At 56.0% G+C, this 57,186-nt stretch carries 54 protein-coding genes and 1 riboswitch (2 of these 55 cut by a window edge); of the genes, 17 read left to right on the top strand and 37 right to left on the bottom strand.

Annotation, left to right across the window (positions count from 1 at the left end; genetic code table 11):
- From K0H80_RS03880 to K0H80_RS03870, 3 genes are all read left to right on the top strand, one after another.
- A protein-coding gene (locus K0H80_RS03880; RefSeq protein WP_220073170.1) for a PAS domain-containing protein crosses the window boundary here: on the top strand, positions 1-2,062 show its 3' portion. It extends 155 nt beyond the left edge of the window; the window shows 2,062 of its 2,217 coding nt (coding positions 156-2,217); the start codon falls outside the window, past its left edge; the stop codon is at positions 2,060-2,062.
- 1,012 nt (positions 2,063-3,074) lie between these two features.
- Entirely contained in the window at positions 3,075-3,482 is a 408-nt protein-coding gene (locus K0H80_RS03875) for a hypothetical protein (RefSeq protein WP_220073169.1), read from the top strand.
- 435 nt (positions 3,483-3,917) lie between these two features.
- Positions 3,918-4,277, top strand: coding sequence for a hypothetical protein (locus K0H80_RS03870; protein ID WP_220073168.1), 360 nt, complete (start codon positions 3,918-3,920; stop codon positions 4,275-4,277).
- 796 nt (positions 4,278-5,073) lie between these two features.
- Here the strand turns inward: K0H80_RS03870 and K0H80_RS03865 are convergent.
- The 3 genes from K0H80_RS03865 to K0H80_RS03855 all read right to left on the bottom strand — a co-directional run bounded on the left by K0H80_RS03865 (position 5,074) and on the right by K0H80_RS03855 (position 7,900).
- On the bottom strand, positions 5,074-6,495 hold the full coding sequence (locus K0H80_RS03865; protein WP_220073167.1) for a hypothetical protein: 1,422 nt from the start codon (positions 6,493-6,495) through the stop codon (positions 5,074-5,076).
- A gap of 69 nt (positions 6,496-6,564) precedes the next feature.
- Positions 6,565-7,086, bottom strand: coding sequence for a hypothetical protein (locus K0H80_RS03860; protein WP_220073166.1), 522 nt, complete (start codon positions 7,084-7,086; stop codon positions 6,565-6,567).
- Complete coding sequence (locus K0H80_RS03855; RefSeq protein ID WP_220073165.1) at positions 7,079-7,900, bottom strand: winged helix-turn-helix domain-containing protein; 822 nt, start codon at positions 7,898-7,900, stop codon at positions 7,079-7,081. The genes K0H80_RS03860 and K0H80_RS03855 overlap by 8 nt, the downstream gene beginning before the upstream one ends.
- A gap of 458 nt (positions 7,901-8,358) precedes the next feature.
- Between K0H80_RS03855 and K0H80_RS03850 the strand changes: the two genes are divergently transcribed.
- Together K0H80_RS03850 and K0H80_RS03845 are read left to right on the top strand one after the other, a co-directional pair.
- Complete coding sequence (locus K0H80_RS03850) at positions 8,359-9,180, top strand: cytochrome c3 family protein (protein WP_220073164.1); 822 nt, start codon at positions 8,359-8,361, stop codon at positions 9,178-9,180.
- Between the two features lie 11 nt (positions 9,181-9,191).
- A complete protein-coding gene (locus K0H80_RS03845) occupies positions 9,192-9,713 on the top strand; it encodes a hypothetical protein (protein WP_220073163.1) in 522 nt (173 codons plus the stop codon).
- Positions 9,714-9,893: 180 nt separating this feature from the next.
- Here K0H80_RS03845 and K0H80_RS03840 read toward each other — a convergent pair whose 3' ends face one another.
- The 6 genes from K0H80_RS03840 to tkt all read right to left on the bottom strand — a co-directional run bounded on the left by K0H80_RS03840 (position 9,894) and on the right by tkt (position 17,200).
- Positions 9,894-10,349 carry a winged helix-turn-helix domain-containing protein gene (locus K0H80_RS03840; protein ID WP_011864563.1) on the bottom strand — a complete coding sequence of 152 codons (456 nt, stop codon included), beginning with the start codon at positions 10,347-10,349 and terminating at the stop codon, positions 9,894-9,896.
- Positions 10,350-10,597: 248 nt separating this feature from the next.
- The gene (locus tag K0H80_RS03835; RefSeq protein ID WP_011864562.1) at positions 10,598-11,338 is read right to left on the bottom strand and encodes a DUF481 domain-containing protein; all 741 of its coding nucleotides are present in this window, start codon (positions 11,336-11,338) and stop codon (positions 10,598-10,600) included.
- 222 nt (positions 11,339-11,560) lie between these two features.
- Positions 11,561-12,625, bottom strand: coding sequence for a class II fructose-bisphosphate aldolase (fba, locus tag K0H80_RS03830; protein ID WP_220073162.1), 1,065 nt, complete (start codon positions 12,623-12,625; stop codon positions 11,561-11,563).
- Positions 12,626-12,778: 153 nt separating this feature from the next.
- The gene (locus K0H80_RS03825; protein WP_011864560.1) at positions 12,779-13,954 is read right to left on the bottom strand and encodes a phosphoglycerate kinase; all 1,176 of its coding nucleotides are present in this window, start codon (positions 13,952-13,954) and stop codon (positions 12,779-12,781) included.
- Between the two features lie 101 nt (positions 13,955-14,055).
- Positions 14,056-15,072 (bottom strand): erythrose-4-phosphate dehydrogenase, encoded by a 1,017-nt coding sequence (epd, locus tag K0H80_RS03820; RefSeq protein WP_220073161.1) that lies wholly within the window; start codon positions 15,070-15,072, stop codon positions 14,056-14,058.
- A 133-nt stretch (positions 15,073-15,205) separates the two neighbouring features.
- A complete protein-coding gene (tkt, locus tag K0H80_RS03815; protein ID WP_220073160.1) occupies positions 15,206-17,200 on the bottom strand; it encodes a transketolase in 1,995 nt (664 codons plus the stop codon).
- Between the two features lie 523 nt (positions 17,201-17,723).
- Here tkt and metK point away from each other — a divergent pair.
- A complete protein-coding gene (gene metK, locus K0H80_RS03810; RefSeq protein ID WP_220073159.1) occupies positions 17,724-18,875 on the top strand; it encodes a methionine adenosyltransferase in 1,152 nt (383 codons plus the stop codon).
- A 69-nt stretch (positions 18,876-18,944) separates the two neighbouring features.
- Here metK and K0H80_RS03805 read toward each other — a convergent pair whose 3' ends face one another.
- From K0H80_RS03805 to K0H80_RS03795, 3 genes are all read right to left on the bottom strand, one after another.
- Positions 18,945-19,382, bottom strand: a complete 438-nt coding sequence (locus tag K0H80_RS03805; protein ID WP_220073911.1) for a VanZ family protein — start codon at positions 19,380-19,382, stop codon at positions 18,945-18,947.
- A gap of 62 nt (positions 19,383-19,444) precedes the next feature.
- On the bottom strand, positions 19,445-19,846 hold the full coding sequence (locus K0H80_RS03800; protein WP_220073158.1) for a hypothetical protein: 402 nt from the start codon (positions 19,844-19,846) through the stop codon (positions 19,445-19,447).
- 14 nt (positions 19,847-19,860) lie between these two features.
- Entirely contained in the window at positions 19,861-20,436 is a 576-nt protein-coding gene (locus K0H80_RS03795; RefSeq protein WP_220073157.1) for a GNAT family N-acetyltransferase, read from the bottom strand.
- A gap of 121 nt (positions 20,437-20,557) precedes the next feature.
- Here K0H80_RS03795 and K0H80_RS03790 point away from each other — a divergent pair, with 121 nt between their 5' ends.
- On the top strand, positions 20,558-21,514 hold the full coding sequence (locus K0H80_RS03790) for a nucleotidyl cyclase domain-containing protein (protein ID WP_220073156.1): 957 nt from the start codon (positions 20,558-20,560) through the stop codon (positions 21,512-21,514).
- A gap of 233 nt (positions 21,515-21,747) precedes the next feature.
- The gene (locus K0H80_RS03785) at positions 21,748-22,692 is read left to right on the top strand and encodes a GGDEF domain-containing protein (RefSeq protein WP_220073155.1); all 945 of its coding nucleotides are present in this window, start codon (positions 21,748-21,750) and stop codon (positions 22,690-22,692) included.
- 25 nt (positions 22,693-22,717) lie between these two features.
- Here K0H80_RS03785 and K0H80_RS03780 read toward each other — a convergent pair whose 3' ends face one another.
- Entirely contained in the window at positions 22,718-22,957 is a 240-nt protein-coding gene (locus K0H80_RS03780) for a hypothetical protein (RefSeq protein ID WP_220073154.1), read from the bottom strand.
- Positions 22,958-23,153: 196 nt separating this feature from the next.
- On the opposite strand from K0H80_RS03780, the gene K0H80_RS03775 reads away from it, so the two are divergent.
- Positions 23,154-23,567 (top strand): META domain-containing protein, encoded by a 414-nt coding sequence (locus tag K0H80_RS03775; protein WP_220073153.1) that lies wholly within the window; start codon positions 23,154-23,156, stop codon positions 23,565-23,567.
- Positions 23,568-23,656: 89 nt separating this feature from the next.
- Here the strand turns inward: K0H80_RS03775 and K0H80_RS03770 are convergent, their stop codons facing one another.
- Complete coding sequence (locus K0H80_RS03770) at positions 23,657-24,955, bottom strand: dicarboxylate/amino acid:cation symporter (RefSeq protein ID WP_220073910.1); 1,299 nt, start codon at positions 24,953-24,955, stop codon at positions 23,657-23,659.
- 166 nt (positions 24,956-25,121) lie between these two features.
- The gene (locus tag K0H80_RS03765) at positions 25,122-25,427 is read right to left on the bottom strand and encodes a DUF4234 domain-containing protein (protein WP_011864548.1); all 306 of its coding nucleotides are present in this window, start codon (positions 25,425-25,427) and stop codon (positions 25,122-25,124) included.
- Positions 25,428-25,568: 141 nt separating this feature from the next.
- On the opposite strand from K0H80_RS03765, the gene K0H80_RS03760 reads away from it, so the two are divergent.
- The gene (locus K0H80_RS03760) at positions 25,569-26,012 is read left to right on the top strand and encodes a GNAT family N-acetyltransferase (protein ID WP_220073152.1); all 444 of its coding nucleotides are present in this window, start codon (positions 25,569-25,571) and stop codon (positions 26,010-26,012) included.
- 87 nt (positions 26,013-26,099) lie between these two features.
- On the opposite strand, the gene K0H80_RS03755 is transcribed toward K0H80_RS03760, so the two are convergent.
- Both K0H80_RS03755 and K0H80_RS03750 read right to left on the bottom strand, forming a co-directional pair.
- Positions 26,100-27,467, bottom strand: a complete 1,368-nt coding sequence (locus K0H80_RS03755; RefSeq protein ID WP_220073151.1) for an L-serine ammonia-lyase — start codon at positions 27,465-27,467, stop codon at positions 26,100-26,102.
- Between the two features lie 56 nt (positions 27,468-27,523).
- A complete protein-coding gene (locus K0H80_RS03750) occupies positions 27,524-28,795 on the bottom strand; it encodes a serine/threonine transporter (RefSeq protein WP_220073150.1) in 1,272 nt (423 codons plus the stop codon).
- Positions 28,796-29,250: 455 nt separating this feature from the next.
- Here K0H80_RS03750 and yjjX point away from each other — a divergent pair, with 455 nt between their 5' ends.
- From yjjX to K0H80_RS03720, 6 genes are all read left to right on the top strand, one after another.
- Positions 29,251-29,823, top strand: coding sequence for an inosine/xanthosine triphosphatase (gene yjjX, locus K0H80_RS03745; protein ID WP_220073149.1), 573 nt, complete (start codon positions 29,251-29,253; stop codon positions 29,821-29,823).
- 136 nt (positions 29,824-29,959) lie between these two features.
- The gene (locus K0H80_RS03740) at positions 29,960-30,928 is read left to right on the top strand and encodes a bifunctional helix-turn-helix transcriptional regulator/GNAT family N-acetyltransferase (RefSeq protein ID WP_258406166.1); all 969 of its coding nucleotides are present in this window, start codon (positions 29,960-29,962) and stop codon (positions 30,926-30,928) included.
- A 123-nt stretch (positions 30,929-31,051) separates the two neighbouring features.
- A complete protein-coding gene (locus K0H80_RS03735) occupies positions 31,052-32,092 on the top strand; it encodes an NADP(H)-dependent aldo-keto reductase (protein ID WP_220073148.1) in 1,041 nt (346 codons plus the stop codon).
- Positions 32,093-32,196: 104 nt separating this feature from the next.
- A complete protein-coding gene (locus K0H80_RS03730) occupies positions 32,197-33,408 on the top strand; it encodes a cysteine desulfurase (RefSeq protein WP_220073147.1) in 1,212 nt (403 codons plus the stop codon).
- Between the two features lie 20 nt (positions 33,409-33,428).
- Positions 33,429-33,881 (top strand): SufE family protein, encoded by a 453-nt coding sequence (locus K0H80_RS03725; RefSeq protein ID WP_220073146.1) that lies wholly within the window; start codon positions 33,429-33,431, stop codon positions 33,879-33,881.
- A 208-nt stretch (positions 33,882-34,089) separates the two neighbouring features.
- A complete protein-coding gene (locus K0H80_RS03720) occupies positions 34,090-34,845 on the top strand; it encodes a phosphatase PAP2 family protein (RefSeq protein WP_220073145.1) in 756 nt (251 codons plus the stop codon).
- A gap of 21 nt (positions 34,846-34,866) precedes the next feature.
- Here the strand turns inward: K0H80_RS03720 and K0H80_RS03715 are convergent, their stop codons facing one another.
- From K0H80_RS03715 to K0H80_RS03700, 4 genes are all read right to left on the bottom strand, one after another.
- Positions 34,867-36,135, bottom strand: coding sequence for a diguanylate cyclase domain-containing protein (locus tag K0H80_RS03715; protein WP_220073144.1), 1,269 nt, complete (start codon positions 36,133-36,135; stop codon positions 34,867-34,869).
- Between the two features lie 366 nt (positions 36,136-36,501).
- The gene (locus K0H80_RS03710; RefSeq protein ID WP_220073143.1) at positions 36,502-36,972 is read right to left on the bottom strand and encodes a YeeE/YedE family protein; all 471 of its coding nucleotides are present in this window, start codon (positions 36,970-36,972) and stop codon (positions 36,502-36,504) included.
- 8 nt (positions 36,973-36,980) lie between these two features.
- Positions 36,981-37,409: a YeeE/YedE family protein gene (locus K0H80_RS03705; RefSeq protein WP_220073142.1), complete on the bottom strand. Its 429-nt coding sequence runs from the start codon at positions 37,407-37,409 to the stop codon at positions 36,981-36,983.
- 89 nt (positions 37,410-37,498) lie between these two features.
- Positions 37,499-39,199 (bottom strand): FAD-dependent oxidoreductase, encoded by a 1,701-nt coding sequence (locus K0H80_RS03700; RefSeq protein WP_220073141.1) that lies wholly within the window; start codon positions 39,197-39,199, stop codon positions 37,499-37,501.
- A gap of 248 nt (positions 39,200-39,447) precedes the next feature.
- Between K0H80_RS03700 and pyrC the strand changes: the two genes are divergently transcribed.
- Entirely contained in the window at positions 39,448-40,476 is a 1,029-nt protein-coding gene (gene pyrC / locus K0H80_RS03695) for a dihydroorotase (protein WP_220073140.1), read from the top strand.
- Between the two features lie 86 nt (positions 40,477-40,562).
- Here pyrC and K0H80_RS03690 read toward each other — a convergent pair whose 3' ends face one another.
- From K0H80_RS03690 to K0H80_RS03615, 16 genes are all read right to left on the bottom strand, one after another.
- Positions 40,563-41,936: a sensor histidine kinase gene (locus K0H80_RS03690; protein WP_220073139.1), complete on the bottom strand. Its 1,374-nt coding sequence runs from the start codon at positions 41,934-41,936 to the stop codon at positions 40,563-40,565.
- Complete coding sequence (locus K0H80_RS03685; RefSeq protein WP_220073138.1) at positions 41,936-43,387, bottom strand: sigma-54-dependent transcriptional regulator; 1,452 nt, start codon at positions 43,385-43,387, stop codon at positions 41,936-41,938. Before K0H80_RS03685 ends, K0H80_RS03690 begins: the two co-directional genes overlap by 1 nt.
- A gap of 114 nt (positions 43,388-43,501) precedes the next feature.
- On the bottom strand, positions 43,502-44,698 hold the full coding sequence (locus tag K0H80_RS03680) for an ABC transporter permease (RefSeq protein WP_220073137.1): 1,197 nt from the start codon (positions 44,696-44,698) through the stop codon (positions 43,502-43,504).
- Positions 44,699-44,708: 10 nt separating this feature from the next.
- On the bottom strand, positions 44,709-46,019 hold the full coding sequence (locus K0H80_RS03675; protein WP_220073136.1) for an ABC transporter permease: 1,311 nt from the start codon (positions 46,017-46,019) through the stop codon (positions 44,709-44,711).
- 11 nt (positions 46,020-46,030) lie between these two features.
- Positions 46,031-46,753, bottom strand: a complete 723-nt coding sequence (locus K0H80_RS03670) for an ABC transporter ATP-binding protein (RefSeq protein WP_011864529.1) — start codon at positions 46,751-46,753, stop codon at positions 46,031-46,033.
- Between the two features lie 64 nt (positions 46,754-46,817).
- Positions 46,818-47,054 carry a hypothetical protein gene (locus K0H80_RS03665; protein ID WP_220044297.1) on the bottom strand — a complete coding sequence of 79 codons (237 nt, stop codon included), beginning with the start codon at positions 47,052-47,054 and terminating at the stop codon, positions 46,818-46,820.
- Between the two features lie 11 nt (positions 47,055-47,065).
- The gene (locus K0H80_RS03660; protein ID WP_220073135.1) at positions 47,066-48,328 is read right to left on the bottom strand and encodes an efflux RND transporter periplasmic adaptor subunit; all 1,263 of its coding nucleotides are present in this window, start codon (positions 48,326-48,328) and stop codon (positions 47,066-47,068) included.
- A 349-nt stretch (positions 48,329-48,677) separates the two neighbouring features.
- Positions 48,678-49,061, bottom strand: coding sequence for an MAPEG family protein (locus K0H80_RS03655; protein ID WP_220073908.1), 384 nt, complete (start codon positions 49,059-49,061; stop codon positions 48,678-48,680).
- Positions 49,062-49,121: 60 nt separating this feature from the next.
- On the bottom strand, positions 49,122-49,946 hold the full coding sequence (locus tag K0H80_RS03650) for a cobalamin-binding protein (protein ID WP_220073134.1): 825 nt from the start codon (positions 49,944-49,946) through the stop codon (positions 49,122-49,124).
- A 245-nt stretch (positions 49,947-50,191) separates the two neighbouring features.
- Complete coding sequence (cobO, locus tag K0H80_RS03645; RefSeq protein ID WP_220073133.1) at positions 50,192-50,833, bottom strand: cob(I)yrinic acid a,c-diamide adenosyltransferase; 642 nt, start codon at positions 50,831-50,833, stop codon at positions 50,192-50,194.
- A 14-nt stretch (positions 50,834-50,847) separates the two neighbouring features.
- Positions 50,848-52,470 (bottom strand): cobyric acid synthase, encoded by a 1,623-nt coding sequence (locus tag K0H80_RS03640; protein WP_220073132.1) that lies wholly within the window; start codon positions 52,468-52,470, stop codon positions 50,848-50,850.
- Positions 52,471-52,482: 12 nt separating this feature from the next.
- Positions 52,483-53,031 carry a bifunctional adenosylcobinamide kinase/adenosylcobinamide-phosphate guanylyltransferase gene (cobU, locus tag K0H80_RS03635; RefSeq protein WP_220073131.1) on the bottom strand — a complete coding sequence of 183 codons (549 nt, stop codon included), beginning with the start codon at positions 53,029-53,031 and terminating at the stop codon, positions 52,483-52,485.
- Positions 53,028-53,795, bottom strand: a complete 768-nt coding sequence (locus K0H80_RS03630) for an adenosylcobinamide-GDP ribazoletransferase (protein ID WP_220073130.1) — start codon at positions 53,793-53,795, stop codon at positions 53,028-53,030. The genes cobU and K0H80_RS03630 overlap by 4 nt, the downstream gene beginning before the upstream one ends.
- 41 nt (positions 53,796-53,836) lie before the next feature.
- Entirely contained in the window at positions 53,837-54,865 is a 1,029-nt protein-coding gene (cobT, locus tag K0H80_RS03625) for a nicotinate-nucleotide--dimethylbenzimidazole phosphoribosyltransferase (protein ID WP_220073129.1), read from the bottom strand.
- A gap of 128 nt (positions 54,866-54,993) precedes the next feature.
- A complete protein-coding gene (locus K0H80_RS03620) occupies positions 54,994-56,037 on the bottom strand; it encodes a FecCD family ABC transporter permease (RefSeq protein WP_220073128.1) in 1,044 nt (347 codons plus the stop codon).
- Complete coding sequence (locus tag K0H80_RS03615) at positions 56,024-56,971, bottom strand: ABC transporter ATP-binding protein (RefSeq protein ID WP_220073127.1); 948 nt, start codon at positions 56,969-56,971, stop codon at positions 56,024-56,026. The genes K0H80_RS03620 and K0H80_RS03615 overlap by 14 nt, the downstream gene beginning before the upstream one ends.
- Positions 56,972-57,075: 104 nt before the next feature.
- Positions 57,076-57,186: riboswitch (cobalamin riboswitch) on the bottom strand; it runs 68 nt beyond the window's last position.

The following is a 57,186-nucleotide window of genomic DNA, read 5'->3' as shown; positions in this document are numbered from 1 at the left end:
GGAGGATTGGGCCACCCAGAGATACAGCGAATTGCAATCTGTCGGCACCCTAATCGCCGACAAGGTCTCCTTCCAGCAGTTCCGCACCCAGATGTTTGCCAACGACGAGCTGCTCAAGCGCTATCTGACCATCCCCAGCGAGGTGCGTCAGCTTAAGCTACAACAGAGTTGGGAGGTGATGATACGCAACATCCCCGAGCTGCTGGATATCGCCCTGTTCGATCCCCAGGGCAAGTATAAGTTTTCCACCACCAACGACTTTAGCCGCGATCCGCTACCGCCATCCTTGCTGGGCGGCGCGCGCAACATGGGCGGCAACGAGGTCTACACCTCGCCGCTGGAGTTTACCCCCATCAAGGGCAAGCTGGAGCCTTACCTGTATCAGCTGGCCTGGCTGGAGAACCCCGATCAGAGCGTGCGCGGCTACCTGCTGACCTATCAGTCGATGAGCCGTATGCTGAAAAGCATCAAGCCCGCCTACTCCAGCGCCGAGTCGCCGCTCATGATGCTCGACACCCAGGGGCTACTGTACGCAGGCGCCGAGAGCAAGCCGACCATCAACCGCATCCCGGATACCATGGGCGGCAGCCTGCGCCAGACCTATCCGGCGCTGTGGCGCAAGATGGCCATGAGCAACTTCGGCCAGTTCCACGGCGACGACGCCACCTTCGTCTACCTCAAGATAGAGCTGACCACCCAGTATGAGACGCGCCGGGAATATTACCTGGTCTCCTATGTGCGCAACGACGCCATCGCCGAGCTGTTCTCCGAGTGGCGCAACATACTGATCGTCGGCGCCGTGGTGCTCACCCTGCTGGCACTGGCGCTGATCCTGCTGAGCCACTCCTACCGCATCGGCCAGCGCTCGCGGGAATACAGTATCGAGCTGGCGCACCGCCTGTTTCACCAGGATATCGGCTGCGTGATCATCAACGACAAGAACCGGGTGATGACAGCCAACGAGAAGGCCGCCGAGCTGCTGTGCCTGCCCCTGGACGAACTGCAAGATCGTAACCTGCAGCGGATCCTGCAGTTCGAGAATGAGCAGTACGCCGAGGTCGCCGCCCAGCTTGAGGCCAATAATAAGTGGCAAGGCGTCATCGATTTCGACTCGCCCGGCGGTAGCCATCTGGCGATCACTGTCACCAGCTCACCGCGCCGCAGCCGTCAGGAAAAATATTATCTGGTCACCTTCGAAGATGTGTCTCAGCTGAGAAAGGTCCAACATCAGGCCAAGCTCAACGAGCTACTGAACGACAACGCCATCCCCTGCGCCCTGGTGCAGGCTAACGGCATACTGGAGCTGGCCAACCAGGCCTTCATGCAGCTGGTCTCCATCCATGATATTCAGGGCAAGAACCTCACCGATCTGCTCAACAACGACCTCAGCTCCCAGTGGCCGAGGATCACCCAACAGATCTTGTTGCAGGGCAGCTGGAAGGGACAGATCCTCTGTGACCCCAACAGCAAGGAGAACACCTGCCTGCAGGCGACCCTCAAGGGCCACCTGGACGCCGCCGGTGAGATAGAACATATCGTCTGCACCCTGGAGCAGGCGCAGAAGCGCGCCCTGCTGCAAGACACCGGCGACTTCATCCCCCACCGCAGCGCCATCTTAGTGAACCTAAGGGATCTGGACGACTACTTTAAGTCACTCAGCCCCGTCAGCCGCGAGCACTCCAGCCTGCTGCTGATCGACATCACCGCCGAGAGCATGCTGAGCCACATGAGTGATATCGGCCAGCTGGAGAATCGTCAGCGGGAGGTGGAGATCCATATCCTCAGGACACTGCCGGTCAACTACCAGATGTCTCACTGGCAGCTGGGCAAGCTGATCGTGATACTGCCGGACACCAGCTCGGACGACGCCCACCACTTCGCGGTCAAGTCCCTGAACGGCCTCAACGAGATAGGCTTAGGTACAGGGATCTGCATGGGGATCGCCAGCTACCAGACAGGCCAGAACCTGGAGCAATACCTGAGTAACGCCGAGGTGGCGCTCAAGCGCGCCAAGCAGATAGGCGAGCAGAATATTTGCCAGGCGTTTACAAGGCAAAATTAGGTTTTTGCCGTTTACCTTTTGGTGGCTGGAGCCGCTGGCTGAGTGGTTACTTGGTTGGGGGCATTGAAGGTCGAACCTTCATGGCAACCTAACGCCTGTCCGGCGGGGATCGTGCAAACACTATTTTGGCACGCTGTGAATATGTCCCTATACGCTCCACGGCGGCTTCCCTGCCGCCGAGGGCCAAAATCGTGTTTACACTGGGTATCCAACGTCTCTTCGATTTAACGTCATTATTTGCTTCAATGGTTTCTGGCTTTACCCTTACTTGAATTGACTAGGGGATTGAAGGTCGTACCTTCATGGCAATCTAACGCCTGTCCGGCGGGCGAATTATCCCTTATTTTCGCTGTAGTAACGGCTAGCGGTTCTGTTATTTGGAGGATAATTGAAGGTTGTACCTTCATAGCAACCTAGCGCCTATCCGGCGGGGATCGTGCAAACACGATTTTGGCACGCCACGAGCACATCCCTGTGGGCTCTGCGAAATCATCTGACCTCCACGGATGGAGGGAATGCCAAAAAATGTTGGGAACATTTTTGGCCCAGATTTCGAAGGCCAAAATAGTGTTTACACTGGGTATTCAACGTCTCTTCGATTTCGCTTCATTTGATGTGAGTAGGGGGCTAGATGAGTGTTCGGCAGGTTGCCAAACTCTACTCGCTAGACTGCGCATCTATACAGGTATAATGGGATTTTGCAAAAAAGCGCCCCTTTCGCTTCCTACTATGTAATCTTGCGGTTCTCGCTTTGTTTTTTGAAAATTCGTAACTAATTGATTAAATTTAGTAAAAAACTGAGCATCACCCATTTAATAGGGAGTGGTGGAGGTCTCGTTAAATGAAGTCTCGCTTTGTTTTCGGGCTGCTTATTTTCTCCTTGTTATGTAATGCTGTTATTGATATAAATTTCAGATATTTAAAAAGTTTGCCGCGATGTACATTAGTAGGAAGTGATTTACATAGGCGGCATTCTCGCCAATAAGCGTTATATTTACATGGAGTTCAGCCGTTGAAGTTTAGTCTATTTATATTTCCTCTTATGATCACATTGAGTGCTCATGCAGATCAGCAAGCTCTTCGTTTAGCCAAATATATTGGCAACCTAAACATGTATGACGTTACTTTTGCGTTGGTAGACTCTAAATGCAGTACATCCTATTCATTGACGAAAAAGCAAGTTGAAGAAATTGATAAATTAACTTTAGAAAAAACACGGGTATCATATAAAAAATTCAATTTAATTGTTGGCGATCCCGAACTTACGCGAGAAATGGCTGAAGAATCAATTCAACCGCTCCTTGATAACAATTGTAATTCTAGATTACTCGAGTATTGGTATTCTAAAGTATCAAAAGACTTCGATAAAAATTTGTCAGAACTGAGAAATGAAGAACCAACTAGTGTACAAATAAAGTAAATATAACAAGGCAATTATGAATGGGACGTCTAAAGCTTGGCTGGCGTTCGTTCTTCACTAATTTTAGCCAAGCATTTATACGCCCCATATTGCGGCGTTAAGCACCAGAAGCAGAAGTGGTGTAGGAATTGAAAAAAATACTAATTTACGCCATTGTCACAATTGCATGTATAGCAGCATCAGTAATGTGGTGGCGCTTGTGGATGTATCAAGGCTTTATTGGGCCGGTTCCATTTTTACATTGGTTCAATTGGTCATATGGTGAAAGCTCATATGATTTAACACTATACGAAATGATCATTCATCTTTTTGCGTTCTATTTTTTAGCCTTATTGGTAAAGCGCTTAACAAGTCAATTAACTTCACGCCTGCGGTGTCGGACGCAGCAAAGCTGCGCCCCTGCTTGAAGCGTTATATCACTTTATGAATATGAGAATGACATTACTACTTGTAGCACTAATCATTAGTGGATGTGCAACTTTAAATGAGTGGACCTTTAAGGGCTCAGATAAGACTTCTACGCTCCAAAGTATTTCTGAATTCTCTGTTGGTGAAAATGGTGTTTCTCACATCCCAAACTACACCTTGCTTACTAAAGTCGACGCTTTCAAATGCGGAAACCCATATTTAAAGCTTTGTGTAAAATCCGAGTTTGACCGTTTCGATTACGAGTGTTTAGGCAACAACCTCAATGGGTTGACTAAAAAGCAAATAGAATTAAAAGCTCTCAGCATTCCCGAATTTAATTGTTCAGAGCAAACGTGGAATCACAAGCCACTGAAGCAGGACTCCTAACAATTGGCTCGGTTTTGCTCCACTACACATTTTAGCCAACTATTACTCGCTCCTTAGTGGAGCCTTATATATCTTATGAGCATGGATTTCATTGCGAACATTTTTGTCGGAATTTGGTTAGTTGGATTTATTACAGGGCTAGCTGCAGCCATTGGTCTTTCCACTTTGCACAAATGTGGAAAAGAAGTCCCCTTCCTGCTTAAGTACTCGGGAATCTCTGTCTTTTTTCCTAAATACTATCTAGCAAATGAAACGCGCAGAAGAGTTGTTGCTGGATTAATATCGATCTGCGTTTGCTGTATTCTCCTAGGTCTTGCCTGGATCTTGATTACTGTTCCAGAAGCGAGAGACGCAATTTGGAATGAAGTTAGTGGAAGGAATCTATAACAAACACCTTAAAAACTAACACAATACACTTGGCTTGTACTCATTTCCCCTAGTTTCAGCCCAGTACCTTTCACCTCTAAGACAGGCGTTATTCACACAAGGATTATTCCATATCTGATGACGACTAAAGCCGAAAATCTAACACTCCCTCATCCCCAAAATATGCGCTTAATCAAGCTAATGGATACCAAATGTGGCTAAATCGAAGAGATAAATAACTAGGTGTAGATACGCCGGTGAGCTTCCGAAACAGGGATGTTTCGGCAGAGCCTACAGGGAACGTACTTGCGGCGTCTCACAGGCGTATCTGCACGTATGGCCTGCCGCAGGCAATTCAAAAAAATGAAGGTCAAGGCTACGACTAGCTAAATTCAAATCAAAATCAGCCAGACTAGGCCCCAGCCCAAATCTAGGCGCTTGGACTTGCGCCTTCCTCATCATGTTCAAACCCGATGGCCTCGATGCCATCTGGCATCTCACTCTGACTGATATCCACTATGGTGGAGCGGTTCATGGTGATCTTGTAGCGGGCAAACTGGGGGGGCTTGCGGCCCTCTTGTAGGGAGAGTACCAGGTTGATCTGGTAGCGGCGCTCTACCGACTCGCTGCTGATCTTGCCGTCGGCCTCCTTGTAGATCTTGGCCTTGCCGCGCTCCAGGTAGCGGGCGAAGGGGGCCAGGCTAAAGTTCACCTGCTCCTGTATGGTGGAGTAACCAGCGAGAAAATCTTTACTGGCGATGCGCGAATTGATGCCGTAGTGGAGTATGTCGGCATCGAGCTTGTTCTGGCTGTGGCGGCGCTTCAATATCTCATCTATCTCCTCGGGGAGATCCTTAGACTTAACGAAATCGATCCACACGTGCTGCTTGGCAATCATCGCCTGGCTGGTAGTATCACGCAGGATGCGGCTCCAACGGGGACGGCCCTTCTGGATCACCCGCCACAGGGCGTTACGAATATCTTCCTTAAAGATCTCACGAAAGCCATAGATCACCGCCAGGGTGAACACCAAGGCCATGGTGAGGCCACTAAAGATCCCCTGGGCCTTGATGATGAGCGACGAGACCACCAGCATCACGAAGGCGGTGGCGATGCCCGTGGTCATCTTCTTCAGGCCCACGCCGAGACGCTTCTGCTCCTCTTTTAACACAACCCCTTGCTGGATCAGGCGGCGCAGCAGCAACATCTTGTTGGAGATGCGGTTCGGGTCGCTCTGGGTCTGGGAGGAGTTGTAGTTCTTGCTGTCGCGGTAGCTGTTCTCGCTGCGACACAGGTTGATCACCTCCTCCACCACCTCGCTGTAGTCGCTGCTGCGGGGGGCGTGGGACATGAGTTTCAGCAGGCGCTGCTCGCAGAACCAGGAGAGGTAGTTGTCGGCATTCTCGAAGTAGTGCTTCCACTTAGGATCGCTGGGCTCGTTACGGCGAAACTTCTTCAGCAGCTGGGTGACGATTTCGCTCAGATCTTTGAGGGAGGCGTAGAACTGCTCCACATCCTCCACCTGCGCCAGCTCCTTGCTGTCGGTCTCGATGGCCACGGCAAACTGGTAAGCAAACAGGTTGAGGTAGAGCCTGAACTCCTCGACGGTACGCTTCTTCTGACTGATGAAACGCCCCTGCACCAGGGGCAGGTGCAGTCCGGAGGAGTAATAGGAGCGCCGGCCGGCGATGGCCGCGTGATAATATTCTTCTTCGTCGAGGCTCTGGGGATTGATCCCCATCTCTTTGGGCAAAAAGAAATAGAGGTCGAGCCGTCTATGGTCGCCCACCTTCATCTGATGGGTAAACTTGATCGACAGTGACTCTTCCTGCTTGATATTAACCTTAGACACAAAACCTCAGAATAATAGAATTATTTCAGTAATTTAGAAATGCACATCCTGAGTATAGCCCAAGTGCGGCTATTGCACTATACGACAGCCACAGACGGTATTACTCGGCTGGAACAATACCACGGCATAGTCCCTGTGGGGATCTAATTCCAGCGGCTCGATAGAGAGGTTGTGCATCCCCTTGCTGTCTAAGTTAAAGGAGCTGATATAGGAGAGGTACTGCATGTGTCTCGGCATGGCCTCGGTCGACTCGGCGCCGCTCTCCTCCTTGGTCTCAACCGAGAAGTTATAGCGGCCGTTAGCCTCATCGAACTCGAGATACTTGCCCTGCATGCGTATGATCCCCGCCAAGGTGCCGTCGAGGTTGAAGTAGCGATAGTTGATCTGCGCCTGCTGCTTCTTGGCCATGATATCCACCAGGAGATAGTGGCGTCCCTCCGCCTGGGCGTCGTCGCGGCGGTCGAACAGCTCAGAGCTACAGCTAAGCATCAGGGTTTCGCTGGGATTGAGGTAGCGATAGCTGATGGTGATGCTAATCGCCAGCAGCCCCAGTACGATAATGTTGATCGCCCACAGCACCTTTCTATTCACACAAAGATACCTCTTTAAACCAGGCCTCTGAGATAAACACCTTCTGCTGCCTGTAATCGGTTAACTTAAGGTTGCGCACCAGAGATTGCCCCATCCGCTCGCCGCGCATGGTGATGTTAAACACCTGCTTATCGTGGGAGAGCGACATATAGACCTCTTTCCAGGGCGACGACTCGCAGCGCTCGAACGCCTGAGACATCTTCTCCGACAGGCGCAGCAGCGAGGTGTTGTTGGTCTTGGACTTGGCGTAGCTGATAAACATCACCTTCTGCCCCGACTCTAAGGTGATGCCATGGCGCAGATAGGGCTCGGTATGTTGCGCCTCGAAGTTGACCGAGGAGAAGAGCTGCAAGGAGACCAGCGCCCCCAGCAGCAGGACGATAAGCCCAATCCAGAGCTTGACCCAGCGATTTCGCTTGCCAAACAGCCAGGCCAGCACAGCCTCTATGCGCTCGCCCAGGCCATGGGGCTCGCCGCTTGCCGAGGCGTTATCGGTATGATGCGCAGACGAGGGGACGCCGCTATCCAGGCGCAGGCGATAGCCCTTGCCCTTGACGGTTTCTATCATGTGTTCATGCAGCGGACCGAGGAAGGATCGCAGCATAAATACCGCCCGCGCCACCGACGAATCGCTTAATGGCGGATGCTCGTCATCCCCCGCCCCTAAGACGCGCTTAGCCACCACCTTGTCGCTATTGGCCAGCAGGAGCAGCAACACCTGCAGCTCGGCGCGCGGTAGATGCCACTCTTCACCCGTTAACTCGTTGGTGAGCACGCCTGTATGTCTATCGAATCGGCAATCACCCAGTTGCATCTTGGTTACTCTTTCATTTCGCTGTGCATAAGCTTATGCAAACCCAGCAAAAAAATCTGTGATCCCCTCTATCTCCTCGAAAGTCACCTAGAAAATACCCTTACAATATCTAGGGAGTTATGCGCACTGTGATCCCTGCCCCCTTCTTCATCCACTAAGCCCCAATATTTATCCCTGGCTGAAACCTCGTGAATTAACATGAATGCTACAAATAGAGTGACACGACTCACACTGCAACCCCCTTCAGCGATGACTCATTAGGGTATCGATTAATTAAATCGATACAAGGCGCCGAAAAAATCGGCGCAGGCAGATGCGCGCCCAGCTCCAAGCTTCATCCAGCCCAGGTCACACTATTTGCAATCTACCCAGACCACACTGGCCTCAAGTTCAAACCGGCGTATCCCTTTAACCACGCCAACAACAAAAATAACATCTATCCAAGTGAGGACATTGTCATGACCATCAATAGACGCCAAGCACTTAGCCAAATCATCGGCATCAGCACCGCCGCGGCGGGCGCAACCCTAATAGGCACATCGGCCTTCGCCGCCACCGACGATCAAGGTAACTACAAACTGGAACTGGGTGAGAAACTCAAGTATGTCCCCCTGGATCCTATGGCAACGGCCAAGCTCGCTTATGAGACAGGCGGTGGCTGTATGCACCAGGTGTTTCACGCGCTAGTCACCATGTTGGCCAACTCTGAAAGCGCCGACGCCGCCAAGTTTGCAACGATTCCTACCGCACTGGCCGGCTATGGCTGGGCGGGTATCGTGGGTCAGGGCACTGTGTGTGGTAACAACAACGCCACAGGTATGCTGGTAAACATTCTCGACGACATCAATGGCCAGAACGCCGCGGTGATCGGCGCCTCTTTCCGCTACTACGAAGTGACCGAGCTGCCTTTCTCCAGCGACGAGTTCGTGGCCGGTATCGGTTCTACCGCCGAGAAGACGGCACTTGTGGGTAAGTCATCTGTTGCCAACAGCATACTGTGTCACTCCTCTATCAGTAACTGGTCTAAGGCCTCAGGCTTTACCTTCAGCCAGAAGGGTGAGCGTTGTAAGCGTCTGTCGGCCTCTGTGGCCTACCATGTGGTCGAGCTGCTTAACCGTGCCTACAAAGGCGAAGATATCTCTGCCCTGCCTGAATCAAAGCCTTCGAGCGAGGCACAAGCTTGCCAAAGCTGTCACGGCGTAGAGAGCACCATGGGCAGCGCCGCCAGCGTGAAGTCTGACATGGAATGTACGACTTGCCATACCGGCCACTTTAACTAAAGGAGCAGGTCATGAATGAGAAGTTATTAACAGCCCTACTGGCAACGGCGCTTATCTGCGGCGGCTGCGGTAGTGACGACAATGATGACAACGACGGCGGCGAGATCACTCCGCCACCGGTTGCCGACACCATAGATGCCGGTGAGGCATTGACCATCAACCTGACCCTGGCCGAGTTTGACGGCGAGACGGGCACACTCAACTTTGCCCTGAAGGATGACGCCGGCCTGGCCATCACCAATGCCACGGATTACCGTATCGTCTACTTCGGTTTCCCTGACAGCTCGACCACCTCACGTAACGCCAAGGCGTGGAAGCACTGGCACGTGACCCAGAGCTACTCATGTGACAGCGCCGCCGGCGATTGCCAGGGCGTGCTGCAAGAGACAGACAAGGGTCAATACAGCTTCGATGCCACGGATCTGGACTGGGACGCCAACACGGCGCCTGGCTCGGTGAAGGAATACAAGGTTGGTATCGAGATCAAAGGTGCCAAGGCGACCAACGAACTGGTTCTGCTCCCCTCCACTTAACCCACTGCACCACTTTGAGGGCCATCACCTAGCGTGTGGCCCTTTTTTTATGCCCGCTCTTGCCACTCTTTCGGCAACAGCAGAGAGCTGTCAGCTAAATAAAGCCTGAGTCTAAATCAAAGCTAAACCAGCGCTATACCAGCCCAGCAAGCGGGACACGGCCATAGATAGAAGAAGGGGCTATTGCTCGCCGATGATCTCGGCTAACGAGGGCAGATAGTTGAAGGGCTCAAACACTGAATAGATGAGCAGAAATAGAAGCAGCAGCTGAGAGATCAGCAGTATGTATTGCTGCTTGGTCATGCGACGGATAGGCCCGTTGCCGAGCAGCTCGCGGTGAGGCGAGAGTTTGCTGTGCAGTATGTAACCCTGATCGTCCACCGACTCCAGCAGCTTGCCCGACGGACTGCCGAGAAAGAAGCGAATGCGGTCCACCGCCTGCACCAGACGCGCCATGTTGGCGTCATCTTCGGGTAGGCAGGCCAAGAGGTCGGCGTTGGACATCACCTGACCCCGATGCTCGGTCAATAGTTTAAGCACGGCAAACTCCGCACCTGGCATAAGCCAGCTGGTGTCATTGTCCTGATTCGACAGCGTCGACTGGGACGGCTCAAACCAACAGCAACCTATCTGCATCCGGGTCTCACACTTATGGGGGAATTACACAAATATCGCGACGCCTGTTAAGGCTAGCGTCTAGTTGTTAGTGTGACATTTTACCCGGGCAACTTTCGTGACAATCAGCACATAACCCATTAAATTATCTGAATAATTATGATACATCCGGATACAGATTTAAGCCCGTTTAGGCTTAATTTCAGGCTGATTTCAGACAAAAAAAAAGACGCCCCGAAAGGCGTCTCTTAAGTCCAATAAAAACCCTATTAGAAAGAGTACAATAGCGTCATGTTGGTTTCGGTATCTGTGCTCTTCTTGTTATCCAGCGGCTCGCTGTTGTAACGCACGATAACGGCAAACTTCATCGCCAGGGCGCCAACGATATTAGCCGTGATAGAGGTTTCAGAGCGGCCTTCCAGGCTCTCGCCGTAATCGGCCACAAACAGCTGCTTGAACTTAGAGTTGTCGGTGATCTCGGTTTCGAAGTTCATCACGCCGTGAGCCACCCAGCTCTCTTCGGTGTCGTAACCCGCTTCGGCGGCGCTCTCATCGTCCAGACGCTTGTACTGGAAACCCGGACCCACTTCGACGGCGAAGGTTGTCTTCTCGGTATCGACAAACTTGTGACCATAACCGGCAGAAATCGTCGACTTAGAATCGAAACCGGTAAAGGGATCGATCTCATGGTTGGCGTTGGCAAACATATAGTTCACGTCGCTGAACTTGTAGTTACCCTGTACCAGGCCGTAGTAGCGCTTACCCGTCTCTTCGCCGCTGTCCTCTTTGTAGAGGGCTTCCAGCAGGTATTGGTTTTCCCAGTTACCCAGCTCGTGCTTCATGTCCAGACGGCCCTTGAGAGAAGTCGTCTCTGTGTTACCCGTAGTCACCGTCGCACCCAGTTCGGCGTCGGCGGCGAAGGTTCTGTCACCCTTAACGAAATCGGCGCCCGCATGCGCTGCAAAAGGGGCCGCCATCAGGATGGCCGTAGCCGTCAGCAATTTTTTCATTATCTGTTTACCTATTTATCTAAGTCCCTTAAAAATTGGCGCAATAGTATCATCCAGCGCACAGAAATGAAAATTGCACTTGCCTTTCCAGCATTTTGAACTAACAGCTCGACTAAGGGCGAGAGTTAGTCCTCACTCTTTGTGGCGTTTTTACCATAAAAAAAGCCCGCCAAATTGGCGGGCCTTTTATATCAAGCTTTCATATTGGGCCGTCAGACCGAATTAGTTCACCTGTGGATCTAACTCGCCAGACTGGTATGCCTTATACATGGCCTGCAGTGACTTAGGCTTGATCTTAGAACCCATGCCCGCCGCGCCGAAGGCTTCGTAGCGAACGGTACAGATGTCTGCCATCGCTTCCATAGAGGCTTTCAGGAATTTACGTGGGTCGAACTCGCTTGGGTTCTCCGCCAGGAACTTACGTACCGCACCGGTAGAGGCCAGACGCAGGTCGGTGTCGATGTTAACCTTACGTACGCCGTGCTTGATACCTTCGACGATCTCTTCCAGTGGCACACCATAAGTTTCAGGGATGGCGCCGCCATACTGGTTGATCACTTCCAGCCACTCTTGCGGCACAGAAGAAGAACCGTGCATGACCAAGTGGGTGTTAGGGATACGTGCGTGGATCTCCTTGATACGGTCGATACGCAGCACGTCGCCGGTAGGCTTACGGCTAAACTTATAGGCACCATGGCTGGTACCGATAGCGATAGCCAGGGCATCTACGTGAGTGTCGGCCACGAAACGCGCCGCTTCTTCCGGCGTGGTCAGCAGCTGATCTTCGCTCAGGATGCCTTCGGCGCCAACACCATCTTCTTCACCGGCTTGGCCAGTTTCCAGGCTACCCAGACAACCGATCTCACCCTCTACCGACACACCACAGGCGTGGGCGAAGGCAACCGTCTTACGGGTCACGTCGACGTTGTACTCGTATGACGCCGGTGTCTTACCGTCTGACATCAGTGAGCCGTCCATCATGACTGAAGACATACCCAGCTGGATAGAACGCTGACACACGTCAGGGTGAGTACCGTGATCCTGGTGGATACACACAGGGATATCTGGGTACTGCTCGAGCGCCGCCGCCATCAGATACTTAAGGAACTGAGGACGAGCATACTTACGCGCACCGGCTGACGCCTGAACGATAACCGGGCTGTCTGTAGCTTCTGCCGCCTGCATGATGGCGCGCATCTGCTCCAGGTTGTTAACGTTGAACGCGGGAACGCCGTATCCGTGCTCTGCGGCATGGTCTAGCAGTTGACGTAGGGAAATTAAGGCCATTTTTAACTCCAATAATAGGGTGACTATCGGGCTGGGCCCGTTTAGCCACCGAGGTCACTATCGTTTGGACAGATTTTGATACCGACAACCGGGGCGCGAACTCCTTGCGACCCGACTATCGGCGGTTTCTTATAATACTAATTATTTTTTTACTTATTCGCCGCGGCTTTCCAGCATAGCCACAGCAGGCAGTTCCTTACCTTCCAGGAATTCCAGGAAGGCGCCACCACCGGTAGAGATGTAAGAGACCTTGTCGGCGATGTCGTACTTGTCGACCGCCGCCAGGGTGTCACCACCGCCCGCGATTGAGAAGGCAGAAGAGTCGGCGATCGCCTGGGCGATACGCTTGGTGCCTTCACCGAACTGATCGAACTCGAACACGCCTACCGGGCCGTTCCAGACTATGGTGCCTGCGTTCTTGAGGATCTCGGCCAGGGCCTCGGCGCTGTCAGGGCCTATGTCGAAGATCATATCTTCATCCGCCACCTGATCGACCGCCTTGAGGGTCGCGCTCGCCGTTGGGCTGAATTCGCTCGCCACGACGACGTCGGTCGGTACTGGGATGTCGCCGCCACGGCTCTGGGCGTTGGCTACCAGACGCTTGGCTTCATCGATTAGGTCCGCTTCATAGAGGGATTTACCCACGTTATGACCGGCTGCGGCGATGAAGGTGTTGGCGATACCGCCACCTACGACGAGCTGGTCGACAATGCCAGAGAGGCTCTCGAGTACGGTCAGCTTGGTCGACACCTTAGAGCCACCTACGATGGCCACCAGCGGACGCGCCGGGTTGTCCATCGCCTTACCCAAAGCTTCCAGCTCACCGGCTAGAAGTGGACCGGCACAGGCCACAGGGGCGTACAGGCCGACACCGTGAGTCGATGCCTGGGCGCGGTGTGCAGTGCCGAAGGCGTCCATCACATACACGTCACACAGGGCAGCTAGCTTCTTGGCCAGCGCCTCGTCGTTCTTCTTCTCGCCCACGTTAAAGCGCACGTTCTCGAACACCACGACTTCACCGACATTGGCTTCTACGCCGTCCAGGTAGTCTTTAGCCAGACGTACCGGGCAATCCAGCGCCTTCTCTAGGTAATCCACAACAGGCTGCATAGAGAACTCGCTGTTGTACTCGCCTTCGGTCGGACGACCCAGGTGAGACATCACCATCACGGCGGCGCCTTTCTCCAGCGCCAGCTTGATGGTTGGCAGAGAGGCACGCAGACGCGCATCGCTGGTGACCACACCATTGCTGACCGGGACATTGAGGTCTTCACGGATAAGCACACGCTTGCCCTGAAGATCTAACGCTGACATATTGATAATCGCCATTTCACGTTTCCTTAAGTTTAAAGTTAAAAATAAAAGTTAAAGCAAAACTGGGCTACCCACCGCCGGGACGCTTCACCGGCCATAGGTTAAAATCTTTAAAATCAGGCTCTAACGGCCTTTATCATCTCTAAACTGGTGTCCAACATACGGTTGGCAAAGCCCCACTCGTTGTCACACCACAACAGCAATTTCACCAGATGGCCGTCGCTCACCCGGGTCTGGGTGCCATCGACGATACTGGATCTGGGATCATGGTTAAAATCGCACGATACCAATGGCGCATTAGTATAGCCCACAACCCCTTGATATGAGCCATTTGCCGCCTGAGATAATACCTGGTTCACTGTATCGATATCGACACGTTTATCTAAGGTGACCGATAAGTCAATTGCAGTCACATTAATTGTCGGCACGCGCACAGATATCGCCTCGAACTTATCCTTCATCTCGGGCAAGATCCGCTCGATCCCTCTGGCCAGCTTGGTATCTACCGGAATGATCGACTGCCCCGCCGCGCGGGTGCGTCTTAGGTCGTCATGATAGGCATCGATCACCTGCTGATCGTTCATCGCCGAGTGGATGGTGGTGATGGCGCCGCTGCGCACCTTAAAGGCGCGGTCCAGCACCTGGATAATGGGCACCAGGCAGTTGGTGGTGCAGGAGGCGTTAGAGACCACCTTATGCTCGGCCTTGAGATCTTGATGGTTCACGCCATAGACGATTGTGGCGTCCACATCGCCGGATGAGGGATGGCTGATCAGCACCTTTTTGGCGCCCGCCCTAATGTGGGCCTCACAGGCCTGGCGGTCGATGAGAGCACCCGTGGCCTCGAACACGATATCGATATCCAGGGATTGCCAGGGTAGCTTCTCGGCATCGGCCTCATGGAGCAATTGGATACGATCATCCCCTATGGTCATCACATTGGCGTCGAGTGACGCGGGAGACTGAAAACGACCATGGGTGGTATCGTATTGGGTCAGATGAAGCATGGCTTCGGGGTTGGCGAGTTCATTAATGGCGACAATCTGAATCTGATCCCGCTTGCCTGACTCATAGAGAGCACGAAGAATCGAGCGACCGATTCGGCCATAACCATTAATAGCAACTTTAATCATTAAGTGCTTCTACTCCTAACACCGTCCTGAGATAGGCTTTCTTGATGCGACAACGGCCTATCGTTATCGATAAGCCGAGTCATCATGGCATAGAGCAACTGCTTGCCCTATGCCCTTTTGCAGGCACTAGGCCTTAGAGAATAGCGCTTGCCTTAGCAACCACATTCTCAACGGTGAAGCCGAAGTGCTTCATCAGCGCGCCGCCTGGAGCAGACTCACCGAAGGTAGTCATGCCAACGATGGCGCCATCGAAACCGACATACTTGTGCCAGTAATCGACGTGAGCCGCTTCGATGGCCATACGCTTGGTGACTGACTTAGGCAGTACAGACTCTTTGTAGTCGGCGTCTTGCGCGTCAAACACATCGGTAGATGGCATAGATACCACGCGTACCGCCTTACCTTGCTCGCTCAGCGCCTTAGCCGAATCCAGTGCCAGCTGCACCTCACTACCGGTTGCGATCAGGATTAGATCTGGTGTACCGGCGCAGTCTTGCAACACATAAGCACCTTTGGCGATGTTAGCCAGTTGCTCTTCGCTACGTGGCTGTGCAGGCAGACCCTGACGGCTGAATACCAGTGAAGTCGGCGCGTTACGACGCTCGATAGCCATCTTCCAAGCTACGGCAGTTTCCGCCGCATCACATGGACGCCATACCATCATGTTTGGTGTCATGCGCAGGTTAGCCAGCTGCTCAACCGGTTGGTGAGTCGGGCCATCTTCACCCTGACCGATAGAATCGTGGGTGTAAACGAAGATGTTTTGAATACCCATCAGCGCAGACATACGTACCGCGTTACGCGCGTATTCCATGAACATCATGAAGGTCGCGCCGTAGTTGATGAAACCACCGTGCAGCGACACACCGTTCATGATGCCGCTCATACCGAACTCACGCACACCGTAGTAGATGTAGTTACCGGCTGGATCTTCCTGGATGCCCTTAGAACCAGACCATAGGGTCAGGTTAGAACCGGCCAGGTCAGCCGAGCCGCCGAGCAGTTCAGGCAGGATAGCACCGAAGGCCGCGATAGCGTTTTGTGATGCCTTACGGCTGGCGATGTTTTCGCCCTTCTCTTGACACTCTTTGATGAAGGCCTGCGCCTTCTCTTCGAAGTCGGCTGGCAGTTCGCCAGTGATCACGCGGCGCTTATATTCCGCCGCCAGCTCTGGGTAAGCGGCTTCATAGGCAGCAAGCTTCTCGTTCCAGCTAGATTCGTTGGCCGCGCCCACTTCTTTGGCATCCCAACCCGCGTAAACGTCTGCAGGGATCTCGAATGGACCGTGCTCCCAACCTAGGAACTCACGAGCCGCAGCAATTTCAGCATCGCCCAGTGGCGCGCCGTGACAGTCGTGGCTGCCAGACTTGTTTGGTGAACCGAAACCGATAATGGTCTTGCAGCAGATCATGGTTGGTTTGTCGGTAACTGACTTGGCTTCTTCGATTGCTTTGCGGATAGCATCGCTGTCGTGGCCATCGACACCGGCAATCACATGCCAGCCATAAGATTCGAAACGCTTGGCGGTATCGTCGGTAAACCAGCCTTCGACGTGACCGTCGATAGAGATGCCGTTGTCATCCCAGAACGCAATCAGCTTGCCAAGACCTAAGGTACCCGCCAGTGAACAGGCCTCGTGAGAGATACCTTCCATCAGACAGCCATCGCCCAGGAAGCAGTAGGTGTAGTGGTCAACGATATCGTGGCCAGGACGGTTAAATTGCGCCGCCAGAGTCTTCTCGGCAATCGCCATACCTACGGCGTTGCTGATACCCGCGCCCAATGGACCTGTAGTGGTTTCAACACCTGGGGTGTAACCATATTCAGGGTGACCCGGCGTCTTAGAGTGCAGCTGACGGAAGTTCTTCAGCTCATCCATCGGCAATGCATAACCCGTCAGGTGAAGCAGAGAGTAAATCAGCATAGAGCCGTGGCCGTTTGAAAGGATGAAACGGTCGCGGTCGACCCACTCTGGGTTGTTCGGGTTGTGCTTCAGGAAATCATTCCACAACACTTCGGCGATATCGGCCATTCCCAATGGCGCACCTGGGTGACCAGAGTTGGCTTTCTGAACGGCATCCATACTTAACACACGGATAGCGTTTGCGAGTTCTTTACGAGATGACATGCTCTCTCCTGCTGATTTGAATGTTGGGGATTTTGCGGGCCGATTTTGCGGGCAACAATGGGGGCATATTTTCCCCTACTCGTGGATGGGACGCAAATAAAATTCGCCCTTTAGCTTAGATTAAATCCATCTAGACACGAAAAAGTGCACCTCAGTGACACTCAAGATGACCCCAGGCAAAACCTCGCCTCGCCGCTCAAACTTCTCCGGCGCCCTCACCCGAATTTGCGAACATAAGACTGAGCAGGCAGACCCGACTCGCCGCGATCTTCATCAGACTGGCCTGAGCGATCCTTTGGCAATAAAAAATCGCGGCCTTATAACGACAATAAAAATCCAACATTAACAATATTTTAAGCTGCACTTTTATTTAAACTCATCCGAAGCATTAGAATATTTACCCGGTTTTACTCCACAATTTTCATCGAAAAGGGTGTTATCCGATCTGATTTCCACTAAAATGGCCGTCTAGATGTAGATACTTCTACACATTCAAATTGTTTAAAGACGAGATTTTTCCATTATGGCAAAGCACTTGTTTACCTCTGAGTCGGTCTCAGAAGGTCATCCAGATAAAATCGCCGATCAAATTTCTGATGCGGTACTCGACGCGATCTTAGAGCAAGATCCTAAGGCACGTGTGGCGTGTGAAACATACGTCAAAACCGGCATGGTGATGGTAGGTGGTGAGGTGACCACTTCTGCATGGGTCGATATTGAAGAGCTAACCCGTAAGACGGTTCGCGAGATCGGCTACACCCACTCAGACATGGGCTTCGATGCCGACTCTTGTGCGGTACTCAACGCCATTGGTAAGCAGTCTCCAGACATCAACCAGGGTGTCGATCGCGCCGATCCTAAAGAGCAAGGCGCCGGCGACCAGGGCCTGATGTTCGGTTACGCCAGCAACGAAACTGACGTACTCATGCCAGCCCCTATCACCTATGCTCACGCATTGGTGAAGCGTCAGTCAGAAGTGCGTAAAGACAACACCCTGCCTTGGTTACGCCCAGATGCCAAGAGCCAGGTGACCTTCGCCTACGAAGACAACAAGATCGTCGGCATCGATGCCGTGGTGCTCTCTACCCAGCACTGCGACAGCGTCAGCCAGTCTGATCTGATCGAAGGCGTGATGGAAACCATCATCAAGCCTGTGCTACCGGCACAGTGGCTGAACAAGGACACCAAGTTCTTCATCAACCCAACCGGCCGTTTCGTTATCGGTGGCCCTATGGGTGACTGTGGTCTAACGGGTCGTAAGATCATCGTCGACACCTACGGCGGCATGGCTCGTCACGGCGGCGGCGCATTCTCGGGTAAAGACCCATCGAAAGTTGACCGCAGCGCGGCCTATGCGGCCCGTTATGTGGCGAAGAACATAGTGGCTGCCGGTCTGGCGGATCGCTGTGAAATCCAAGTTTCTTACGCTATTGGTGTGGCCGAGCCAACCTCTATCAGCGTCGAAACCTTCGGCACAGGCAAGGTCTCTGAAGAAGTGCTTATCGGCCTGGTTCGTCAACACTTCGATCTGCGCCCTTACGGCCTGACCGAAATGCTCGACCTAGCGCGTCCTATCTACAAGGCAACTGCGGCTTACGGTCACTTCGGTCGTAACGAGTTCCCTTGGGAGCGCACCGATAAGGCTGAAGCCCTGCGCGCAGACGCTAAGCTATAAGCTTGGTTTTGCCAGTCAGCAAAAAGCCGCCCTTTGGCGGCTTTTTTGCATCTTGGTCAATGAGATATATTAATTGCGACTAGTGATCCCATTGCCAGTAGAGATTCGCTTCTCAAGATACAGGCTCACCAGGCTAAAGAGCAAGATACCGACCCCATCGGCCAGTAAGTCATAGCCATCGAAGGTGCGACTGGGAAAATACTGCTGACTGCACTCCTCGATAATCACCACAATCGCCACCACCACAGCCCCCAGATAGGGTCTCATTCCCCAAAATGGAAATCGTCCTAAAGAAAGCCGCCCGAAAGATACGCGCCTGAAGTTGCAGCCAACATTGGCAAACAGGGTCAGGGTGCCAAACAGCAGCATATGCCCCAGCTTGTCGCCATAGGGCAACGCATAGGCCAGCTCAAACAAGGGGTTAGTGCGCCCGGCATCTGCGCTGACGATCAGCCAGACTAAGAAACCACTGAATAACACGCCCAGCAGGGCAAAAGTTCTCACCATCACAAACGACTCATCCTTGATATCTTCATTCCACTTCTCTGTATCACCTTCTTCAATCCCGGCTAGCAGTGATCGAAGTGGGCATACTGCATGCACATGAAACTCAGCTGCTGCGCATTTAACAGTGGCACCTCAACCATGTTAGCCGTCGCCAACTGCGCCTCTAATGGCGGCGTCATGGGCCGTATCTCGGCGCTATAGGCGTTGCTAAAGCCGCAATCGAACCAGCCATGGTCCCACTTAGCGACGTAAACCGCGCGGGGCTCACCGCTGAGCTCCAGACACTCACAGTTAAGCGCCGCTTGGTCCGCCAAGGCTTTGAGCAGCTTGAGGTTATCCAGGGCGCTAAGGCTGACGCCAGCATAGGGCTCAAGCAGCTCAGCGAGACGCGGTGGGAAGCCTTGCATCTTGCTCTCAGCCATCTTGCTCTCATTCATGCCACTCTCGGTATTATTGCTCGTCATAAGGTCGCCCTCCCCTAGATAGCGCCTGCGGTATCGACCGCCAGCAGATAATAACCGCGGCCATCGAATTCGAAGAAGTCCAGCACCTGCATGCCCCCCTTCTGGGTGTGGGCAGCGAATGAGCGTTCGTTCTCTTCGGCGATAAAGGTAACCATGTAGGAATATTGAGGTGCCACCTCTTTCTTGAGCTCAGACACTAACTCAAAGAACAAGCCAGAACCTCTCTGGGACGGCGCTATCCAGATGGGACCATACTGACAGCTGTTGGCTTTATTGATTATACCCAAGCCAGTCTCGAAGCGGTCTATCTCGAAACGGCCTGCCTCGAGTCGTTTCAAGAGATAACGGTAGATGGGCCAGTCACCGAAGAAAGGCCAGCGACCGGCGATCACATAGCCGGCGATCTCACCGCCAACCTCGGCCAGCAGCAACCAATGATTCTGGATCAGCTCATCTAGCTGCTGGCGACTAAAACTCTGGCCCGTCATCATGCCGCCGCGCTGATCTGGGGCAAGCTCGGCCTCCCACTGGTTCGCTTCCAGGGCGGCGATGGCATCTAGGTCGGCGCGGGTTGCCAGACGGATCACCATGACGGACTCACTATGCTGTGAAGAAACAAGAATATCCCCTTAAATCTTCGGGTTATTTGCAAAATAGCTAATCGACTACCACACTTAACACACCTGAAACACCAATAGGTTAGAGCCGATCATGCTGCCGGAAAACATTCACACGGGTGTGAGTATACTTGAAAACGATAACGCGCAAATCAACTTAGTCAGGTGGATGCATCAGTGCGAGCTGATGAAACGCTATTTCGAAGCGGATGTCGCCTTTGTCGCCCAGCAGACGGACCTGGGTTTTGAGATCATCGTCAGCTCCATCAACGATACCCGCAGGTTTCTTTCCGGCACCCTGTATAACGAGAAATACGAGCTCTTCACTCGCCTGTCCAACAGTCAGCCCGAAGGGGTCAACCTGGATCTGAGCCGGGAATCCAACGCCGAACTCCCCAAAGATCTCGCCACCGCCAGCAGTATGCTATCCAGGCCGATCCTCTGGCCCGACGGCACAGTGTTCGGCTGTCTGTGTGTGATCAATCCGGCTAGCAAGGAGACCGCCAGCACCAACGCCTTCATGCTGGAGCCCTTCCAGATCTTGCTGCAACAGGACCTAGCACTCCTGTGTCAGAGCCAGCGCATCGAGTCACTGTCGATGCGGGATCGTGACACGGGCATGCTCAATCACTATGGCTTCATCATGATGGCGCCGCGACAGCTCAACCTCGGCCGTCGCTTCGGTGCCCATGCCGGCATCCTCTTCTTCGAGCTCTACCCCAATCCGCCGCTGATTGACGAGATCGAGGACAAGCATATCCGCCTGCTGGGCAACATCATTCAGGACACCATACGCACCGCCGACATCGCCGCCCACTACAGCCACAGCCAGTTCGTGGTACTGGTGTTTGTGGATACCGAGCGGGATCTCAACCACATCAGCCACAGGGTCGAGAAACTGCTGCTACAACAAAACGATCGCCTCAAGTTGGATTCGGGCCACTCCTTCTTCGCCCCCGACTCCTCGGCCAAGCTGGCGCCCATGCTGGAGAAGGCCAAGCAGCAACTCAAGTCTCAGCAGAAAGATGATGAAATTGAGACTGAGGCCTAGTGTTAGAGACTGGCGCTAAATACAAGCATTAAAGACAAGCGTTAGAAACAAGCGTTAGAAATTCGGTTAGGAAATCGAAAAAACAGATTTTGCTCGCAAAATTGAAAATTTACATTCTCACAACATATGATTTTTGAGTATGATGTAAACACTTTGTGTCGTCAGTCTTTCGGCTGACCCCACAGCAACTAGCGAGTTATGCAAATTAATAATAACAATAAGCGAGCACTACTATGCTATTAGAATGCGCCGATACCAGCCTTTGGCTCAGGGAAGCCGACCATCCCGCCATTACCCTGCCGCGTTGGCAGCAACAAGTTGATCTACTTAATGAATTTTATCAGGCACAGGCCAGCCTGGTGCTGCAGTTTATCGACGGCGAGTATCAGGTGGTCTGTAGTCGTCAGCACACGGATCTCAATCTCTATGCCGGCACTCAGTTTCATGATGCCTGCCTCACCCAGGCCCTCAAGAACCACACCGCCTACGGCCTGCTGGATCTGACCAAGAGCCAAGATCCCAAGAGTCACCTGGCACGCTTTAACAGCCTGTTGGCCCTGCCCCTCTACTGGTCAGACGGACAACCCTTCGGCGTCATGCTGATCTGCGACAGCCAGCGCAGTAAACACTTCCAGCGACTCCTGCCTCTGATGGAAAATGCCAAGGCGCTGATCCAGGCGGAGCTCAAGCACCTGTTTTTGATGCAGCAGATTCAGATGATGTCGGTACAGGACGATCTCACCTGTATGCTCAACCCCTATGGCTTCAACCTGATGGCGCCAAGGCAGCTGAGCCTGAGTCGCCGCTTCGGCTCCCATGCAGGTATCGTCCTGCTGCAGGACATGACCTCCTATAAGGGAGTAATGGAACAGAGTCAGGGACTGAGGCAGTTAGCCCGGGTGATACACCATAATATGCGCGACGCCGATGTATCGGCCCGCATCGAAGATGGGCTGTTTGCCATACTGGCCTTCGTCGACAGTCAGGCCAATCTCGAATCCCTCACCAAGCGATTGCTCAAGCAGATCGCCAAGGAGGAGATTAAAGCGGAGATCGCCATAGGCGTGAGCTTCTTCACCCCCACAACACATCTTGCCATCGAGCCCATGGTGGAGGCGGCGAGACAAAATCTACATGCTAACCGAGAGCTGAAACAGCAAGGCGGCGTAAAGGCCTAGGGCGAGTTAAGCCTTAAGTTTTGCGCTAGCTCTCGCGCTGGCTCTTGCACTCAGGTGCGTCTTGGCTCTGATCCTGCGCCTTTGCCCATTGAAAAAAGAGCACTATGGGAAAAGGCGACATCATCACCAGCCCCAGGCCGATCAGGCTTGAGACCAAGAGTATCCCCTGGATCTGCTCGGTCCAGGAGGTCAGGCCATAGATCCCAAGGCCAGCGAGCACCATGGCGAGCCCCAACCAGTGGGCCAGTTTTAATCCTGTCATCATAGTTTCGCCTTTCCCCTTTCAGCAGAGCTTGTCGTCGGTACAGTTTGTCGTCAGCCTAGTTTGTCGTCGAAGCAGCTGAGCCAACAGTGGAAACAGCTTACCATGAACAAAATATCATGGAAAAACCCCGAATAAGGCTTTTTAATTAGGCGTAAGCTTGTCAAAATATCTGTCTCACAGAATTGGAAGTTTCCCCATGTTTAAGAAGTTTATGTTTATCGCTGGTACCTTGCTCGGCTTATCTGCCTGTCAAAGCGCATCCCTCACAGGCGGCGAGGATCTGGATATTTTAGGTAGCTGGCATATCGAGGCGGCCCAGGGTAAGGCCGTCATCGACTACAGCCCGGCCCAACTGGTGTTTGCCGAAGATGGCGCATTGAGCGGCAACAACAGCTGTAACCAGTTCTTCGGCCAGTATCAGTTAGACGGTCAGGCCCTAACCCTCTCCCCCGCCGGTAGCACGATGAAAGCCTGTGTCGACGCCTTGATGCAGCAAGAGCGTAATGTCATGCAGGCCATGTCTCAGGTCACCCAGGCCAAACTGGTCAAAGGCAAGTTGCTGCTCAGCGACGCTGACGGCGAAACCCAGCTGGTCCTCAGCAAGCAGTAAGCGCTATTGCCGACATAAAAAAACCGCCTGATTGGCGGTTTTTTTATGTCGAAAACTAGGCTTAGCTATTTAACACTAGCTATTTAACACTAGCTATCCAGACGCTCTGCCAGTATCTGGCTCTGCTCGGCGTCGGCGTTGTAGTGCTCAAGATCCAGCTCATCTTCAGACTTGGCGATCACTGTGGTCGCCACAAGATCCCCGGACACATTCACTACGGTACGCGCCATATCCAGGATACGGTCGATACCCGCGATGATCGCCACCCCTTCCAGCGGCAGGCCAACAGTGGTCAGCACTAGGGTCAGCATCACCAGACCGGCACCCGGCACCCCGGCGGTGCCGATTGAGGCCAGGGTCGCGGTGAGAATGATGGTGATATAGTCGACCCAGGTGAGGTCGATCCCGAAAGCCTGGGCAACAAACAGCGCCGTGACCCCCTGATACAGGGCGGTGCCATCCATGTTGATGGTGGTACCCAGGGGCAGCACGAAGCTTGAGATCTTCTTGTTGATCCCTAAGGATTCGCTGGCGCACTTCATGCTGGCAGGCAGGGTGCCGGCGCTGCTCGAGGTGGTATAGGCCACCGCCAGTGCGTTGCTGATCCCCTTGAAGAACTGCATGGGGTTAAGCTTGGCCACAAAGATCAGCACCAGGCTGTAGAAACCTATGATATGCAGGGCGCAGCCGATATAAACCGCCAGAATCACCTTGATCAGCGGCATCAACATATCCATGCCGTATTCACCGGCCACCCAGGCCATCAGGCCAAACACACCATATGGCGCCAGCTTCATCACCATGTCGGTCAGCTTATACATGGCCTCGGCCAGGCTCTCGAACACCTTGATGGCCGGCTTACCATGGTCGCCGATCAACACCAAAGCAATACCCAGGGCCACCGCGAACACGATCACCTGCAGGATCTGCCCGCTGGCCAGCGCCGCGATAGGATTGGTCGGCACTATGTTGATCAGTGTCTCCATGATAGAAGGCACCTCTTTCACCGCGTTGTGACTCTCAGCCGAGGTCATCGCCAGTCCGGCGCCGGGTTGCATGATATGACCCACGGCCAGACCGAGCGTGATGGCGATTGAGGTAGTGCCCAGATAGAAGGCGAAAGATTTAAAACCGATGCGGCCCATCTTGGCGGTATCCTGCATAGAGGTCACCCCCACAATCAGGGAGCAGAACACCAAGGGGACAATCAACATCTTGATGGTGTTGACAAAAAGCGTACCTATTGGCTTGAGTAGCACCGCCTGTTCGCCCAGGCCCAGGCCGGCGCAGATACCCAGCAGCATACCGATAAGGATTTGTAGCCACAGGGGCACAGACATCCAGCCAGACCAGGCACGGCCCAGCCAAGAAGAGGTTTGTTGACGCATCATTAATAACCTTGAATCGCGAGAGTGGTTTCGTCCTGCCGCCCTATGACAGAGGAGCCTGTCGCAACGGAGCAAGTAGCAACGCAGCAGACGGCAGACGCAAATGGGACGGGGATAATATCAGATAAACCTGGAGTAAGCTGTGATTCATATCAAGAGAGGCCCATCAGGCCTCGAAGTAGGCAGATTCCTGTTTAGCATCGACCCTGAAGGTATGCAGGGCCGCAGGGGGCTGTTCGCGCTCGATGAGATGGCTCCAGTAGGCGTCGTCGAAGCCATGAAACAGCCGCTCCGCCTTGCCCTGGGACTTTAGGATAAGGTGCCACCAGACTAGGCCCCAGAGGCCTAGGGTAACCAGGGTCAGCAGGAAATGCAGCAGATGGTTTACCGCCTCCTGCTCCCGACCAAGCGCCAAGCTATCACGCTGATTTTGATTGAGTTTAGTAAGATCATTCTGGTCAGAATCACTCATCGCCTCACCCCATAGACACTTAGCACTCCCTTCTTCAAAGCATAGCAGAGTTAGACTTTAGTCTAAGAGTCAATCGAAAAAATTCTGCCTTGGCTTGGCCATGAAGCGTGCTAGAGTATGGCCAAATTTAAGGAGGCGATAATGCAAATAAGAAAAGGCCAACAATCGGATCTCACCGCACTGGTGCAGTTTAATCAGGCCATGGCCAACGAAACCGAGGGGCTCAGCCTAGATCAACAGACCCTCACCCTAGGCGTACAGACGCTACTGGAAAACCCCGCCCGCGGCTTCTACCTGGTCGCCGAGGAAGCAGGCGAAATCTTGGGCTCCCTCATGGTCACTTTCGAATGGAGCGACTGGCGCGCCAAGGACTACTACTGGATCCAGAGTGTCTATATTCGCCCGCAGAATCGCCGTCAGGGGATCTATGGCAAGCTGTATGAGGCGGTGAAACAGATAGCCGAGGACAATGGCGGCGCCGCCAGCTTCAGACTCTATGTGGAGCAGGAGAACCATAAGGCGCAACAGACCTACGAGGCCCTCGGCATGAAGCAGAGCTACTACCTGATGTATGAAGAAAAGTAGCCGATAGCCAAGCATAAAAAAACGCCCAGATGGGCGTTTTTTTTATGGCTCCGGCGCATAGCTTAAGCTAACTGCTCAGACAAAAGCTTAGGCACAGATGCTGGTAACCTTGATCGCCAGGCCGCCCTGACTGGTCTCGCGATACTTCACATGCATATCCTTGCCTGTCTCATACATGGTGGCGATCACCTTATCCAGGCTGACTCTGGGCTCGCTGTTGCGCCGCAGCGCCATGCGCGCCGAGTTGATCGCCTTCACCGAGGCGATGGCGTTGCGCTCGATACAGGGCACCTGCACCTGACCGGCGACAGGATCACAGGTCAGTCCCAGGTTGTGCTCCATGCCGATCTCGGCGGCGATGCAGACCTGAGCCGGATTGCCCCCCATCAGCTCAGCCAGCCCGGCGGCCGCCATGGAGCAGGCAACCCCCACCTCACCCTGACAGCCCACTTCAGCGCCAGAAATAGAAGCGTTGCGCTTATACAGGCCACCGATAGCCGCGGCGGCGAGGAAGTAGCGGCTGTACTCCTTAGGGCCCACCGGCTGAATGAACTTGTCAAAATAGGCCAACACGGCCGGGATGATCCCCGCCGCGCCATTGGTGGGCGAAGTCACCACCCGGCCTCCGGCGGCATTCTCTTCGCTCACCGCCAGGGCGAACATGTTGACCCAGTCGACGATCATCATGGGATCCGCCGACAGGCGCTCACCGGTAGCCAGCTGACGGAACAGCGCCGGTGCTCGGCGCGGCACACGTAGTGGCCCAGCCAACACACCTTCGGTGTGACAACCGCGCTCGATCGCCTCTTTCATGGTATGCCATACCGCCTCGAAACCCTCGGCTATATGGGCCTCACTGTGAAGCGCACGCTCGTTGGCCATCATGATGGCGCTGATGCTCATGCCTGTCTCCTGGCATAGATCCAGCAGCTCCTCGGCATTGGCGAAGGGATAGGGCAAGACCACCTCGTTGGCGGCCGTCATGCCGAAATGTTCCTCGTCGACGATGAAGCCGCCGCCGATGGAGTAATAGGTCTTGAGATAGACACACTGCTGACCGACATAGGCGCTCAACGTCATGCCGTTTTCATGCAGCGCCAGGGCCTCGGGGTGAAACACCACGGCCTCGGGCGGAAAGTCGACCCCATGCCCTTCTGTACCCAGTGGCAGACAGGAGGTCATGGCCACCTGACGGATAAACTCAGGGGTCAGGTCGATATCTACCGTCTCAGGGCTGTTGCCCGCCAGCCCCATGATGATGGCGCTATCTGTATGGTGGCCCTTGCCGGTGAGCGACAGGGAGCCATAGATATCCACTTTGACGCTGGTGATGCTCAGCAGTTCTCCACGCTGACGCAGATCGTCAACAAAACCTTTGGCGGCCTTCATCGGCCCGACAGTGTGTGAGCTGGAGGGACCCACACCTATCTTAAAAATATCAAATGCGCTAACCATAAATGCTTCCACTTAGATTCGCCCGGCGGAGAGTCGCCGGGCGTAACATGAGTCGATTAAGAGAGCATGCCAAACAGTATGGCCGTCATCGCCAGCAAGCCTGCCAGGATCACGAAGATGTTGCTGATGCGACCACGGTAGGCCTTGAGCGCAGGCACCTTGTAGACGGCATACATAGGCATGAGGTAGAGGATCGCGGCGATGATTGGGCCGCCTAGGGCCTCGATCATCCCCAGGATGCTCGGGTTGATCACGGCAACGCCCCAGATGGTCAGGAACATGAAGCCGAGAATAAACTTGTCGATCTTGGCGTCCGACACTTCCTTATTGCTGCTACGCAGCTGCTTGGTGATGATCCCCTTGAGGCCTTCGGTGGCGCCCAGGTAGTGACCGAAGAATGAGGAGACGATGGCGATCACCGCGATGATGGGGCCGAAATAGCTAACGAAGCCGCTGGCATGTACGTTGGCCAGGTAAGAGAGAATCGGCAGGTTCTGCGCCTTGGCCTCGGCCAGCTGTGCCGGACTCAGCGACAGCACGCAGGAGAAGACAAACAGCATCACGAAGCCCACCAACATCATGCTGGTGTTACGCAGGATCACATCGGCCTTTCTGGCCGCGTTACTACCGTACTGCTTCTTCAGCGATACCGAGAACTGTGAGATGGCCGGTGAATGGTTGAAGGCAAATACCAGCACTGGGATAGTCAGCCAGACGGTACCGAGAAACTCACCGGCGGCAGGCACTTCCATCAGGGCGTCCATCTTCCAGCTTGGGATCAGATAGAGCGACATGAAGGCCAGGATCCCCACCAGCGGATACACCAGCAGCTGAGTCACCTTGAGCATAAACTTCTCGCCAGACACCATCACAGACATCATGCCCAGCACTAAGATGCCGGACAGTAGGAAGCGTGGTGGCGAGGCCATGCCCAGCTGGTTGACGATGAAGCTATCGACCGTATTGGTGATGCCCACACCATAGATGAGCACTATGGGGTAGATGGCGAAGAAGTAGAGCAAGGTGATCGCCTTACCGGCGCCGACACCAAAATACTCCTCCACCACATGGGTGATGTCGCTACCCTGACGCTGAGAGGAGCAGACGAAACGAGACAGGCCTCTGTGGGCCAGGTAGGTCATGGGACCGATAATCACGGCCATCAGCACCAGGGGCCAGAAACCGCCCATGCCGGCATTGATGGGTAGAAACAGGATACCGGCGCCGACGGCGGTGCCGAACAGGCTCAACATCCAGGTCGTGTCGCTGCGAGTCCAACCTTGGCGCTGCGCGAGGTTTACATCAGAGATTGTCGCTTCGTTTTGCATAAAATAACCTTATCGATGCCCTAGCATCTGAGTGTTTCGACGCCCCGCCCCGCGGCGTTTTTCCGCCTGACGAGCACGACTAAAATTCGGGCGTAGCATATAGCAGGCAGGACACGAGAAATTGATCTGACACCTCTTTTTGTAATGAATTTTCAGAATGAATCGGCTTTGTGAGCCGAATCTAACTTATTGTGTTGTAAATTTTCATAACGGCAATCTCACGCTAACCAAAGCGAACCAGAACATCACAAGCGCGTTACCCTTTTTTACATCTGTTAACCCGGCGCTATGGAGGCCTCTCTGCCGCTTAGCCCTGTTTCGCCGCAGTAAGATGCCATTTGCGAACATCCGCTAGGTTAAATGTCGCGCCGCGCCTTGTGCTTGCCCGCCCATGCATCCCGAGGCGCTTTATGGCAAAATGGTGCCCTGTCGATTCATTCACTTTTGGAATACCCATGCCCAGCGCTCTTAGCCAACAAGCCATCATTCGTATCACGGTCGGTTCGACCAATCCGGTCAAGATAGGCGCGGCCCGCAACGCCCTCTCCCTGCTGTTTCCAGACGCCGAGATCCTCTGCCAGGGCATGCACGCCCCCTCTGGAGTCGCGGCCCAACCGATGACGGACTCAGAGACCCGCGAAGGTGCCATCAACCGCGCCCGCTACTGCGAGCAGCAAGGCAAGAGCGATGAGAGCCTTACGGCAGATCTCTATATCGCCATGGAGGGCGGCGTCGACCTGTTCGACCACGGCGCGGCCACCTACGCCTACATGGCCATCGTCCATCGAGGCAGCCTTAGCATAGGTCGCAGCGCGCAGATGCCCCTGCCCGCCCCGGTGTATGACGCCCTGGTGGCCGGTGAGGAGCTTGGCGATGTGATGGACAGACTATTTAACACGGTCAACATCAAGCAGAAGGGAGGTGCCATCGGCCTCTTTACCCAGGGCAAGGCCAGTCGCGAGAGCGTCTACACCCAGGCAATCGTGCTGGCGATGGCACCGCTGCTCAACCCGGAGATCTTTGGCTAATTCGGCGCCAGGAGAAGGCAGGCCAACCCAGATGAGCCTGCCGAATTTATCTACATTAGCAAAAACTTGCATTTCTCTTTTTAGGGATCTAAGTTAGATGTATATCGCAACTATATAGCTCACTCGGATCTTAACCATGTCACAATCTTGTCCTTCGATGCTCGATGATGCCAGTCTCGCTCAGGCCGTCGAGTTGCCCCAGACCTGCTCGTCGCTGCGCAGCCTGTCGAGGCAACTGGTGAGGCAACTGGGCATGCTCAACTCCGCCTGCGGCGATCAGCCGCTGTCGCCGGTGCAGGCCCACGCCTTGATCGAACTCAGCACCCAGGAGCTGTCGATAAAGCAGCTGGCCCTGGCCCTGAATATCGATAAGTCCAATGCCAGCCGCGCCGTGAGCCAGCTGTGTGACAAGGGCTTTGCCAAGAGTCGCAACAACCCCAGAGACAGTCGCAGCTCGTTGTGCCAACTCACGGCTCAGGGCAAACGCCAACTCAACAGCCTGAACGAGCAACAAAACAAGATGTACCAGGAGATCTTGGCCCAGCTCTCACCTGAGCAGATCGCCCAGCTGGAAGCCAGCCTGCGCCAATATACCCGCGCCATGGATCTGGCCAGCGCCCAGCAGGGCTACACTATCCGCAGCCTCACCCAGGAGGATAACCCCCACATCGCCCGGGTGATCCGTAACGTCTCCGCCGAGTATGGCCTGACACCGGATAAGGGCTACAGCGTCGCCGACCCGACCCTGGACGATCTCTACAGCGTCTACCAGGCCGACAAGGCCCACTACTGGGTGGTCGACTACAAGGGACTGGTGCTGGGCGGCGTGGGGATCGCTCCCCTACCGGGCCACGATGAGGTCTGTGAGCTACAGAAGATGTATTTCGACCCAAAACTCAGAGGCAAGGGCTTTGCCAAGCGCATGGCATTGCAGGCGTTCGAGTTTGCCCGTAGTCAGGAATTCAGCGAGTGTTATCTGGAAACCACCGCCTGCCTGAGTGAGGCTGTCAGCCTCTATGAGAAACTCGGCTTCGAGCACCTGGATGCCCCCCTTGGCAACACGGGTCACGATGCCTGTGAAATGCCCATGCTGATTAAACTTTAGCCATTAAAAATTCAAGAAAATCATTGAGATATTTTGTTACTTCACCATGAAGCAATTTATCTAGTGTTTCCTAAGAAAGCTTGCTAGCCTCAGAAGTAATCCTTGCGCATTCTGGAGATTTGAATGGACTATACAAGACTTCCCCATTCCAGCTTAGACGTCAGTAAAATTTGCCTGGGCACCATGACCTGGGGTGAACAAAATACTCAGGCCGAGGCCTTCGAGCAGCTTGATTACGCCATCGGACAAGGCATCAACTTTATCGATACCGCCGAGATGTATCCCGTGCCGCCCAAGGCCGAGACTCAGGGCGAGACAGAACGTATCCTGGGTAACTACCTCAAGGCCAGGGGCAAGCGTGACGATCTCATTATCGCTACCAAGGTGGCGGCCCCCGGCGGCAAGAGCGACTATATCCGCCAGAACATGGCGCTGGACTGGCGCAACATCCACCAGGCGGTCAACGACTCCCTGGAGCGCTTGCAGATAGAGACCATAGATCTCTATCAACTGCACTGGCCGGATCGCAACACCAACTTCTTCGGCGAGCTCTTCTATGAACAGCAGGATGATGAGAAGCTCACCCCCATAGTCGAGACCCTGGAAGCCCTGGCCGATCTGATCAAGGCCGGTAAGATCCGTTACATAGGCGTCTCCAACGAGACCCCCTGGGGATTGATGAAGTATCTGCAGCTGGCCGAGAAGCATGGCCTGCCGCGCATCATCAGCGTACAGAATCCCTATAACCTGCTTAATCGCAGCTTCGAGGTGGGCATGGCCGAGATCGCCCACAGGGAAGAGCTGCCACTGCTTGCCTATTCGCCACTGGCATTTGGCGCCCTGAGCGGCAAATACATGGGTGGTCAATGGCCAGAGGGGGCGAGACTCACACTGTTTAAGCGCTTCGCCCGCTACACAGGTTCGCAGATGGCCCTGGATGCCACCCAGGCCTATGTGGAGCTGGCGCGGGAGTTTAACCTCAGCCCGGCGCAGATGGCGCTGGCCTTCGTCAACGGCCGCCGCTTCGTCGGCAGTAACATCATAGGCGCGACCAACCTAGAGCAGCTGAAAGAGAATATCGACAGCGCCTCGGTCAGCCTGAGTGACGAGTTGATGGGCAGAATCGACGAGTTGGCGGCCATCTACCGCATTCCCTGCCCCTAAATCCGTAGAGATGCCCTAAAAGGCTAATTGAACTTGCATTAGGCGCTGAGATCTCCCAAGATCTGAGCGCCTTTTTTGTTTGAACCACGCGACGGACCCAATCGATGGAATTTAGCCAGCTGCGCAGCCAGTTTCCCGCCCTCACCCAGTCACTCGGCGACTATCCGCTGGTGTATCTGGATACGGCCGCGACCAGTCAGAAACCCCAAGGGGTGATCGACGCCATGGGCCGCTACTATCAGGCGGATAATGCCAACGTGCACCGCGCCGCCCATCAGCTGTCTGCCCGCGCCACCAGCCAATATGAGGCGGTGCGCGACAAGGTGAAGACTTTCATTAAGGCAGACCGCCGCGAAGAGATCATCTTTACCCATGGCACCACAGAGGGGATCAACCTGGTGGCCCTGGGGCTGGCCAGCCAGCTAAAGGCTGGGGATCTGATTCTGTTAGACGGCGCCGCCCACCACGCCAACATAGTGCCCTGGCAGATGCTGGCCAAGCAAACCGGCGCCGAGATACAGCCTATTCCGCTGACCCCTGAGGCGCGCCTGGATCAGGCGGCCTATCAAGCGCTACTGCAACGTGGCCCACGGGTCGTCGCCCTCAGTCATGTCTCCAACGTGCTCGGCACGGTCAATCCGGTGAAAGAGATGATCGCTCAAGCCAAGGCGGTAGGCGCACTGACGCTTATCGACGGCGCCCAGGCGATCGCCCATCTCGAGGTGGATGTGCAGGCCCTGGATTGCGACTTCTACCTCTTCTCAGGCCACAAGATGTATGGCCCGACGGGTATAGGCATCTTGTATGGCCGCTATACAGCGCTCGACAAGCTAGATCCCCTGCTCACCGGCGGCGAGATGATCAAGCAGGTGAGCTTCGAAGGCACCACATTTAATATCCTGCCCAACCGTCTGGAGGCGGGTACGCCGCCCATCGCCGAGGTGATAGGTCTGGGCGCCGCCATCGACTTTATCCAGTCCCTGCCCCGCGCCGAACTCAGGACCCATGAACAGGCTCTGCTGAACCGTCTTCAGAATGAGCTCAGGGCATTGGGCGGCATCAGCCTCTATGGCGCCCACGGCGACAATGTCGGCGCCGTGGCCTTTAACCTTACCGGCGAGCATCACCAGGATGTAGGGATCTTGCTGGATCAGCAGGGGATCGCCGTGCGCTGCGGCCATCACTGCGCCATGCCCCTGATGCAGACCCTAGGGCTGTCAGGCTGCTGCCGCGCCTCCCTCGGCGTCTATAGCAATGATGAAGATGTCGATCGCTTCATCCAGGCGCTAAAATCGGTAAAAGAGCTGCTGCTTTAAATGTATGAGACAATGTCCAAATGAATGATAACAAGCCAAGCCCATCCACAGAGGCCTTTACCGGCCTAATCCTGGATCCCCAGGAGATACTGCCAAGCTTCACCCAGGCCGCCAACTGGCAGGAGCGCTACCGCGCCCTCATGCTATTGGGTAAACGACTGACGCCGCTGGATGAGAAACTTCGACAAGAGTCGGCCCAGGTCAGAGGCTGCGAGAGCAACGCCTGGCTCTATCACAAGGAGATAGACGGCAGACACTACTACCTGGCCGACAGCGATGCCCGCATCGTCAAGGGACTGATCGCCCTGCTGCTCACCGCGGTGCAGGGGCAGGATAAGAAAACCATAGCCGCCTTAGATTTGCACGATTACTTCGACCGACTGGGGCTGAGCGGTCAGCTGAGCCCATCGCGCACCAACGGCGTGCTGGCGCTGGGAGAGGCGATCAAAGCCGCCGTTATTCAGCCCAGCTAGCTGGCTAATTCGACTGGCAAGCAAATACGGCTTTCGAGCCAACCAAGTTACAGATTAAGCGCCACAGCTAAATCCCGCCCCTAGGCCCCAGCCCCCCATGGGGCCTGGTAATTCACATATAATTCACGCCCCTCCCCCTAGACTCTTGTCCTAGCCTGAATTTTTTTATCTTTGCACCAGATTTTAGGTGCCGATAGGACACTTTTCTATGTCGATTGCTAAGTCATTAGACACTGCTAGCTCACCCGCCTTCTGGCGCTATCATCTCATGCTGCCCGCCGTCTGCTTCCTGCTGGCCGTCAGCCTGATAGAGCTATTTCATCTGGATATCGCCCTGGGTCAGTGGCTATTTCGTCTCGAGGGCGGCGTCGATGGCTGGCCGCTACGCAACGCCTGGGTCACAGAGAATCTGATCCATGTCGGCGGTCGTAACTTAGTGATCTTACTTGGCGTCACCGTCCTCACCCTGCTGGGACTGAGCTATAAGAAACCTGCCCTGGCCAGCTATCGCAGAGGCCTGGTGTTTCTCTTCATGAGTGTGCTGAGCAGCGTACTGCTGGTGAGGCTGGGCAAGTCGTTCGTACACCTGGACTGCCCCTGGCATCTGAAGATCTTCGGTGGCCGCGCGGATTATTTCTCGCTGTTCTCGGGTCAGTTTGATGCCAATTCGCCGGGTCAGTGTTTCCCTGCCGGTCACTCCAGCGGCGGCTATGCCTGGGTGGCGCTCTATTTCTTCGCCCTGGCCTACGCGCCGCGCTATCGTTGGTTCGGCCTTGGTTTCGGTCTGCTGCTTGGGCTCACCTTCGGCATCGCCCAGCAGCTCAGGGGCGCCCACTTCATCTCCCACGATGTCTGGACCCTCACCATCTCCTGGTTCTCGGCGCTGACCTGGTATTACGCCCTCTTCCTGCGTCGCCAGCCTGAGCCCTCTGTTAGCCCGGCACTGGAAACCGCTCAAGGCTAACAGGATAGGGGGTAATCCCCCTTAACGGGCCAGACGGTGGCCGAGATCCATGCGATGATCCGGCCCCAGATGATATTGGTTATCCCCGCGCCCCTTGGCGATATACATGGCCTGATCGGCCACATGCAGCAGCGCATCCATGTGGCCGGCATGGTCCGGATAGATGGCGAAACCTATGCTGGCCGCTATTCCCCTGCCGGTCTGAATAACAGGCTCAGCGAATCGCTCAAACAGCGCCTCGGCCAGACGCGCCGCCTCCTCATCTAACGGCTTATCCGCCGGCCACTGGGGCAATAGCATCACAAACTCATCACCGCCGATGCGGGCCACCAGATCCCCTGGCCCCTTGAGGCTATGCAGCCTGGTAGCCGCCGTCATCAAGACGCGATCCCCCACCTGATGCCCCAGGCTATCGTTGATCGCCTTAAACTGATTGAGATCGATGAAGATAAGTCCCAGGCGACCACCACACTGCGACGCCGCGCGAATCGCCTCACTCAGGCGTAGCTCGAGTTGCAGCCGGTTGGGCAGTCCGGTTAGGGGGTCCTGGTGGGCCATCTTTTCGAGCTTATGGTGCAGCGCCTTCTCTTGGGTAATATCGCGCACCACGCCCACCATCTTCAGCAGCTGGCCATCGCTATCCTTCACCAGGTTGCCCGTCTCGCGCACCCAGTGCACAGAGCTATCGGGCCAGAGGATGCGATACTCCTCGTCATGGTTCTCGCCGGTGGCGATGCAGCGCGCCTCTCCCGCCTTCACCTTGTCACGATCCTCGGGGTGCACCCTGGAGTAGAAGAACTCATAGCTAGGGGTGACCTCCCCCAGCTTGTAACCGAAGATGCCGAAGATGGCATCGGACCAATAGAGGGTGTCAGTGCCCACCTGCCAGTCCCAGGTGCCTATCTTAGCGAAATACTGGCTGTGGTGATAACGGGCAATATCCTGACGAATGTCCTGTGCCAGGTTGTGATGACGCACCAAGAGCAGCAGTCCCCTGGGCTCACGGGCCAAGCGGGTAAAGCTTAAGATCTCATGGCCTAGGTTCAGGCTGGTGCCAAGCTGACGATCGGCAAACACCAGCAGCTGCTCACCGCTGGAATCCTTGAGCCAGAGGCTGAGGGGCAGCCCAGAGAGGTCACTCCCCTCGGCCTTCATCAAGGCCGCGGCCTGGGTGTTATGAGCCGAGATCTTCGCCTGTTCGTCAATAAGGATCAGACCATCCTCGATAGAGTTTTCCAAGGTAGAAAAGTCGACGCCGGGGCGCCTGCGCATATAGCGCAGAGCAAGCATGTATGTCGCAACGGCTATCAGGCCGATAGCCAGGAATATAATGAAAAGAAGCGAAAGCGACATCTCAGCCATGGCGCAGGCCTGACTGAATTAAAGCCGCTGACGAAATAAATAACGGAATCGCTAATGCAAAAGCAAACCGGCTCGCCGCCAGCGTAGCAATGGGTTGTCGAAACAGAAACGAGTGCATAGCAGCCTCCACCAGGGTAGCTGGCCAGAACTCATGCTAATACTCATGCCGTCACTCCTGTCATCACTCGTGTCAGGAATTAAAGCAATAGCCTTATAGATCCAGCCTAACTTCTGCCTACTAGCTAAGCATCAAAGCGTGATGCTGCCAAGCACTTTTACATAAAAATAAGCCGCTTAGGCCTCAACCGGCCCTGGCAACCTGCGGGCGATCATCTTGTTAATCAGACGTCCCAGGTAGGCCCCCAAGACCATGGTCGCCATAAACGCTAGCGCCATGGGATCCAGGCTCGCCAGATTGACCACGGCAGGCCCAGGGCAGATGCCGAGCATCCCCCAGCCAAGGCCGAACAGGGCGGCGCCAACGATCAGCGGCCCATCGATGCGGGTCTTGCTGGGCAGATGGTATTGGCTGTCCAGCACAGGGCCTTGATAGCGCGCCATCCTGGGTTTTACCCACAGCAGATAGACGGGCAGATAGACCCCAAGGGCGCCGCCCATCACCAGCATCAGGCTAGGATCCCAATGGCCGTTGACCACGCCACTGATATCTAAGAAGGCAAGCACCTTGGCGGGATCCGCGAGGCCGGAGAGCAGCAGACCGGCACCAAACAACAGGCCCGAGAGTAAGGCAAATAAGTTGCGCATAGCCCCTCCTAGTTCAGCAGCACGGCGGCGATGACGCCCACCAGCATAAAGACCAGGGTCGCGGCGATGGAGCGCGGCGACAGACGGCCTATGCCGCAGATGCCATGGCCACTGGTACAGCCGTTACCTAGGCTGCAGCCGAGTCCAACCAGTAGCGCCGACAGCAGCAGGGTTGGCGCGGCTATCCCACGCTCACTCAGCACCACAGGTTCGATAGCCAGCCAAGCCTTGAAAGGCTCGGCCAGCAGCAGGCCACTGAGCACCAGACCCGCGAGAAAATAGAACTGCCAGCCAAACAGGCCCGAGCCGCGGCGCCACAGGGCGCCAGAGATAATACCGCTGATACCGGCGATGCGGCCGTTAACCACCAGGAGCAGGCTTGCCGCCAAGCCAATCAAGAGACCACCGCACAGGGCGATAGCGAGTGATGAAAACATCGAGTACCTCTTTCATCTGTCGCAAAGGGAATGAGACGGGACAGGATGCCCCGCCTTAAGTATTGTTAAATCATTTATCAATAAGGCGTTTACACGCTGGCGAACTTGTAGGTGCGGTAGCCGCCAATCAGGTTGCGGGCACGGTAGCCATTGTTGACCAGCTGACGATAGGCCACGTTGCCCCGCAGACCCACCTGACAGAAGATGATGATCTCCTTATCTTTTGGCAGCTCATGCATGCGATCGCGCAGCTCATCCACGGGAATATTAACCGCGCCTTCCAGGCCGCCATTCTGCAGCTCGCCAGGGTTACGCACATCCAGCAGCAGCTGATCTTCACTGAGATTGTCTATCTGGTCGAAATGGATCGGCGTCGCATCGCCCTTGATGATGTTGCTGGCCACGAAGGCCGCCTGATTGATCACATCTTTGGCACTGCCATAGGGCGGCGCGTAGCTAAGCTCCAGGTGCTGCAGCTGCTCAACCGTCATGCCGGCGCGCTGGGCCACCGCCATCACATCGATACGCTTGTCGATACCATCCTTACCCACGGCCTGTGCGCCTAAGATGGTGCCCTTAACCGGGTCGAACAGCAGCTTGAAGGAGACCACCTCGGCGCCAGGATAGTAGCTGGCGTGGCTGGCGGTATGCACATACACCTTCTCGAAGGCGATACCCGATTGCTTGAGCTGCTTCTCGTTCTTGCCCGTAGCACCCACCGCAAGATCGAACACCTTACAGATCGCCGTACCCTGGGTGCCCTGATACTGCTCCTCACGGCCAAACATGTTGTCGGCCGCCATACGGCCCTGACGGTTCGCCGGGCCCGCCAGCGGCACCAGACAGGCCTGGCCGGTCACAAAGTCTTGCTCTTCGACGGCGTCACCCACGGCGTAGATGGCGGGATCGCTGGTCTGCATCATGGCGTTGACCTTGATGCCACCAAGCTCGCCAATCGCTAACCCGGCATCGCGGGCCAGCTGAGTCTCGGGACGCACGCCAATGGCCATGATTAATAGATCTGTCTCCAGCAGCTCGCCGTTGCTCAGGGTCAGACTTAAGTGCCCCTTGATGTGCTGATGGGCCGTGTCTTCACCGGCGGCGTCACTGGCCACATGGGTCTGCACCTGGTAGCTCACCTCTGACAGGGCCGTACCCAGACGCAGATCTACGCCCTGGTCACGGATTGCCTGATGAGCAAAGCCCGCCATCTCGCGATCCACAGGTGTCATCACCTGATCGGCAAGCTCAAGCAAAGTGGTCTTGATCCCCAGATGATGCAGTGACTCCATCATCTCCAGACCGATAAAGCCACCGCCAACCACAGTGGCATGCTCGACATTGTTCATCTGAATCGTCTGCAAGATCCTATCCATGTCGGGAATGTTGCGCAGGGAGTGGGTGAGCGGATTATCCACACCCGGGATCGGCGGCACGATTGGCGCCGCGCCAGGGCTGAGCAGCAGGGTGTCATAACTTTCCTGGTATTCGCTGCCATCGAGCAGTCGTCTGACGGTCACCAACTTGGCGGCGCGATCTATGGCGACCACCTCATGCTTAACCCGCACCTCGACATTGAATCTGGCCTTGAAGCTCTCTGGCGTCTGCAGTACTAAGGCGCTGCGCTGAGCGATCTCACCACTGATATGATAAGGCAGGCCGCAGTTGGCAAAGGAGACATACTCGCCGCGCTCAAACATAATGATTTCAGCAGTTTCGCTGAGTCTACGCGCCCTTGCCGCCGCCGATGCGCCGCCCGCGACGCCACCAATGATCAGTATCTTCTTCATCTCAATGCTTCTCCTACTGCACTAAACAGACCTTGGCCGAAAGTGTATTACATTCGCCATTACATGCAAATTCCTTTTATTAGAAAAATCTAAGCGAAAGATGAAAACAGTGATCTCAATGGCAAAGTGAGCAAGACTTTATTAAATATTGTCCACCTTTATCCCGAGGATAAAACTCAGTTTGCCCTTTACAGGCCCTGGCCAGCCACATAAGATCCAGCCAGTCCACGCAAAAGAAAGAGTCCTCGATGACCAAATTAACCATTACCCGACCCGACGACTGGCATGTTCACCTACGCGATGGTGACGTGCTGACCGATACCGTAAGAGACACTGGCCGCTACATGGGCCGCGCCATCATCATGCCTAACCTGGTGCCACCGGCCACCAATGTCGACTCGGCACTGGCCTACTATGAGCGCATCAAGGCGGTCTGCACCACTAACTTCGAGCCGCTGATGGTGCTCTACCTCACCGACAACACCACGGCCGAAGATATCCGCGCCGCCAAGGCGTCGGGCAAGGTGGTTGCCGCCAAGCTATACCCTGCGGGCGCGACCACTAACTCAGACTCGGGCGTCACTGATGTGAAGAACATCTACCCTGTGCTGGAAGCGATGCAGGAAGTGGGCATGCTCTTCCTGGTACACGGCGAAGTGACAGATTCGAGCATCGACATCTTCGATCGCGAGGCCACCTTCATCAACAACACCCTTAAGCAGGTAGTTGCCGACTTCCCGTCACTCAAGATAGTGCTGGAACATATCACCACCAAAGATGCGGTGGATTTCATCATGGGCGCCTCCGACAACGTGGCCGCCACCATCACGGCCCATCACCTGCTCTACAACCGTAACCATATGCTGGCCGGTGGTATTCGTCCGCACTTCTACTGTCTGCCTATCCTGAAGCGCAACACCCATCAGCAGGCCCTGCTGGCGGCGGCCGCCAGTGGCAGCAAGAAGTTCTTCCTGGGCACAGATTCGGCGCCCCACGCCAAGGACCGTAAAGAGGCCGCCTGTGGCTGCGCCGGTTCTTACACGGCTCACGCCGCCATCGAGCTCTACGCCGAGGCGTTCGAATCGGTGGGCGCCCTAGATAAGTTAGAGGCCTTCGCCAGCTTCAACGGCCCAGACTTCTACGGTCTGCCGCGCAACACAGACAGCATCACACTAGTGAAACGCAGCTGGGAGGTGCCCGCCACCTATCCGCTGGGTGACACAGGTGTGGTACCTATCCGCGCCGGTGAAACCATCGACTGGCAGGTGGAAGACTAACAGCGTTAATACACTGCTTTGCCAGATAAAAAACACCGCCAATTGGCGGTGTTTTTGTCTCTAAAATTCTTGTTTAAGCAGCTTGTCTAGGCGCTTACCTGCCCGAGCTGCTGAGCCTGATCATAGGGCAGCCAGATCCGTACCAGCAGTCCCTTGTGCTCGCGGTTGTGCAGGCTGATGCGGCCATCGTGTGCTTCGATGATCTCCCTACACAAGGGCAGGCCAAGGCCGGTACCCGACTGTTTGGTTGAATAGAAAGGCAGCAGCGCCTGAGTCAATACCTCCGGCGACATGCCGCTGCCCTCATCGGTTATCTCGATAGTCACCCCGTCGCTGCCATCGGCCAGGCCTTGCTCCCTGACGCTTAGGCTTACCGACTCCTCGGGCGAGCCGGACTCATGGGCGTTCTTGAGTAGATTCAGCAGCACCTGCTCCAGCTGAATCAGGTCGAAATAGCCGCTGCGTAGTGGCAGCTCGCCCACCAGACTGAAACGGAAATGCTCGGCCAGTTGAGTCACCAACTTGTGCCAATCCACCTCGCTCTTCTTGGGCAGGGGCAGCTTGGCGAAGCGGGCATAGTTGAAGATAAACTGGCTCAGGTGGCTGGTCCTGTCCTCTATGGTATCGAAGATAAGCTTAAGCTTAGGGTCATCCAGCGGCTCGGTGAGCTTGCGGCCCGAATTGACCATAGAAGCGATGGGCGCCACCGAGTTGTTAAGCTCGTGGCTGATGATGCGGATCACCTTCTTCCATACCGCCACCTCCTGACGGTTCAGCTCACGGGTCATCTGCTTGAGCAGAATCAGGTGGTGATACTGACCGTTGAGCAGGAAGCGTCCACGGGAGAGATGCCAGGTCTCATCTTCGCCGCCCTCCTCCACACTCGCCAGGGTAAACAGGCCGCCCTTGGGATTGTTGACCGCGCCGGCCAGCTCCTCGCTGACGCCGTTCAGCAACTCATCTAACATGCTGCCCTCGATGCGCGCCCCCTGGGCAAACAGGTGGCGGGCGGCGTCATTGGCGTAGATGATGCGCTGGCGATCGTCCAGCAGCACCATGACGTTAGGCGAGCTTTGGATCACCTTATCCAGCAGCAGCTCACGCTGATAGATATACTGACGCTCGCGGCGCAGCACGGCCGCCGACTCGTTAAACAGGCTGGCCAGCGCCTTGAGCTGGCTGTCGCCCGTCACAGGAATGTTGACGCTGAAATCATTGTCTTTGATGTTGAGCAGCCCCACCTCCAGCGCCTTGAGGCTGGTCGACAGCCCTCGGGTCAGCCAGCGGCTGAGCAGCCAGGCAAAGCCGCCGGACAGCAATAGGCAGGCGACTATCAGCTCAGGCGCCACCGCCTGATACAGCTCGGGCGCCAGTATCTTGAGCAGCAGGATGAACAGGGCAAGGGCCAGCTGACTGACAATCACATTGCCCCAGATGAGCTTAGTGCGCAGCGTCGGCATTATTTCTCAATCCCAAATTTTTCCATGCGGCGATAGAGCGCCTGACGACTCAGTCCCAGGGACTTGGCCACCCGGGCGATCACCCCATTATGCTCCGCCAGGGCCAGCTCGATATCGGCCCCCGTAGGCTCACCGCGGCTAGCTGAATCAACCGTGGGTGCTCTGTCTGATTCAAGCTCTGAAGCTACTCTAACCTCGGTCTGAAAATCACTCTGAGTCTGTTGCGACCCGTTAGATGCACTAACAGGCAGCGCGCCGCTCACAGGATTTAAACCATTCACAGGCTTCAAGCCAAAGTCGGCCATGGTCAGCATGGGGCTGGCGGCCAGGATCACCGCCCGCTTACAGGCGTTCTCCAGCTCGCGCACATTGCCCGGCCAAGGGTAGCTCACCAGCGCCTGCTGGGTGGGCTTACTCAGGCTAAAGTCCTGACCGATGAAGTGATTCACCAGGGGCAGGATATCGTCCTGGCGCTGATTGAGAGGCGGCAAGGCCAGCTCGATCACATTGAGGCGATAGAAGAGATCCTCGCGGAAACGACCGCTGGCGATATCCTCGGCAAGATCCGCATTGGTGGCGCTGATCACCCGCACCTTGACCTTACGGGTCTGATGGCTGCCCAGACGCTCGAACTCGCCGGTCTGCAACACCCGCAGCAGCTTCACCTGACCCGACAGCGGCAGGTTGCCTATCTCGTCGAGAAACAGGGTGCCACCGTCGGCTGCCTCGAAGCGGCCGATGCGCGCCTTGTTGGCCCCGGTAAAGGCGCCCGCCTCGGCGCCAAACAGCTCTGCCTCCAGCAGCTCCATCGGCAGTGCGCCGATATTCACCTTAATGAAGGGCTTATGTTTGAGGGGGGAGTTGGCGTGCAGTATGTCCGCCAGCTTGTCCTTACCGGCGCCGTTGGGGCCGGTGATCAACACGGATACGTCGGACTTGGCTATCTGCAGCGCCAGATCGATACAGCGCTGCATGGCGCCGCTGCCGAAGACGATGCCACAGAGATCGGCATCCTTGATCGCCGACATCCGCTGATGCTCGGAGCGGGCCAGCTGCGAATTCTGCCGCGACAGGGCGTGGAGGGATATCAGGTTGTTGACGCTGTTGAGCAGCTTATCGTCGTCCCAGGGCTTGCCCATGTAATCGGCGGCGCCCTCCTTCACCAGCTCCACCGCCAGCTCCAGCTGGGTCCAGGCGGTCAGGAGTATGATGGGCAGCTGCGGCTGGCAGGCACGGATATCGTAGAACAGGCGCTTGCCCTCCTCGCCCGAGGTGGTGTCCTGGGTGAAGTTCATATCCTGGATCACCAGGGCGATCTCCTGCTCGGCCACCAGGCCCAGCGCCTCCTCCGGGGAGAAACAAGTTAGGGTCTTAAATCCATTGAGTTCGAGCATCAGGGAGAGCGCACTGCATACTGCCTGATTGTCGTCGACGATGAGAATCGTATCCATATATTCTTATTAACTTTTTACTTGCAGAGCAACAAACTAACCGAAAGCGCCGCCGATGAAAAGGGCAAACGCTTTCGGTGTCTTTTGTTTAGCGCCGTGAGTTAAAGACTAGGCTTAGACGCTGCGGGTCGCCATGGCCGGCGAGATGTTCGCCGCCTTGCGCGCCGGCAGTACCACGGCCACTGTGGTCACCAGCATCATGCCGACTACCGTCATGAGCGGGTAGAGCAGGTTGAGCTGCGGCAGATCATAGTACTTCATCAGCTGCTGCCCCAGCAGCACCGCCAGGCTGGCCCCTAATATCCCACCCGAGAGACAGATGAGGTAGTTCTCCACCAGGAAGAGGCTGAGGATATCCCCCTTGGTCGCTCCCAAGGCGCGGCGAGTACCTATCTGCTTGGTGCGGCGCTGGATATTGAACATCACCATACCGGTCAGGCCTAGGCTAGTGATCAACAGCAGCAGGACCACCATCATGGAGAGCACGGTTATCATCAGCTCGTGATCTCGGTAGGAGCGCTTCTTCACCTCGGCGACAGACTGGAAGTCATCGATCACCCGATTAGGATTCTCCTTCATCAAGGCCTTGGTGATGGCATCTTGCAACGCCTCATGCTGGCCGGGCTCCGCACGCACCATATAGCTATAACCCGCAAAATCGACGTTGTGGATCACACTGTATTCAAGCTCATCGCTGTCGACCCAGGCGCCCTGAAACTTCTCCACCACGCCTATCACCTCTAGCTGCTCATCATCTACATAGAGCAACTTGCCGATGGCCGACTCACCCGGCCATACCGCCTCACCAAACGCCTTGGAGATGATCGCCAGCTTACCGGGATCGTTGACGCTCTTATTGATCTCATCGGCGTAGAAGTTGCGTCCCTCGATGAGCTTGAGCCCAAGCGTCTTAACCGTATGCTCTGTGCCCAGGTACATGGCAAACTGTGGTGTTGACTTGGCCGTCTCTGGATCTGGTCCCAGGTTGAGGGTACTCGACCAACCACTGCCGCTCAGGGGCAACATGTTGGTAGAGGTGGCCGCCTGCACGTTAGGCAAACCGCGCAGGATCTGCTGATCTATCTTGTTCTGCTGCTCGATATCTATGCTGGGATCGAAGTTAAACACACTAAAGGTCAACACCTCCTCTTCATTAATCCCTGAGTCACGCTGCATCAGCTCGAGACGCTCATGGATGATGAAACTGGCGTTGGCGACTATGGCCACCGACAGGATAATCTGCACCAGTAGCAATACCGGGCCACTCTTACTGCGGAGCAAGCTGCTAAAAATTGGTTTAATGTTAAGCATTTTCAATCCCTTATTGGCTCTTCAAGTAGACACTTGGTTTAGTGCGACACACCACCCAGGCAGGATAGAGTCCGGCCAGCAGTGCGGTGCCCACGGCGATGGTTGGGGTGATCAACCACATGCTCATGGAGAGATGGGTCAGTCCCTCGGAGACGCCGAAGCGTGCCGACAGGGCGTAGAGGGCGCCCCAGGCCCATAGCAGTCCCACCAGGCCACCAAACAGGCCGATGACCCCCACTTCCACCATGTACTGAGAGAAGATCTGTGCCCGGCTGGCCCCGATGGCACGTCTGACACCCACCTCGGGCGCACGCTTGAGAAACTTGGTCAGCATCAGGCCGAGAATATTGATCAGGCAGACGCTGAGGAACAAGGCGCTCAGTCCCACCAGAATCTTGTTATCTTCAGGCACCACATGGCTGCGCTCCAACCAGCCGGCGACATCAGACATGAGCACTGAATCCACAGGTGACTTGTTATCGGTGAAACGGCCCAACTCCTTCTGCTGCTCCACATAGTTGGCCAGATAGCTCTTGTAGGCGGCGCGATCTTCACTCGTTGGCAGATAGGTCCAGTACTCCAACCACACCTTCTCCGAATTCAACCTGTCCTGATAGTTGTTCATCGGCTCATGTTTCCAACCCGACGAGTTGCCCCAGACGCTAAACTCTTCGTTTGCCGCCAGCGAAAATGGAATATAGATCTGCTCCGATTTGGCGAAGGCGCCACTGGTCGGATCGTAATACTTAGGCTGAGGATTCCAGTCGCCAATCACACCCACCACCTGATAGGGCTTACGGTTGAGGTAGATGGTCTTGCCCACACTATTCTCGCCGCCAAACAGCTTCTGGTTAAGTTTCTCGCCGATCACCGCCTGATAGGCAGGGTCGAGATCCACCGCCTTGTCCCAGCGATTACCAAAGACAAAGGGCACCTCAAACATCTTGAAGAAGTCGCCATCGGTCACCCTGATGCCCTGCAATCTTGGCAACACCTCAGGATCGTCTGTCTGCACCGCCATGCCACTACGGAACATGGCCGCCTGGGCCGGGGCCACATTGCCCTTACGCAGGTTCATCGCATCCTGATAGGTGACCAGGCGATGAAAGTCGTCCCAGGAATCCGGGCCCTGTGACCAGAGTTGAATCGCGTAAAGCTGCTCAGAGCGCTCGCCGGCCGGGTTATAGGCCATCATGCTGTAGACGTTAAGCGTGGTGATGGTAATGCCTATCCCCACAGAGATGGCCAGCACCATGAGCAGCGACAGAATCGGCGTCTTGCGTATGCTGCGCCAGGCCAGATCGACGTAATATAGAAACATGCTTGCTCTCCTTAGCTGGCCACTTTTTCGGCCGTATCGACCAGGTGCGACTGACCGCCCTGGTACAGGGTGAAGTCACACACCTGGCCGTCGACGATCTGAATGTTGCGCTGGGCGCGACGTGCCAACTCGGGATCGTGAGTCACCATGATGATGGTGGTGCCCGCCTTGTTGATCTCTTCTAAAAGCTCCATCACCTGACGAGCCATCAGGCTGTCCAAGTTACCTGTTGGCTCGTCGGCGAGGAGAAATCTTGGTTCGCCAGCCAAGGCGCGGGCAATCGCCACACGCTGCTGCTGACCACCGGAAAGTTGTGATGGCAGATGCTTCATACGTGCCCCCAGACCCACTTGCTCCAGCGCGGCCTTCACGCGGCGCTGACGCTCCTTGGCGTTGAAGCCGCGATAGCGCAGCGGCACCTCGACATTCTCCGCCAGGTTAAGGTCTGGGATCAGGTTAAAGCCCTGAAAGATAAAGCCTATCTTCTCGTTGCGAATGGCGGCCGCCTTGTTATCGCTCAGGTTAGAGATGTTGACATCGTCCAGATGATATTCGCCGTTGGTAAAGCCTTCTAGCAGGCCGGCGATGTTGAGAAAGGTCGTCTTACCCGAGCCAGACGGCCCGGTGACGGCGACAAACTCACCTTCCTTAACCTCGAGATTGAAATCCCGTAACGCATGGGTTTCCACCAAATCCGTTTTAAACACCTTGTTGATATTTTTCATCGTTAACATGGGTTGTATCCTTTGTTTTTGTATCGCGTTATTCAGTTTGTTATTGCGCCTATGCCCGGACGAACTAGGACAATCGGGCCAATAACCATTGAGTTAAATCACCGCCAACTCTGGCGACGTCGGGAAGTTGGTTACTATCGACCGGCTGCCCGTGCATGCCGGTCGCTTCTAATATGTTGAGCCCGAGCAGAAACCAATCTGAGGCATCCTGGGTATAGACCTGAGTCGCCACCAGCAGGAGCAGTAAGGCCAGTCCTGCGACCACTCGTTCTGGATGTAGCTTTATCATCAGGGTCTTCATCGCTTAGCTCCTTAGCGGATCAATACTTGTTCGGCGTTCTTAAAGGCGTCGGTGGATGAGATGATCCACTGATCGCCAACCTCGCCGCCCGAGACCACCTCTATGTGGCTCATGCTGCGGGCACCCAGTTGGATCTCGGTGCGCTCGGCCAGGTCGTTCTTGACGGCATAGACCAGGGTGCCGCCGCCACTGTTGACGAAGGGACCACGCTTGACCATGAGCACGTCGGGACGGTTTTCCAATAGGACGCGGGCCGACAGACGCTGGTTCTGACGCAGGTGCAGGGCAGCTTGCTGTTCGAAGCGCACTCGGGTTGTCACCTCACGGTTACGTACCTCGGGAGAGATGGCCGACAGCTTACCCATCACCAGTTGGCCACCGAAGTTAAGCTCCACATCCATGCCAATCCCCAGCTCATCGGCGTAGGACTCTGGCACCGCCAGCTCGGCCTCGAAGGCACTCAGATCCACTACTGTCAATATGGGCTGGCTCTGGCTGATACGGGCCTTCTGTTCCGTCAGCCAGTTACCTATGATGCCGCCGACGGGGGCCGTGATGTTCAGCGCCGCCACCTGACGTTCAAGCTCGGCGACCACCAGGGCCTGACGATCCACCTCTGAGGCCTTGTTCTTCAGCTCAAAACTCAAGGTATCTTTCATCAGCTCGGCTTCCTGCTGGGCGTGAGCGTAGAGCAGCTTGGCCTTGTGCAGCTCATCCTTGCTCTTTTCATAATCTATCTTGGAGATCAGGCTAGACTCGATCAGCTGGTCGCCACGGCGACTCTCGCGATCCGCCGCCTCGAGATCTACCTTGGCCATATCCAGGGTCTGTATCGCCTTGAGCTGATCGCGGCGGGCGTCGAGACGGGCACGCTCCAGGCTGCTCTGCATCCCTTCCAGCAGCGCCTGCTGCTGCTTGAGGTTGTTGGTCAGGCTGTGGCTCTCTATGGTGGCGACCACTTGGCCCTGCTCCACCTTGTCACCCGGGTTGGCGATTAGGGTTACTGTGCCCTTCTCTGGGGCGTAGAGGATAGGGGCGTTGGCGGCGACTATCTTGCCGGTAGAGGCGATATCACGCACTAAGGTGCCGCGCTCCAGAGTGGCAAAACGCAGCTCGCTACGGTCGATAGACTCGCTCACGCTGCTGCCGCTGACGCTGGCCCACACCAGACCAGAAACCAGGAGAACGCCTGCGCCGATAGTGACAGGCCATTTGATGCGACGTCCCAGGCTGGGGGCAACTTGCTTATCTTGTGCGCTGGTATCTTTAATCATTGTTTATCCCTAACAGTGTCCGTTACTCGACCGAGTCGATTTCTGCCCATTAGGTTTACAATTGCCGTGCCAACTTTTATATTCACTAATTTTCAATGATTTAGATGAAGATGTCCGCTAGACCTCCCATGAAAGTGTCCGCGGACACCCGCAAAAGTGTCCGGTCATTTTCCCCGAGTGTCCGCATATGAGGAAAGCCGGACAGATGAGAAAGTACGGACATAGGAGAAAGCCGGGTAGAGCGTTAAAACACTTAGAAGATTAGCGAGCTAGTAAGCGGCAGCCCCTCTCTCTAAAAGTACAGGGCTGCGCTCATGGCGAACCCACTGAGTGGGCATTGAGGAAGGAGTTAAAACGCCCGGGCGAAGATGGCAAAGGCGGCGATAATGGCCACGAACCAGGAAAGGGAACGCAGGGTGCTCTTATCCAGCAGGTAGAGGAGATGATAGGCACATCTTGCCAGCGCATGCACCAGGGCTAACAGACCGACAGTGTCGTCGACCTTGTCCCGTGCAATCACGGTCAGCGCCGCCACGGCGAAGATCAGCAGGGACTCGAAGGCGTTCTGATGGGCTGCCAAGGCGCGGGCGCCGAAGCCGGTCAGCTGAGCCTGCTGAGTTCTGGGATAGGCATTGTCATAGCCACCCTGCTTTGCCATCGCCATGGCCACGGGCACCTTGGCCAGGTAGGGAAGCAACATGGCAAAGAGTAGGCAGGCCAGTAGCATAGTCATCATTTATCTCCTTATTGTTTAGCGCATTGTTTTAGCTTTAGTTTTAATTTTAGTTTGTGTTTATCTCGCCTTGTCCAGGGCCTTGCACAAAGATTCAATCCCTAAGATGGCCCTTGGAGTCGCCCGATGCAAGAGGTCGGCATCCAGTTGATAGATGTGGCGCTGCTTCACCGCCGGGATCTCCTGCCAGGCAGACCAGTCGATGCCGCGCACATTACCCTCGTCCTGACTCTGCAATATCACCTGAGGTTGCTTGAGCAGCACAGCCTCCAGGCTCACCTGGGGATACTCGTTGCCCGCGTCGCTAAACACATTCTCGCCGTGGCAGACCTGGATGATCTGCTCTATCCAGCTGCCCTCGGCCACCGTCATCAGGGGCACTGACCAGAGCTGATAGAAGACCCGCACCGGCGCCTTGGCCCGGTTCTCCTTACTGAGTGCCTTGAGGCCGATAAGGTACTGCTCGGCCACCCGCTGCGCCTCAACCTCCTTGCCGGTCAGCTTGCCCAGCGCCAGCAGATCGTCTGCCACCGCCTCCAACGTCTTAGGGTCGCTGTTATAGATGGGATAACCCAGCTGGGTCAGGCGCTCGATATCCTCGCGCTTGTTGCCACCGCCCCAGATGACAATCAGATCCGGGTCGAGCTCGATAACTTTCTCTATCTGTATGCCGTAGTAGCCACCGATCCGCGGGATAGCCTTGGCCGCATCGGGAAAATCGGCATGATCTGTGGTCGCGACTACACTGTCCCCCGCTCCTATGCTAAACAGCATCTCCACCCCATGGGGCGACAGGGCGATGATCCGCTTCGCAGGCGCCGCCTTAAGCCCAGGCACACACAGCAACAAGGCCAACATCAGCCACAGCTTAACCCTCATCTTCATCTATTCATTTTCCCTTTATTAATATCTATCCAGCCGATCACCGCAGGAGAATTTCAATCTGTTTGCTTCTGTGGCTAAGCCCGCGCAGACAATACCGCCACAGGAGCAAACAGGCAGAAAGCCAAATTGCGTCATGAAGTGCTTCAGTGCAAGGCGCCCCGCAATGAACGGCGAAGACATACCTACCGGTAGGCGAGCCGTGAATGAGGACGCAACGCCGCAATTGAGCACTGCAATAGCAATTTTTAGTAGTCAAAGCCGAGTTGGGCTTTAACGCCGTGATCGAATGCATGCTTTATGGGCTGCACCTCACTCACGGTATCCGCAAGCTCCAAAATCGCCCTGTGACAGGCGCGCCCCGTGATGATCACATGCTGCATGGGCGGACGGTTCTTGAGCGCCGTCAGCACCCTGTCCAGATCAAGATAGTGATAGCTCACCATGTAGGTGAGTTCGTCCAGCAGCACTATGTCTATGGTGTCGTCGCTCAGTAGGGTCTCGGCCGCCTCCCAGGCACTCAGCGCCGCCAGGGTATCCTTCTCTCTGTCCTGGGTCTCCCAGGTAAAGCCGGTGGCCATCACATGAAACTCGACCCCCACCTTCTCCAGCACGGCGCGCTCACCGCAAGGCCAGTTGCCCTTGATAAATTGCACTACGGCGGCCTTCTTGCCATGACCGACGGCACGGGTGATGTTACCGAAACCTGCTGTGGTCTTGCCCTTGCCATTGCCCGTCATCACCAGCAGCACGCCCTTCTCTGTCTGGGCCTTGGCGATCTTGGCGTCCACCGCCTCCTTCACCTTCTGCTGGCGCGCCTTATGACGCTCGGCCTTATGATTTTCCGCCTGATTTTCCGCCTGATTTTCCGCCTGCTTATCCGCGCTCATCTTCTCTCCTCTCATTAATTATTCTTGTTTGGTCGCCTTAGTGGCGTCTCGGCGAGGATGGCGCTCAGCCTCGCCATGTCCAGATGCTCGGCCAGGGTATCGGCCAGGCGATCTAACTGTGCCTGTTTGATCGCCTCGGGATCGACGGCGGCCGCACTGCTGAGCCCAGCCCAGCCAAGGAGCAGCGCACAGGCCTCTGGGCTGTCGAACAGACCATGCAGATAGCTGCCCAGGATCTGGTCATCCTGAGACAGGCAGCCCTCGTTAAACTGATTACCCTCGTCACTCTCTAGGACAAGGGGCTTGGTCGCCTTAGATAACAGCGTGGAGCGGCCACAGTGGATCTCATAGCCTGCTATGCTTGCGCGCTCACCCGCCAGATTTATCGTGCCTTTAACCTGAGCCAGATGTTTGTTTGGGGTCAGCTCTGTGACTATGGGCAGTAGCCCCAGGCCATCGCTGTCGCCAGCCTCGCCCTCGACCCCTTGGGGATCTTCGATGGCCAGCCCCAACATCTGATAACCGCCACAGATGCCGATCACCTTGCCGCCATATCTCAGGTGGCGCTTAAGGGCGCGATCCCAGCCCTGTTCGACCATAATGGCTAAGTCCTGCCGCACGCTCTTGCTACCGGGCAGTATGATGAGATCGACATCAATTGCCTGACCGTCGTAGGCCTCGTTTACCTGTTGATAGCGAAAGTCGATATCCGGATGCAGCCTGAGAGGATCGAAATCTGTGTGATTACTGATGCGGGGAAAGACCAGCACCAACACCCGAAAGCGGGTGTTGCCACTGCTCACCTGACGGGCATCCAGGGCATCCTCGGCCTCCAGGTGCAGATCATTAAGATAGGGCAAGACGCCCAGCACGGGCTTGTCTATCCTGGCTTCTAACCAATCCAGGCCGGGCTTAAGCAGGGAGATGTCACCGCGAAAACGATTGATCACCACACCTCTGACTCTGGCCTGCTCCGATGCAGACAGCAGCGCCAGGGTGCCGACGATATGGGCGAACACCCCGCCCTTGTCGATGTCGGCGATCAGGATCACCGGGCAGTCCACCGCCTCGGCGAAGCCCATATTGGCGATATCCCCCTCACGCAGGTTGATCTCCGCCGGACTGCCCGCCCCTTCCACCAAGATCAGCTCATACTGCCGCTCCAGGCGTGACAGCGAGTCCAGCACAGCCGCCATCGCCTTGGTGCGATAGCCCTGGCTGTCTTTGCCAAAATAGGTCTGGGCCTCCATGTGGGACAGGGCCTTGCCCTGCACTATCACCTGGGAGCTGGTGTCCGAGTTAGGTTTGAGCAATATGGGATTAAAGTCTGTGTGGGGGGCGAGGTAACAGGCCTCGGCCTGCAGCGCCTGGGCGCGGCCTATCTCACCGCCGTCAAGGGTCACCGCGCTGTTGAGCGCCATGTTTTGCGGCTTGAAAGGCGCCACTCTGCGCCCCTGACGGGCGAAGTAGCGGCACAGGCCCGCCACCAGGGTGCTCTTGCCCGCATCCGAGGTAGTGCCCTGTACCATCAAGATATTGCCACTCGTCTCTTGATTGCTATTGCCCTGCTTGCCCTGCTTGCCCTGCTTGCTCTGTTTACTCGGATTGCGCTGATTACTTAAGTCATCTGGTGTCATTGGCTTCTCTTCCTATTCCTTGGCGCCCTGGCTCGTCTCATCCTTGAGGATCAGCGGCAGACCGGCGGTGACCAAGACCACCTGCTGGGCTCGCTGAGCTATCGCCTGATGCAGCCAACCCGCCTCGTCGACGAAGCGGCGACTCAAGGGGTCGGCCGGTACCACGCCGCAGCCCACCTCATTGCTGATCAGCACGACAGCTCCTGGCGCAGTTTCCAAGGCTTGCAGCAGCGCCGCCTTGGCGACCGGCCAGTCATCGCCCTCGAGTAGCTGATTGGTGAGCCAGAGGGTGAGGCAATCGACTAAGATCACCCGTTTCTCCCTGGCGTGAGTTTCGATACAGGCACTCAAGTGTAGCGGACACTCCAGGGTCTGCCAGGGCAAACCATCCTCTTGGCGCTCATCCTGGTGGCGGGCGATACGCGCGCGCATCTCCTCATCCAGCCCTTGGGCGGTGGCCACGAACAGGCACTCATACCCCTTGGCCACATAATCGGCCACCAGAGAAAGGCCATGGCGAGACTTGCCACTGCGGGCGCCGCCTAGAACCAGGTGCATCATAGGCTGATCACCAGGATAAACAGGTAACAGAGCAGCTCGATCACCTGCTGGGTCGCCCCCAGCACGTCGCCTGTATAGCCGCCGATCTGACGGCGATAACTGCGCACCAGCAGCTGGCGCGACGCCAGCAACACCAGACAGAGCGAGAGCGCCGAGGCGATACCGCTGAGCCACAGGGTGAGGACGCCCGTCAGCAGCAAAATTCCGAGCTCATTTGGGGTCTGCGACTGGGCCAGAGGTTTGCTCTTGCTGCTGTCGTCATCACGCACATAGGTCTCGGTGAAGATTAAGGAGGCCGCTACCATACGGCTCAGGCAGTGGCCCACCACCAAGGCTGCCATCACGAGATCGCCATCGAATAGAGCGATCTCACTGAGCAGCACAAACTTGAACAGCAGGCTCATCATCAGGGCCAGCACGCCATAGGTGCCGACGCGCGAGTCTTTCATTATGGTGAGCTTATCCTGCACCTGCCAGCCGCCACCGAATCCGTCGGCGGTATCCGCCAGGCCATCCTCGTGAAAGCCGCCGGTGAGCAGCAGCCCGGCCACCATGGCGAGCAGGATGGCGACGCTAATGGGCAATACCTGAGTCGCCAGGCTATAGACCAGGGCGCAGAGGCCACCGACAAGCACGCCGACCAGGGCGAAGTAACGGCTGGCCTGATTGAGCCGCTCATTATCGACCTTCACCCAGGCCGGCATGGGGATCCGGGTAAAGAAGCCCATGGCGATAAAAAACAGGTTTAACTCTCTGGCAAACATCTTCGCGCTTTCCCTTTTGGTTCCTTAGATTGCTATTGCCGCTAAATCGAAATACCCATCTCTTCGAGGGAGGCCATCTCGTTGTAAAACTTGGCCGCCGCCTGCACCAGGGGCACCGCCAGCGCCGCCCCGGTCCCCTCACCGAGACGCAGTCCGAGGGACAAGAGCGGCTGGGCATTGAGATGCTCCAGCATCAGTTTGTGGCCGCGCTCGCCGGACTCGTGGGCGAAGATCATATAGTCCCGCGCCTGAGGCGCTATCGTCACCGCCGCCAGGGCCGCCGCCGTGGCAATAAAACCGTCGATCAGCACCAGCATCTTCAGCTCCGCCGCTGCTAGGATGGCGCCTGTCATCTGCACTATCTCGAACCCGCCCAGACAGGCCAATACCCCATAGGGATCGCCCAGTTGCTCCCGGTGCAGAAACAGCGCCTGCTCCACCAGCATCTGCTTGCGCGCCAGGGTGGCAGCATCTATGCCTGTGCCCCGGCCGACACACTCGGCCGCCTCGCGCCCCATCAGCGCCGCCATAATGGCTGCCGCCGAGCTGGTGTTGCCTATGCCCATCTCACCGAAGGCGATTAGGTTACAGCCGCGGCCGTGATGCAGCGCGACCCGCTCCCTGGCCATGGCAAAGCCCTGCTTGACCGCGCCCAGAGTCATGGCGGGTTCGCGATGAATCGCACCTGTGCCCGCCCCCAGCCTGTGATTGATGAGCTTGGGTTGATCTGTGATCTCAAGGGCGATGCCGCAGTCGATCACCTCCATGGTGACTCCAGCCTGAGCACAGAAGAGATTAATTGCCGCGCCGCCCTTGAGGAAATTCATCACCATCTGAGTGGTCACCTCGCTGGGGGCGATAGAGACCCCCGAGGCGGCGATGCCATGATCGCCGGCAAACACCAGCAGGGTTGGTTTGGTTATTTGCGGCTTGTCGGGCCCCAGCACCCGGGCGATAGTCATCGCCAGGGTCTCGAGCGCGCCGAGGGCGCCCAGTGGCTTGGTCTTAGTGTCTATCTTCTGCTGGATCTTGGCATCGAACTCGCTACTTACCACAGTGACTTCAAACATACTGGTACCTCATATCGCTCGCCCTCGTTCTCGATTCATTGCAATCCACACCTTCTTTGCTGGCATAGTTCAATACTCTTCTCCATCCTGACTCTTCTCCTTCCATACACCTTTCCTTCGATCCTGGGCTAGTTGCTACGCTTGCCGCCCAGGATGAACAGGAAGAAGAGGCTGCCTATCACAGCCGTAATGATCCCCACCGGCAGCTCCTGATAGCTGAGCAGGCAGCGCGCCAGTACATCCACCCAGATCATAAACAGGCCGCCCACCAGGGCCGTCAGCAACAGGGCGAAACGCCCCGGCAGCAATAGCCGCACCATGTGGGGCACCATCAGACCGACGAAGCCGATTCCGCCACAGTTGGCCACCAGGACGGCGGTGATCAACGAGCAGAGCAGTAGGCTGACGAGGCGTAGGCGCTGTACCCGAATGCCCAGGGTGTGGGCGGTCTCATCCCCCGCCTGAATAGCGAGGATCTGCCGCTTAAGCAGTAACAAGATGGCGCTCGCCGCCAACACCAGCAGCCAGGGCAGCCAAAGCATCTGCCAGCTCGCCTTGGCAAAGCTGCCCAGGCTCCAGAAGAGCACAGAGGCGGCCGATTGCGGCCCGGAGAAATAGAGCATCAGGCTGGCCAGCGCGCCAAACAGGAAGGAGATCGCCACCCCGGAGAGCAACATGCGCTCTATCTGGGTGTTCAGATCCCGACCGCACAGGGCCAGCACCATGAGCACGGCCAGGCTGGCGCCGATAAAGGCGCCAAGCGGCAGGCCGATACTTGCCAGAGCGCCGCCGACACCGCCCAGCAGAGTGATCACCACAACAGCCCCCAGACTGGCGCCCGATGAGATGCCAAACAGATAAGGGTCGGCCAGGGGATTACGAGTCACCGTCTGTAACACGGCGCCCGCCAGGGCCAGGCCGAAGCCGGCGATGAAGGCCAGCAGGATGCGCGGCAGGCGCAGTTCAATCAATATTCTTGCAGTCACACCGCCGGGATCGGTGCCGCTTAGCTTGGCCAGTAGCACCTCAAGCACCTCGGCCACGCCTATCTGCGCCGCGCCGAAGCTCACCGCCAGCACAGGAGTCGCCAGTGTCAGCAGCCCCAGGCAGACGAAGGCCAGGTGTTGCAGCGGGCTATAGCCTCTTCCCTGACTCAGGCTAGCGCTCATCATGGTTAGCCTCCTTCGCCTCAAAGGGCTGGTCAGCATTGTGAAGGTGATAGCCATAGAAATAGTTAATCTGCGGGTTGCCGTGCTGTGGATGGGGCGATACCTGACAGCAGACGCCGAACACTCTGGCGATCTGCGCCTCGCTCAGCACCTGTTTGGGCGAACCTTGAGCCACGGCCTTCCCCTGATCCAGCAGCAAAAGCTGATCGCACAGAGCGCTGGCGAGATTAAGGTCGTGAATCGAGATCACCACAGTCACCCCGAGGGCCTTGAGCAGCTCGAGGATCTGGATCTGATAGCGGATATCCAGGTGATTGGTAGGCTCATCGAGGATCAACAGCTTGGGCTGTTGCACTATGGCGCGGGCGATCAGCGCCCGCTGCTTCTCGCCCCCGGACAGGGAGGCGTAGGTCTGTCCGGCGCGATCCTTGAGCCCCACGGTTTCCAGGGCCTGACTCACCGCCAGGCGGTCAGCTTTAGTGGTCATGGAGAAGGCGGACTTGTGTGGGGTGAGCCCCAATGCCACCAGCTGGGCCGTGGTCATGTCGAAATGCTGGGGCGTGTCTTGCAGCACCACGGCCACCTCGCGGGCAAAGGCCCTGGCGCTCAGGCTGGCGATGGGCTGGCCAAACAGTTGGATCTCGCCGCTGCTTGGGGTGAGGAAACGATAGAGACAGCGCAGCAGGCTGGACTTGCCGGCGCCGTTGGGGCCTATGATCCCCAGCATCTTGCCTTCTGGCAGATCCAACTTGACCCCAGAGAGGATGGTGCGCTCGCCGCAGCGCCAGCTGAGATCCCGTACCGACAGCGCTGGGCGCGCGCAGGCGCCATCGCCGATGGCTGCACCAGCACCTGTGTCTGTACCTAAAATTGCATCGTCACTGGCGCCGTGAGACAGGAGTGATTCTGTTTGTGATGGCTGACTAGGGGCGCTCAAGGTCGCGCCCTCCGGGAAGCAGCGCCGAGGCGCCCTCTCCCTTGGGCCAGACTCGGCCCCGAGGTATTCTTCATCTATTGGCTCCCTCAAGTCACCCGCTTGAGATAGTGGTTAGAGAGTAGGCAGGTATCCTGACTCGTGGCCAACCGGTCGACTTAGACCTAGCGGCACACTCACAGTTGCGGGCACAGTTTGGGCTAGCGGCGCTGGGCCTT

It is taken from the genome of Shewanella aegiceratis (genome assembly GCF_019457495.1).
Lineage (GTDB): Bacteria > Pseudomonadota > Gammaproteobacteria > Enterobacterales > Shewanellaceae > Shewanella > Shewanella loihica.
This window is presented reverse-complemented; position numbering and strand designations above follow the sequence as displayed.

What these genes read in the sequence shown, in the direction of transcription:
- K0H80_RS03730 (WP_220073147.1), top strand. Translation starts at nt 32,197, where the DNA reads ATGGAATTTAGCCAGCTGCGCAGCCAGTTTCCCGCCCTCACCCAGTCA.
- K0H80_RS03755 (WP_220073151.1), bottom strand. Translation starts at nt 27,467, where the DNA reads ATGGTTAGCGCATTTGATATTTTTAAGATAGGTGTGGGTCCCTCCAGC.
- cobU (WP_220073131.1), bottom strand. Translation starts at nt 53,031, where the DNA reads ATGATGCACCTGGTTCTAGGCGGCGCCCGCAGTGGCAAGTCTCGCCAT.
- tkt (WP_220073160.1), bottom strand. Translation starts at nt 17,200, where the DNA reads ATGTCATCTCGTAAAGAACTCGCAAACGCTATCCGTGTGTTAAGTATG.
- K0H80_RS03685 (WP_220073138.1), bottom strand. Translation starts at nt 43,387, where the DNA reads ATGGATACGATTCTCATCGTCGACGACAATCAGGCAGTATGCAGTGCG.
- K0H80_RS03620 (WP_220073128.1), bottom strand. Translation starts at nt 56,037, where the DNA reads ATGATGAGCGCTAGCCTGAGTCAGGGAAGAGGCTATAGCCCGCTGCAA.
- K0H80_RS03845 (WP_220073163.1), top strand. Translation starts at nt 9,192, where the DNA reads ATGAATGAGAAGTTATTAACAGCCCTACTGGCAACGGCGCTTATCTGC.
- K0H80_RS03795 (WP_220073157.1), bottom strand. Translation starts at nt 20,436, where the DNA reads ATGGTGATCCGTCTGGCAACCCGCGCCGACCTAGATGCCATCGCCGCC.
- K0H80_RS03655 (WP_220073908.1), bottom strand. Translation starts at nt 49,061, where the DNA reads ATGACTATGCTACTGGCCTGCCTACTCTTTGCCATGTTGCTTCCCTAC.
- K0H80_RS03640 (WP_220073132.1), bottom strand. Translation starts at nt 52,470, where the DNA reads ATGACACCAGATGACTTAAGTAATCAGCGCAATCCGAGTAAACAGAGC.
- K0H80_RS03790 (WP_220073156.1), top strand. Translation starts at nt 20,558, where the DNA reads ATGCTGCCGGAAAACATTCACACGGGTGTGAGTATACTTGAAAACGAT.
- K0H80_RS03630 (WP_220073130.1), bottom strand. Translation starts at nt 53,795, where the DNA reads ATGTTTGCCAGAGAGTTAAACCTGTTTTTTATCGCCATGGGCTTCTTT.
- K0H80_RS03660 (WP_220073135.1), bottom strand. Translation starts at nt 48,328, where the DNA reads ATGATTAAAGATACCAGCGCACAAGATAAGCAAGTTGCCCCCAGCCTG.
- K0H80_RS03720 (WP_220073145.1), top strand. Translation starts at nt 34,090, where the DNA reads ATGTCGATTGCTAAGTCATTAGACACTGCTAGCTCACCCGCCTTCTGG.
- K0H80_RS03670 (WP_011864529.1), bottom strand. Translation starts at nt 46,753, where the DNA reads ATGTTAACGATGAAAAATATCAACAAGGTGTTTAAAACGGATTTGGTG.
- K0H80_RS03705 (WP_220073142.1), bottom strand. Translation starts at nt 37,409, where the DNA reads ATGTTTTCATCACTCGCTATCGCCCTGTGCGGTGGTCTCTTGATTGGC.
- K0H80_RS03855 (WP_220073165.1), bottom strand. Translation starts at nt 7,900, where the DNA reads ATGCAACTGGGTGATTGCCGATTCGATAGACATACAGGCGTGCTCACC.
- K0H80_RS03725 (WP_220073146.1), top strand. Translation starts at nt 33,429, where the DNA reads ATGAATGATAACAAGCCAAGCCCATCCACAGAGGCCTTTACCGGCCTA.
- K0H80_RS03780 (WP_220073154.1), bottom strand. Translation starts at nt 22,957, where the DNA reads ATGATGACAGGATTAAAACTGGCCCACTGGTTGGGGCTCGCCATGGTG.
- K0H80_RS03750 (WP_220073150.1), bottom strand. Translation starts at nt 28,795, where the DNA reads ATGCAAAACGAAGCGACAATCTCTGATGTAAACCTCGCGCAGCGCCAA.
- K0H80_RS03775 (WP_220073153.1), top strand. Translation starts at nt 23,154, where the DNA reads ATGTTTAAGAAGTTTATGTTTATCGCTGGTACCTTGCTCGGCTTATCT.
- epd (WP_220073161.1), bottom strand. Translation starts at nt 15,072, where the DNA reads ATGATTAAAGTTGCTATTAATGGTTATGGCCGAATCGGTCGCTCGATT.
- K0H80_RS03735 (WP_220073148.1), top strand. Translation starts at nt 31,052, where the DNA reads ATGGACTATACAAGACTTCCCCATTCCAGCTTAGACGTCAGTAAAATT.
- K0H80_RS03825 (WP_011864560.1), bottom strand. Translation starts at nt 13,954, where the DNA reads ATGGCGATTATCAATATGTCAGCGTTAGATCTTCAGGGCAAGCGTGTG.
- K0H80_RS03680 (WP_220073137.1), bottom strand. Translation starts at nt 44,698, where the DNA reads ATGCTTAACATTAAACCAATTTTTAGCAGCTTGCTCCGCAGTAAGAGT.
- K0H80_RS03850 (WP_220073164.1), top strand. Translation starts at nt 8,359, where the DNA reads ATGACCATCAATAGACGCCAAGCACTTAGCCAAATCATCGGCATCAGC.
- K0H80_RS03800 (WP_220073158.1), bottom strand. Translation starts at nt 19,846, where the DNA reads ATGACGAGCAATAATACCGAGAGTGGCATGAATGAGAGCAAGATGGCT.
- cobO (WP_220073133.1), bottom strand. Translation starts at nt 50,833, where the DNA reads ATGAGCGCGGATAAGCAGGCGGAAAATCAGGCGGAAAATCAGGCGGAA.
- K0H80_RS03740 (WP_258406166.1), top strand. Translation starts at nt 29,960, where the DNA reads ATGTCACAATCTTGTCCTTCGATGCTCGATGATGCCAGTCTCGCTCAG.
- K0H80_RS03805 (WP_220073911.1), bottom strand. Translation starts at nt 19,382, where the DNA reads ATGGTGAGAACTTTTGCCCTGCTGGGCGTGTTATTCAGTGGTTTCTTA.
- K0H80_RS03870 (WP_220073168.1), top strand. Translation starts at nt 3,918, where the DNA reads ATGACATTACTACTTGTAGCACTAATCATTAGTGGATGTGCAACTTTA.
- K0H80_RS03770 (WP_220073910.1), bottom strand. Translation starts at nt 24,955, where the DNA reads ATGCGTCAACAAACCTCTTCTTGGCTGGGCCGTGCCTGGTCTGGCTGG.
- yjjX (WP_220073149.1), top strand. Translation starts at nt 29,251, where the DNA reads ATGCCCAGCGCTCTTAGCCAACAAGCCATCATTCGTATCACGGTCGGT.
- K0H80_RS03785 (WP_220073155.1), top strand. Translation starts at nt 21,748, where the DNA reads ATGCTATTAGAATGCGCCGATACCAGCCTTTGGCTCAGGGAAGCCGAC.
- K0H80_RS03710 (WP_220073143.1), bottom strand. Translation starts at nt 36,972, where the DNA reads ATGCGCAACTTATTTGCCTTACTCTCGGGCCTGTTGTTTGGTGCCGGT.
- K0H80_RS03650 (WP_220073134.1), bottom strand. Translation starts at nt 49,946, where the DNA reads ATGAAGATGAGGGTTAAGCTGTGGCTGATGTTGGCCTTGTTGCTGTGT.
- fba (WP_220073162.1), bottom strand. Translation starts at nt 12,625, where the DNA reads ATGGCCTTAATTTCCCTACGTCAACTGCTAGACCATGCCGCAGAGCAC.
- K0H80_RS03700 (WP_220073141.1), bottom strand. Translation starts at nt 39,199, where the DNA reads ATGAAGAAGATACTGATCATTGGTGGCGTCGCGGGCGGCGCATCGGCG.
- K0H80_RS03835 (WP_011864562.1), bottom strand. Translation starts at nt 11,338, where the DNA reads ATGAAAAAATTGCTGACGGCTACGGCCATCCTGATGGCGGCCCCTTTT.
- K0H80_RS03765 (WP_011864548.1), bottom strand. Translation starts at nt 25,427, where the DNA reads ATGAGTGATTCTGACCAGAATGATCTTACTAAACTCAATCAAAATCAG.
- cobT (WP_220073129.1), bottom strand. Translation starts at nt 54,865, where the DNA reads ATGTTTGAAGTCACTGTGGTAAGTAGCGAGTTCGATGCCAAGATCCAG.
- K0H80_RS03760 (WP_220073152.1), top strand. Translation starts at nt 25,569, where the DNA reads ATGCAAATAAGAAAAGGCCAACAATCGGATCTCACCGCACTGGTGCAG.
- K0H80_RS03840 (WP_011864563.1), bottom strand. Translation starts at nt 10,349, where the DNA reads ATGCAGATAGGTTGCTGTTGGTTTGAGCCGTCCCAGTCGACGCTGTCG.
- K0H80_RS03665 (WP_220044297.1), bottom strand. Translation starts at nt 47,054, where the DNA reads ATGAAGACCCTGATGATAAAGCTACATCCAGAACGAGTGGTCGCAGGA.
- K0H80_RS03690 (WP_220073139.1), bottom strand. Translation starts at nt 41,936, where the DNA reads ATGCCGACGCTGCGCACTAAGCTCATCTGGGGCAATGTGATTGTCAGT.
- pyrC (WP_220073140.1), top strand. Translation starts at nt 39,448, where the DNA reads ATGACCAAATTAACCATTACCCGACCCGACGACTGGCATGTTCACCTA.
- K0H80_RS03715 (WP_220073144.1), bottom strand. Translation starts at nt 36,135, where the DNA reads ATGCTTGCTCTGCGCTATATGCGCAGGCGCCCCGGCGTCGACTTTTCT.
- K0H80_RS03675 (WP_220073136.1), bottom strand. Translation starts at nt 46,019, where the DNA reads ATGTTTCTATATTACGTCGATCTGGCCTGGCGCAGCATACGCAAGACG.
- metK (WP_220073159.1), top strand. Translation starts at nt 17,724, where the DNA reads ATGGCAAAGCACTTGTTTACCTCTGAGTCGGTCTCAGAAGGTCATCCA.